The organism is Desulfocicer niacini, from assembly GCF_054657595.1.
The window spans coordinates 1-57,671 of record NZ_BAAHYK010000034.1; the positions used below are offsets into that span (position 1 = coordinate 1).

The 57,671-nt window shown below is 46.2% G+C and carries 42 protein-coding genes and 1 pseudogene (1 of these 43 running past the window's edge); 14 read left to right on the forward strand and 29 right to left on the reverse strand.

Annotated elements, in window-relative coordinates; all coding sequences use genetic code 11:
- Positions 1-656: 656 nt before the first annotated feature.
- Positions 657-1,286 (reverse strand): hypothetical protein, encoded by a 630-nt coding sequence (locus tag ACYQ2M_RS17265; RefSeq protein ID WP_459917617.1) that lies wholly within the window; start codon positions 1,284-1,286, stop codon positions 657-659.
- 172 nt (positions 1,287-1,458) lie between these two features.
- Between ACYQ2M_RS17265 and ACYQ2M_RS17270 the strand changes: the two genes are divergently transcribed.
- Positions 1,459-1,641: a hypothetical protein gene (locus ACYQ2M_RS17270; RefSeq protein WP_459917618.1), complete on the forward strand. Its 183-nt coding sequence runs from the start codon at positions 1,459-1,461 to the stop codon at positions 1,639-1,641.
- 668 nt (positions 1,642-2,309) lie between these two features.
- Here ACYQ2M_RS17270 and ACYQ2M_RS17275 read toward each other — a convergent pair.
- From ACYQ2M_RS17275 to ACYQ2M_RS17310, 8 genes are all read right to left on the reverse strand, one after another.
- Positions 2,310-2,732, reverse strand: a complete 423-nt coding sequence (locus tag ACYQ2M_RS17275; RefSeq protein ID WP_459917619.1) for a GNAT family N-acetyltransferase — start codon at positions 2,730-2,732, stop codon at positions 2,310-2,312.
- 380 nt (positions 2,733-3,112) lie between these two features.
- Positions 3,113-4,600: a M81 family metallopeptidase gene (locus tag ACYQ2M_RS17280; RefSeq protein ID WP_459917620.1), complete on the reverse strand. Its 1,488-nt coding sequence runs from the start codon at positions 4,598-4,600 to the stop codon at positions 3,113-3,115.
- Between the two features lie 121 nt (positions 4,601-4,721).
- On the reverse strand, positions 4,722-5,720 hold the full coding sequence (locus ACYQ2M_RS17285) for an ABC transporter ATP-binding protein (protein WP_459917621.1): 999 nt from the start codon (positions 5,718-5,720) through the stop codon (positions 4,722-4,724).
- A gap of 8 nt (positions 5,721-5,728) precedes the next feature.
- Positions 5,729-6,733 carry an ABC transporter ATP-binding protein gene (locus ACYQ2M_RS17290; protein WP_459917622.1) on the reverse strand — a complete coding sequence of 335 codons (1,005 nt, stop codon included), beginning with the start codon at positions 6,731-6,733 and terminating at the stop codon, positions 5,729-5,731.
- Positions 6,734-6,759: 26 nt separating this feature from the next.
- Complete coding sequence (locus tag ACYQ2M_RS17295; protein WP_459917623.1) at positions 6,760-7,608, reverse strand: ABC transporter permease; 849 nt, start codon at positions 7,606-7,608, stop codon at positions 6,760-6,762.
- A 41-nt stretch (positions 7,609-7,649) separates the two neighbouring features.
- Positions 7,650-8,600, reverse strand: a complete 951-nt coding sequence (locus ACYQ2M_RS17300; RefSeq protein ID WP_459917624.1) for an ABC transporter permease — start codon at positions 8,598-8,600, stop codon at positions 7,650-7,652.
- Positions 8,601-8,749: 149 nt separating this feature from the next.
- On the reverse strand, positions 8,750-10,339 hold the full coding sequence (locus ACYQ2M_RS17305; RefSeq protein ID WP_459917625.1) for an ABC transporter substrate-binding protein: 1,590 nt from the start codon (positions 10,337-10,339) through the stop codon (positions 8,750-8,752).
- Between the two features lie 37 nt (positions 10,340-10,376).
- Positions 10,377-11,036: a GntR family transcriptional regulator gene (locus tag ACYQ2M_RS17310; protein ID WP_459917626.1), complete on the reverse strand. Its 660-nt coding sequence runs from the start codon at positions 11,034-11,036 to the stop codon at positions 10,377-10,379.
- 418 nt (positions 11,037-11,454) lie between these two features.
- On the opposite strand from ACYQ2M_RS17310, the gene ACYQ2M_RS17315 reads away from it, so the two are divergent.
- The gene (locus ACYQ2M_RS17315; RefSeq protein WP_459917627.1) at positions 11,455-12,861 is read left to right on the forward strand and encodes an ATP-grasp domain-containing protein; all 1,407 of its coding nucleotides are present in this window, start codon (positions 11,455-11,457) and stop codon (positions 12,859-12,861) included.
- On the forward strand, positions 12,851-14,431 hold the full coding sequence (locus tag ACYQ2M_RS17320) for a KamA family radical SAM protein (protein WP_459917628.1): 1,581 nt from the start codon (positions 12,851-12,853) through the stop codon (positions 14,429-14,431). Before ACYQ2M_RS17315 ends, ACYQ2M_RS17320 begins: the two co-directional genes overlap by 11 nt.
- A gap of 633 nt (positions 14,432-15,064) precedes the next feature.
- Here ACYQ2M_RS17320 and ACYQ2M_RS17325 read toward each other — a convergent pair.
- The 6 genes from ACYQ2M_RS17325 to ACYQ2M_RS17350 all read right to left on the reverse strand — a co-directional run bounded on the left by ACYQ2M_RS17325 (position 15,065) and on the right by ACYQ2M_RS17350 (position 20,646).
- Positions 15,065-15,784, reverse strand: a complete 720-nt coding sequence (locus ACYQ2M_RS17325; RefSeq protein ID WP_459917629.1) for an amino acid ABC transporter ATP-binding protein — start codon at positions 15,782-15,784, stop codon at positions 15,065-15,067.
- Complete coding sequence (locus ACYQ2M_RS17330; RefSeq protein ID WP_459917630.1) at positions 15,772-16,437, reverse strand: amino acid ABC transporter permease; 666 nt, start codon at positions 16,435-16,437, stop codon at positions 15,772-15,774. The genes ACYQ2M_RS17325 and ACYQ2M_RS17330 overlap by 13 nt, the downstream gene beginning before the upstream one ends.
- Positions 16,438-16,441: 4 nt before the next feature.
- Positions 16,442-17,236, reverse strand: a complete 795-nt coding sequence (locus tag ACYQ2M_RS17335; protein ID WP_459917631.1) for an ABC transporter substrate-binding protein — start codon at positions 17,234-17,236, stop codon at positions 16,442-16,444.
- A gap of 56 nt (positions 17,237-17,292) precedes the next feature.
- Positions 17,293-18,198, reverse strand: a complete 906-nt coding sequence (locus ACYQ2M_RS17340) for a hypothetical protein (protein ID WP_459917632.1) — start codon at positions 18,196-18,198, stop codon at positions 17,293-17,295.
- Positions 18,199-18,521: 323 nt separating this feature from the next.
- Positions 18,522-19,091 (reverse strand): CD3072 family TudS-related putative desulfidase, encoded by a 570-nt coding sequence (locus ACYQ2M_RS17345; protein WP_459917633.1) that lies wholly within the window; start codon positions 19,089-19,091, stop codon positions 18,522-18,524.
- A 1,207-nt stretch (positions 19,092-20,298) separates the two neighbouring features.
- The gene (locus ACYQ2M_RS17350; protein ID WP_459917634.1) at positions 20,299-20,646 is read right to left on the reverse strand and encodes a carboxymuconolactone decarboxylase family protein; all 348 of its coding nucleotides are present in this window, start codon (positions 20,644-20,646) and stop codon (positions 20,299-20,301) included.
- A gap of 709 nt (positions 20,647-21,355) precedes the next feature.
- On the opposite strand from ACYQ2M_RS17350, the gene ACYQ2M_RS17355 reads away from it, so the two are divergent.
- From ACYQ2M_RS17355 to ACYQ2M_RS17370, 4 genes are all read left to right on the forward strand, one after another.
- A complete protein-coding gene (locus ACYQ2M_RS17355; protein ID WP_459917635.1) occupies positions 21,356-22,021 on the forward strand; it encodes a hypothetical protein in 666 nt (221 codons plus the stop codon).
- A 716-nt stretch (positions 22,022-22,737) separates the two neighbouring features.
- Positions 22,738-23,262 (forward strand): DUF2058 domain-containing protein, encoded by a 525-nt coding sequence (locus ACYQ2M_RS17360; RefSeq protein ID WP_459917636.1) that lies wholly within the window; start codon positions 22,738-22,740, stop codon positions 23,260-23,262.
- Positions 23,263-23,543: 281 nt separating this feature from the next.
- Positions 23,544-24,488 carry a ribose-phosphate diphosphokinase gene (locus tag ACYQ2M_RS17365; RefSeq protein ID WP_459917637.1) on the forward strand — a complete coding sequence of 315 codons (945 nt, stop codon included), beginning with the start codon at positions 23,544-23,546 and terminating at the stop codon, positions 24,486-24,488.
- A gap of 14 nt (positions 24,489-24,502) precedes the next feature.
- Entirely contained in the window at positions 24,503-24,697 is a 195-nt protein-coding gene (locus ACYQ2M_RS17370) for a nitroreductase family protein (protein ID WP_459917638.1), read from the forward strand.
- Here the strand turns inward: ACYQ2M_RS17370 and ACYQ2M_RS17375 are convergent.
- The 3 genes from ACYQ2M_RS17375 to ACYQ2M_RS17385 all read right to left on the reverse strand — a co-directional run bounded on the left by ACYQ2M_RS17375 (position 24,670) and on the right by ACYQ2M_RS17385 (position 30,006).
- Positions 24,670-25,899 (reverse strand): M48 family metallopeptidase, encoded by a 1,230-nt coding sequence (locus ACYQ2M_RS17375; RefSeq protein WP_459917639.1) that lies wholly within the window; start codon positions 25,897-25,899, stop codon positions 24,670-24,672. The two genes, ACYQ2M_RS17370 and ACYQ2M_RS17375, sit on opposite strands and share 28 nt — an antisense overlap.
- A 357-nt stretch (positions 25,900-26,256) precedes the next feature.
- Complete coding sequence (locus ACYQ2M_RS17380; protein ID WP_459917640.1) at positions 26,257-27,867, reverse strand: acyl--CoA ligase family protein; 1,611 nt, start codon at positions 27,865-27,867, stop codon at positions 26,257-26,259.
- Positions 27,868-28,164: 297 nt separating this feature from the next.
- Positions 28,165-30,006: a sigma 54-interacting transcriptional regulator gene (locus ACYQ2M_RS17385; protein ID WP_459917641.1), complete on the reverse strand. Its 1,842-nt coding sequence runs from the start codon at positions 30,004-30,006 to the stop codon at positions 28,165-28,167.
- Between the two features lie 699 nt (positions 30,007-30,705).
- Between ACYQ2M_RS17385 and ACYQ2M_RS17390 the strand changes: the two genes are divergently transcribed.
- A complete protein-coding gene (locus ACYQ2M_RS17390) occupies positions 30,706-31,461 on the forward strand; it encodes a SagB/ThcOx family dehydrogenase (RefSeq protein WP_459917642.1) in 756 nt (251 codons plus the stop codon).
- Positions 31,462-31,725: 264 nt separating this feature from the next.
- On the opposite strand, the gene ACYQ2M_RS17395 is transcribed toward ACYQ2M_RS17390, so the two are convergent.
- The 6 genes and pseudogenes from ACYQ2M_RS17395 to ACYQ2M_RS17420 all read right to left on the reverse strand — a co-directional run bounded on the left by ACYQ2M_RS17395 (position 31,726) and on the right by ACYQ2M_RS17420 (position 39,421).
- On the reverse strand, positions 31,726-33,504 hold the full coding sequence (locus tag ACYQ2M_RS17395) for an aldehyde ferredoxin oxidoreductase family protein (protein ID WP_459917643.1): 1,779 nt from the start codon (positions 33,502-33,504) through the stop codon (positions 31,726-31,728).
- Positions 33,505-33,785: 281 nt separating this feature from the next.
- Complete coding sequence (locus ACYQ2M_RS17400; protein WP_459917644.1) at positions 33,786-34,442, reverse strand: cobalamin B12-binding domain-containing protein; 657 nt, start codon at positions 34,440-34,442, stop codon at positions 33,786-33,788.
- Between the two features lie 194 nt (positions 34,443-34,636).
- Positions 34,637-36,022 (reverse strand): annotated as a pseudogene (gene mtbB / locus ACYQ2M_RS17405) ([dimethylamine--corrinoid protein] Co-methyltransferase).
- 46 nt (positions 36,023-36,068) lie between these two features.
- Positions 36,069-37,307 (reverse strand): 4-aminobutyrate--2-oxoglutarate transaminase, encoded by a 1,239-nt coding sequence (gabT, locus tag ACYQ2M_RS17410; protein WP_459917645.1) that lies wholly within the window; start codon positions 37,305-37,307, stop codon positions 36,069-36,071.
- Positions 37,308-37,843: 536 nt separating this feature from the next.
- A complete protein-coding gene (locus tag ACYQ2M_RS17415; RefSeq protein WP_459917646.1) occupies positions 37,844-39,280 on the reverse strand; it encodes a sigma-54 interaction domain-containing protein in 1,437 nt (478 codons plus the stop codon).
- A 69-nt stretch (positions 39,281-39,349) separates the two neighbouring features.
- The gene (locus ACYQ2M_RS17420) at positions 39,350-39,421 is read right to left on the reverse strand and encodes a hypothetical protein (protein WP_459917670.1); all 72 of its coding nucleotides are present in this window, start codon (positions 39,419-39,421) and stop codon (positions 39,350-39,352) included.
- Positions 39,422-39,849: 428 nt separating this feature from the next.
- On the opposite strand from ACYQ2M_RS17420, the gene ACYQ2M_RS17425 reads away from it, so the two are divergent.
- A complete protein-coding gene (locus tag ACYQ2M_RS17425) occupies positions 39,850-43,074 on the forward strand; it encodes a hypothetical protein (protein ID WP_459917647.1) in 3,225 nt (1,074 codons plus the stop codon).
- Positions 43,075-43,196: 122 nt separating this feature from the next.
- On the forward strand, positions 43,197-44,108 hold the full coding sequence (locus tag ACYQ2M_RS17430) for a diacylglycerol/lipid kinase family protein (protein ID WP_459917648.1): 912 nt from the start codon (positions 43,197-43,199) through the stop codon (positions 44,106-44,108).
- 100 nt (positions 44,109-44,208) lie between these two features.
- Here the strand turns inward: ACYQ2M_RS17430 and ACYQ2M_RS17435 are convergent, their stop codons facing one another.
- Complete coding sequence (locus tag ACYQ2M_RS17435; protein ID WP_459917649.1) at positions 44,209-44,652, reverse strand: flavodoxin domain-containing protein; 444 nt, start codon at positions 44,650-44,652, stop codon at positions 44,209-44,211.
- Positions 44,653-45,103: 451 nt separating this feature from the next.
- On the reverse strand, positions 45,104-46,432 hold the full coding sequence (gene glnA, locus ACYQ2M_RS17440; protein WP_459917650.1) for a type I glutamate--ammonia ligase: 1,329 nt from the start codon (positions 46,430-46,432) through the stop codon (positions 45,104-45,106).
- 379 nt (positions 46,433-46,811) lie between these two features.
- Between glnA and ACYQ2M_RS17445 the strand changes: the two genes are divergently transcribed.
- The 3 genes from ACYQ2M_RS17445 to ACYQ2M_RS17455 all read left to right on the forward strand — a co-directional run bounded on the left by ACYQ2M_RS17445 (position 46,812) and on the right by ACYQ2M_RS17455 (position 52,350).
- The gene (locus ACYQ2M_RS17445) at positions 46,812-48,152 is read left to right on the forward strand and encodes an adenylate/guanylate cyclase domain-containing protein (protein ID WP_459917651.1); all 1,341 of its coding nucleotides are present in this window, start codon (positions 46,812-46,814) and stop codon (positions 48,150-48,152) included.
- A 101-nt stretch (positions 48,153-48,253) separates the two neighbouring features.
- Positions 48,254-49,135 (forward strand): formylglycine-generating enzyme family protein, encoded by an 882-nt coding sequence (locus ACYQ2M_RS17450; protein WP_459917652.1) that lies wholly within the window; start codon positions 48,254-48,256, stop codon positions 49,133-49,135.
- 17 nt (positions 49,136-49,152) lie between these two features.
- Entirely contained in the window at positions 49,153-52,350 is a 3,198-nt protein-coding gene (locus ACYQ2M_RS17455; RefSeq protein WP_459917653.1) for an Npt1/Npt2 family nucleotide transporter, read from the forward strand.
- Position 52,351: 1 nt separating this feature from the next.
- On the opposite strand, the gene ACYQ2M_RS17460 is transcribed toward ACYQ2M_RS17455, so the two are convergent.
- The 3 genes from ACYQ2M_RS17460 to ACYQ2M_RS17470 all read right to left on the reverse strand — a co-directional run bounded on the left by ACYQ2M_RS17460 (position 52,352) and on the right by ACYQ2M_RS17470 (position 55,811).
- Positions 52,352-53,479: a hypothetical protein gene (locus ACYQ2M_RS17460; protein WP_459917654.1), complete on the reverse strand. Its 1,128-nt coding sequence runs from the start codon at positions 53,477-53,479 to the stop codon at positions 52,352-52,354.
- A 186-nt stretch (positions 53,480-53,665) separates the two neighbouring features.
- Positions 53,666-54,550 carry an ATP-grasp domain-containing protein gene (locus ACYQ2M_RS17465; protein WP_459917655.1) on the reverse strand — a complete coding sequence of 295 codons (885 nt, stop codon included), beginning with the start codon at positions 54,548-54,550 and terminating at the stop codon, positions 53,666-53,668.
- Between the two features lie 31 nt (positions 54,551-54,581).
- Complete coding sequence (locus ACYQ2M_RS17470; protein WP_459917656.1) at positions 54,582-55,811, reverse strand: hypothetical protein; 1,230 nt, start codon at positions 55,809-55,811, stop codon at positions 54,582-54,584.
- Positions 55,812-56,098: 287 nt separating this feature from the next.
- On the opposite strand from ACYQ2M_RS17470, the gene ACYQ2M_RS17475 reads away from it, so the two are divergent.
- Positions 56,099-57,671: the 5' portion of a GspE/PulE family protein gene (locus ACYQ2M_RS17475; RefSeq protein ID WP_459917657.1), read on the forward strand. The gene runs 350 nt beyond the window's last position; only the first 1,573 of its 1,923 coding nucleotides appear in the window; it begins with the start codon at positions 56,099-56,101; the stop codon falls past the right edge of the window.

Here is a 57,671-nt window from a genome sequence, read left to right on the forward strand (position 1 = left end):
TATCCTTGCATATCAATGCCGAGATACGTTCACAAATTTGAAAAAACTTGCCGCAAGCTCAAAATCTCTTTTTGGGAATACCTCAAAGATCGATCGTCCGGCGCAAATGAAATTTCTGATCTCTCTGATATCATCACCATTAAAGCGTTGCAATTGGCTGTTGAGCTGTGACTTGATTTCACGGTCTCTTGCCGTTTTCCCCCAGACTTATTGAGAACTTGCCCTGGTTATGTACAACTCACTGTTAAACCATATTCTCATATCGATGGTTTGATATAAAATGCTTGGCTTCTCAGTGGAAACAGGGTTGAAAATAGTTTGGTGTGGAACATTTTTGCCGCTTTGCACGCTTGAGGCCGGCAAGTTTTGCCCTACATTCGAAATATTCAATGAAAACTCCTTGTTTTAGGGTAAATCCCATCAAAGTAGTGTAGAATATGTGCCAAGCAACCAACCAACTGGCAAATCGGATGCATAATTTTTCAAAATCACCGGCTTTCCTGCGTGCATTTTGCTGGTTAGGTGCTTTGTTTTTATTCTCGATTGTTTCCTATAAGTGCCCTGGCGTTTTCTTCAAAATATGATGCGTTGTATGACTGTTGAAAATGAGAAGGGATCTGCATATCCTGACCTCCTTTTATTATGATCTTCGCGAATCAGAACATGGACAAAAGGGTCTCATATTCCAGGGAAGATGCTCCCTCGCTATACGTGATAAAGGCCTGACCCGCAGGACGCTTACTTCCGATACCGTATCTGGCCACTGCTGCCTCGGGATCTTGGGCATAGGCTGTGGCAAACTCCAGGTAGCGCTCTGAGGCTGCGATGGTTTCCTTGGTAGATGCGGCAGCACGGAAGGCCTGGGAAAATGTCTGGGAGTCGTTCAGGGCTGTTTGGAGCCGGTCATTGTCTTGCTTGGAGAGGTTGGAGGAGACATTAATTTGTCCTTTCTTGTCTATATTGACTTTTATGCTGGCTGAATCGGTAATGCCAAGATCGGAAAGCACCTGCTTGAAAGCCCCATCCGCGACTTTGTATTTTTTCTCGGCAAAGGCTTTCATCTCATCAAGGGTTATTTTTCCGTCTTTTCCCGCACCGTCCATGAAATTTTCCATAAGATTTGCAAGGCTCAGGGCAGAATTTTCCTGCAGTTTTTTCCCCTCATGGGAAAGGCTTACTCTGTCCTGATTCGGGCTGCCCAAAGAGGATTTATTAGCGGTGGAAGGTGGCAATGTGCCGTAATAACGGGTGATGGCCGTATTTGAAGCTTGAGAGATTTGCATCATACCTCCGTTTTATGAATTAAGATACTGATAAAATGGAATCTATGCAAAAAAGGGGCCGTTGCTAATAGTTTTTGTTTGTCTTTAGCTTTCTGATCTCCTTCAGATATTTGGGCACCATCTGATTCTGGGATTTAAAAGACTACGAGAAGTCAAATATTACGAAGATGATCTCATGGTACTGCGCCTGATGGGATTAAAAAAATTTCCTGATGTTTCGACTATCTCAAAAGGGTTGAGTCAATTGGGTGATAAAAATATTAATAATATTCAATATTTATCCAGAAATTTTGTTGTGGGCGGATGTTGTGGACAGATTATAACGGGAACAATTTCCCAGGCTAAGCCTGGATTTTGATGGCTCTATGCTATCTACCAAAGGCCATGCCGAATGTTCTGCCATTGGCTTCAACAAAAAGAAAAAGGAGCCAGGAGTTATTCTCCTCTTTTTTGTACCATTTCCCAGACTGGCCAGTTTTTTGACATGCACCATCGACCAGGCAATGTTCATGATTCCAATGGAGCACCAGATTTCATGATAAATTGTTTTGACAAAATCAAATCGGAACTACCCGGAACCATAATTGAATTCCGTATGAATGCAGCTTTCGTCAATCAAGAGATCATTCTTTGATGTCCGACTGGCGAATACAATTTATAGCGTCTGTACCTTTTTCCAGATTTACAGAACTCAAAAGCATGATTGAGGCATGTGACTCATGGTCTACCATTAATGAAACTTGGTCTTGTTTTGAAACCCAGTGGAAACCAAAATCATGGAAGGATGAATACCGATTTGTATTCACCAGGAAGAAAGCAAAAAAAAACACAAAAAGGCCCCATTCAGTTGGATTTCTTTAAACCGGTCTGTCGGGAATATCAATATAAGGGCATTGTGACCAACAAAAAAGTATCAGCAAATGCGGTCGTATTGTTTCATATTTTTTGTTTTTGGGAGTGAAAAACGTCCCACAGCAAAAGCTGGGAATTGGTTCCATGTTGCCCATCCTCACGAGATTAAATAAGTCACTCTGTGAAATGTTTTTTCATAAAGAATTTTATATGACCTGGAGGAAAATCAGGCAATTCTCCAAATTTGGAATATCCCATCCTTTCGTAAAAACCCGGATTTTGGAAACTGTAAGTATAAAGATATGAACCTCTGCAAAAACGGTTTTTTGCTTCTTTTTCTGCACTAACCAGTAGATCAGAACCTATTCCGGTTTTTCTGTTTCTCTCATCTACCCACAAAACTTCAATATACAACCAATCAAGACCAGTCTGGCCGATTATGCTACCAATAATATTATCATCATTATCCATAGCCGTTATAGAAAGGGGGTGATAATCATATTTTCCGATTTTTGAACTGTTGAACCAGTGGATTTTCTTGTTTAATTGTTCACTCAGTTTGGGGTCAGAGTTAAAATGTATTTGATAACTGTCCATATATCCTTTGCTTACCGGCTTTGTTGAACATGATGTTTTGAATTCCATCTGAGCGGGAAAGGATACTTGCAATTGAGCTTTCAAAAGATGAACGTTTTTATCTATAAAATATCAATATGTAGGCTGAATTAACTATTGATTCGACCCGGCCTTAAACGGCCGGGTCATTTATGACATTAACTTTCTTCAGGAAAGGTCCTGATTCCTTTAGCAACCCGCTTTGCAATCGAATTGGCCGGATGGTATCCCCAAGACATGGCAATGCTTAAAAAATCAGATTTTAAAAGTATCCACCTGGTTGAAATACTTCCATCATTTTACAGAAATTCCAATGCCTTCTTTTTTGTCTCCACGGCCCCATGAATACTCTTTTTTCTGTATCAATGCAAATCCAGAGGAAAGACCGGACGACGGACTTGCTTGTAGGTATACCGGCGAAGATCCATCTGGACCAGGGCACCACTATCGCAAAGCACCACCCGGCTTGCAATGGGTTCGAAGGCGGCCCGGAAGTGATGCCAGGATTTCAAAGCGATCACTGAACAGGTAACAGGATCTATTCCCTGTTTCTGAAAAACCTGAAGGTCTGACACCTGGATATTATTGGTAGTGATGATGGCTCGCACCCCTCCGATGGCCAATACAGCCGTCGGCCCCAGACTGTAAGGCACCCCGATTGACATGGGGCCGCTGGCGTTATACCGGCCGTCGCTCAGATGAACGACCTTGCCCGTGACAGACAATGGCGGACCATATTCGTCGGGAGAAATCTTGGCACCCAAATCCATGGTCACCATGGCTCCCAGCCCCGCATCAACACAGGTATTCACCGCAGCTGGGTCACAAATGCATCCGAAACAGGCATTTTGAAGGTCCGCCCGGATCATGGCTTCCAAGAGGCGAACCCCATCGCCATACCCGCCGGAGCCTGGATTATCACTATAATCGGCAAGCACCAATGGTCCGCCTGCCATATCCCCCTTAAGATTTCGGGCGGCAGCCATGACCTCTCCAAGGGTGAAAATCGGCACTGTCTGTTCCTTACGCATGGCCCAGATTTCATCCATGAGCTGCTGGGCAATCTGCCGTTGATAAGGATACTCTCCGTCAACCGTCACTGTCACCGAAGGACCGGTCATGGGCGTGTCTGCCCACGGAAATCCGGCGCAGATGGATACGGCAAGGATCTTTGGCTCGTTTTTGGTATACTGGGCTGCCATTTCAAGCAGCCGCACCATGGGCCCCCCCTCGGTGCGGCCATAATTGCACCCTTCAAGCAAAGGACCCCTTACCACAAGACTATGGGGATGAATTCGCCCCACCATTGCCTGCTGTAACAAATCTGCCGCCTGGGTGGCCACCTGGAACTGATCTATGTGGGGATAGGTGCGGTAGGCAAGAATGATGTCGGCATGCATTGCCATAAGATCGCTGACATTGCCATGAAGATCCAGTGTTATCGCAATGGGAACCGCCGGCCCGATCTTTTCACGCAGACGCATCAGCAGATTTCCCTCGGCATCATCCTGGTCCTCTGTGACCATGGCCCCATGCAAAGCAAGGATGACCCCATCCAGCGACCCCGGGTCGCATGCCGCCAGCACGGTTGTACTGAGAAATTCCCAGGCAGCCGCCGAAGTTTTCCCGCCGGGTGTGGCTTCAGCTGCCAGCGGTTGGACCATGGACCATCCGTAACGTTGTGCAGCTTCGATGTGCGCGCCAATCTCACTCTGGGTCCCGGCCATCACTCCGATCTCATCGGCACCCTGGTAACAGCGTCGCGCTCGCCACATTTCGATGGTGGTGGGTCTTATATTAAACGTATTGGTTTCCTGGCTGAGTTCAGCCGATAATACCCGAAAGGCCATACAATTTTTCTCCTTGCTGAGCCGCGTGTTTTCCACGCCACATATAAATAGGTGTGCGCACCATAGTTGTCTGTAATAAAATCGGGAAAGAAGAGCCATCCCGACAGCCTGCTGAAAATACCTATTTCCGTAGATGGCACGCCACCCAGTGATCGGGTCGTACCTGGTAAAAATCGGGTTTTTCCAAACGACACTGCGGTTGAACATAGGGACAGCGCGTGTGGAAACGACAGCCCGGGGGCAGGTGAAGGGGGCTGGGGATATCACCCTCCACGATATTGCGCTCTTTTGTGATGTTGGGGTCCGGTATGGGAATGGCAGAGAGCAATGTTTCGGTGTAGGGATGCAATGGGTCTGAAAATAAGGCCTCCGTGCTGCTGAGTTCCATGATCTGTCCTAAATACATAACGGCTATCCGGTGGCTGATATGCTTGACCACGGCCATATCATGGGAGATAAACAGGTAGGAAAGGTGATAATCTCTCTGCAGATCTGTCAGCAGGTTGATGATTTGGGCCTGGACCGACACGTCCAAGGCAGAGACCGCCTCATCAGCGACGATGAGAGAAGGTCGCAGGGCCAATGCCCTGGCAATGCCCAGACGCTGACGTTGCCCGCCGGAAAATTCATGGGGATACCGGTCCATATGTTCCTGATGCAGTCCAACACGGCGGAACAAGGATCGGATCAGATCCGTGCGTATTTTTCCGCCGGCCATACGGTAATTGTCCACGGGCTCACCCACAATGTCCCCAGCTCTCATCCGGGGGTTGATGGATGAGTAGGGATCCTGGAAAACCATCTGAACCTGGCGGCGAACCCCGTGCAATTCAGATCTTTTCAAGGAGGTGATGTCTCTGCCGTTGACCAGGACCCTTCCGGAGGTGGGGTCTAACAGGCGCACCACCATTTTGCCCACTGTGGTTTTACCGCACCCGCTCTCCCCAACCAATCCCAGGGTTTCCCCACGGCCAATGGAAAAAGACAATCCATCCACCGCATTAATATACCCGGTGCGTCCGAAAATTTGCTTTCCCATCTTGACCGGGAAATGTTTTTTCAGGTCAACCACCGTAAGCACCGGTGTTCCGCCATGTTCATTTGAATTGATCTCATTCATTGAAAATATTACTCCACTGATACCCGCCAGCACGCAACCAAATGCCCTGGAACGGCTTCCACCAGGGGTGGAATTTTTATTTTACAGCGATCCAACACACACTTGCATCGCGGTGCAAATGCACATCCGGTTAGCGGTTGTTTGAGTGAGGGGACGCTTCCTGGAATCTCATTGAGCCTGGCATTTTGACCGTCCTTGGTCAAGGGGGTGTCGATCCGGGGCACCGATGCCAGTAGGCCTTTTGTGTATGGGTGCAGAGGGGAAGAAAACAGGTTGTGCACCGGTGCCTCTTCCACCTTAAAACCGGCATACATGACAATAACCCGGTCAGCCATTTCAGCCACAACCCCAAGATCATGGGTGATCATGATAATGGCTGTATCGATCTGTTTCTTCAACTGGGCAATGAGGCTTAAAATCTGCGCTTGAATCGTGACATCAATGGCGGTGGTCGGCTCATCGGCAATGAGAATCTTCGGTTCGCAGGAAAGTGCCATGGCAATCATGGCCCGCTGGCGCATCCCGCCGGACATTTCATGGGGATATTGGCCCAGACGTCGGGTTGCTTCGGGAATCCGAACAAGATTCAGGTATTCCACCGCCTTTTCCTTGGCCGCCTTCATGGACAGGCCCTGGTGAAGTTTAATCACTTCCACGATCTGTTGGCCGATGGTGAGTACCGGATTGAGTGAGGTCATTGGCTCCTGAAAAATCATCGCCAGGTCATTGCCCCGAATTCGGCGCATCTGTCCCTGGCTCAGTGTCAACAGATCCTTGCCGTCATAGCATATCCGGCCTGATTCGATTTTCCCGGGGGGCATGGGTATAAGGCCCATCATTGCCAGGGACATGACACTCTTTCCGCATCCTGATTCTCCGACAATTCCTAAGGTTTCCCGGGGTTGGAGGTCGAATGAGATACCGTTGACCGCATGAATAACAGCATCTCGCGTGTGGAAACGCACCTTTAAATCTTGTACCGTTAAAATAGCAGTATTGCTATTGGTATCCATAACTTACATCCATTCAAAGTGAAAGGTTACATCCGTCGGGACAATTGAGGGTCCAGCATATCCCGGAGTCCGTCACCAAGGATATTGACTGCCAGCACCGTCACCGTAAGAAAAATCCCGGGGAACAGGATAATCCAAGGGGCCATTTCAAAATAGGCTCGACCGTCAGCAATGACGTTGCCCCAGCTGGGAATTTCCGGAGGCGTTCCCGTACCGATAAACCCAAGATACGCCTCGGTGATCACGGCAGAGGCAAAGACATAGGTTCCCTGCACCAACAATGGTGCCACGGTATTGGGAAGAATGTGCCGAACGAGCATTTTCGGAAGGCCTGTACCCACGCAGATGGCCGCTTCAATATAGGGCCGTTCGCGAACCGACAGCACAATACTGCGAATCAGCCGTGCCACCCGGGGTACCTGGGGAATGGTAATGGCCACGATAACATTGCCGATACTACCGCCTGCTATGGCCACGATGGATATGGCCAAAAGAATGTCCGGGATCGCCATCAAACCGTCCATCAGCCGCATCATCACGGCATCAAAGGCTTTTATGTATCCAGAGAGAATCCCCACGCTCAATCCGAGAAAGCATGATAAAAACGCAACACCGAATCCAACCACCAAGGAAACCCGCCCCCCGTTCAAAGTGCGACTGAAAATATCACGACCCATATTGTCCGTGCCAAATCGAAAATCGGGGCTGGGTGTCTGCAAGCGGACAACGGGGTTGATATCCAGGGGATCCTTTGTGAAATATGGCGCACTGACAGAAAGGGCGATCGCAAAAGCCAACACAAAAACCGATGCCACCACCGTTGGATGACGGCGCATAAATGCAAAAAATCTTCTAAAAACTGAATTAATATCCATTTTTTTCGTCCATTAGGCAATTTCGTCCAATTGATATCGGATCAATCATTTCGATACCGCAACCGAGGATCAAACAAGCCATAGGAAATATCCACAGCAAGGTTGATGATGAGAAACACTGCCGAGAAAAAAAGGACCACGCCCTGAATCACTGGATAATCACGGGCCAGAACTGAATCGACCACCAAACGCCCCAGTCCTGGTATATTAAAAACACTTTCCGTAACCACCACTCCGCCCACCAAAAGAGCCACACCAAGGCCAATGATGGTGACAATGGGTACCGCAGCATTCTTCATGGCGTGGTGGCAGACAACGGCAATGTTTCCCAGCCCTTTGGCCTTGGCTGTTCGGACATAATCCTCGGATAGCACTTCGATCATGCTTGCCCGGGTGATTCTGGCAATGAGGGCGGAATAGATCAGGCCCAGTGAAAGACTCGGCAGCGTGATGCTTCTTAAAAAGGGGACGAATCCATGACGGATACCGACAAATCCCTGAACCGGAAACAAATGCCATTTTAAGGCAAACAGATAAATGAGAATATAGCCGATAATAAAAACCGGCACTGAAAATCCCAGGACAGCAACCAGCATAACCCCATAGTCAATCATCGTTTTTGACTTTACAGCAGCAATCACCCCCAGTGGAACAGCCACCAAAACAGCAATGATAATGCTTGCCACGGCCAGACAGCAGGTGGGTTCAAGCTTGGAAATGATAAGTTTACTGACCGGGACTCCAGAGTATATTGAGGTGCCGAGGTCACCCTTGATCAACCCGCCGGACCACTTAATAAATTGCCTATGGATCGGCAAGTCCAATCCCAGCTTAACCCTGATCCGTTCGATATCTTTGGGCATTGCATTGTTCCCTGCGATGACCGCTGCCGGATCACCGGGAGCCATTCTCAACATGAGAAAAACAAATACTGAGACAAACAGGGCCACCGGTATCAGGTATAAAATACGTCGGGTAATATATCCAATCATAATTCAATGTGTCCCGCTGCTTTAAAATGTATTTTGATCATCTTTGACAAGTCAACCGAGTCCCGGGCTATAAATAAGCAGTGGAACTGGTTTGCAGAGGCAGGAAGGCACACATCCCACCTCTGCCCACATTCGGCGTTTATTCGATTTTACCTGGAAACGTTCCAGAAAAGGGACACCGGCCCTTTAAGCAATCCCTTGAGCTCTGTCCGATAGGCAGCCGGTTGGTAAATGGTTCCTAAAGGAACATAGGTAACCATTTCATAGGCCCGGGCCTGGATTTCTGCGGCAATCTTTTTTTGTTTCTCAAAATCAGGCTCAGCCACAAAAGCGCTGCAAAGCTCCTGAATCTTTTTATCCTCAGGCCAACCGAACCATGAGTTATCCCCTTCTGCTTTGATGGCCATGTGCTCGGCAGGATTCAGGAAATCGGGTCCGGTAAAATAAGTTTGGAAGGCATTCCAGCCTCCTTCGGAAGCGGGCTTCTTCACCTTGCGCCGGGCGGACAGTGTTGCCCAGTCCATGGGGATCAACTCAACGTTAAATCCAGCCTTTCGAAGATTCTGTCCCGTTACCATTGTCTGGGCGCTGACGATGCTCCCTCCGGTGCCATGCAAGATAATGACCTTTTCTCCCTTGTATCCCGACTTTTTTAACAGCGCCTTGGCCTTGTCGAAATCCTGGGTCATCAGCGGCTTAGAACCGATATCCGTGGCAAAGGGGGTGTCACAGGGATACATTGAAGGACACTTGCGGTACATGTCGGGATCGTTGCCCACAACCACTCTCAATGCCATTTCCATATCAGTGGCCCACAATACCGCCTGACGGGCGAAGATATTGTTAAATGGCGGCTGCAGGTGGTTGAGTCTTAAAACACATTGATATCCAAGGGTATCGAATTTCTCCACCCTAACATTTTCAGCCGCCTTTAATTTTGCGATGTGGTCGGGGTGGGGGGCTTCAATAAAATCGATCTCGCCGCTGATCAGTGCGTTTGTGCGGGTGCTCAGGTCGGGAATCCATACAATTTCGACCCGGTCGACATTGACGACCTTGCCGCCTGCCGTGTTGCCGGCCGGCTCATTTCGAGGCACATAGTCTTTGTTTTTTACATAAACGGCCTTGGTTCCCGGCTCAAACGCCTCTTTCACAAACCGGAAGGGGCCGGAACCGATCACCTCTGTGATCTGGTCGTCTGGAGAGGTCAGGGCCTGCTCTTCCTTCATCATGAACGGAACATTTGCGGTAATTTTGGCCAATGACTGCAGCAACATGCCGAAGGGCCGCTTCAAGACAATTGTAAATGTCTTGTCATTGATAATTTCCATCTTCTCCACAGCAGCCATAAGTTGTTGTCCCATGCCATCTTTTGAGCCCCACCGTTTTATGGAAGCAACACAGTCTCGGGATGTCACAGATGTCCCATCATGCCAATGCAGGCCGTCCCGGAGCGTAAATGAATAAACAAGACTGTCATCTGAAATCGTATAGGTGTCCACCATCTGGGGTTTTACATTCATGTCTTCATCCAGCCCAAACAGCGTATCATACACCATAAAACCATGGGAGCGGACAATATAGGATGTGGTTCCGATGGGATCCAGTTGATTCAATGCCGCATCCAGGTTCACCCTGATGACGGTGTCCGCCCCAATACACTGGCAGGGTATGATCAAGAACAGTGACAATGCACCTAAAAATTTAACCCAAACATTCCAACTGCGAAAGCATTTCATAATTCCTCCTAATTGAATTTTCACAACGTGTTGATGGTTAGCGGACGACCGCACTGCGATCCACCGATGAGTGATACTTCCAATGAACATCCCGGAGATAATTGGCCGCGCCTTCACGATCTTTTTTTTCGATCAACTCAACTAATCTCAAGTGTTCATGGTAATTGGACTCCTGCCATTGAACAATCCAATCCTGCTTGGTAAAGGCAAAGAGCCGTTCCTTTAAAATTGATATATATTCAAGTAGATGCCGATTTTCTGAAAGGCTCATAAAAACATCGTGAAAGGCAATGTTCTGGAGATAATATTTTTGATAATCGTTTTTGGCATGCTCTGCTTGCATGGCCTCGTTTATCTTTTTCATTTTTGACAGCTTGCCTTTTCCCAGCCGTTCAAACACCGATCTGAGGATATGGGATTCAATGCCTGCAAGGATTTCGTACAACTCGGTAACATCTCTGACAGACAATTCATTTATCTGAACGCCACGCTGGGGTAATAGCGTGATAAACCCTTCGGCCTGCAAATGGATCAGGGCATCGCGAACCGGAGAGGTGCTCATGTTGACGGCCTTGCATATTTCACTGATCCGGATGATCATCTTGGGCTTGAGTTCGCCACGGTTGAGTTTTTCACGTAAATATTCATATACCTGCAACCGCAACAACCCGGGGAAATTTATTTTCTGATAGCTCATTTGTTTTTCCTCTCTCTATTATTATCCGCAGTGCGAAATTAATATATTAATGTACTAATGTATTAATGTATTAGTCTTGTCAAGTTTTTTTTTGAATGTGTTAAGGGAGAACAAAGTGGGAGAAGCTCACATTGATTTTAATAAAAACACTTGAATTTAAAGGGTTTTTAAGAAAATAAGAGGCCTGTTGAATACTTATTTTAAGGCACGATAACCCGAACAGACAGATACTTATTTTAGTGTCTGCCCTGTTTTAAATCTTGACTTTTTTTTAGGGGAGGGCTATTTGCTCAAACTGAAAGGTAAATCCCAACAGGATGGTATCCTTCAGCGATTGCTGTTGCAAGATCTGTTTGTAACGGGTCTATATTATTATCAGACCCTGTTTCTTTAACCGGAAAAAATCAGGATATGAAACGTGTCATCCATACATTTTTCCAATTTCCAATTAGAAGAAGAGACTGAATACTTTTTCTACATAGGGGAATTGAAGAACTACGGGTTGAACTATTTTCTTAGAAAAGCCCTTACCCGCTGTTACAATCAAAAATTTGAGTTTATCGCCATTGTCCCGGATATCGCGGAACAATACAATTATGAAAACCTTATTGTCATAAACCCCCTGATTAAAACCTATGCCTGCCAGTATGGGGCCAATGTCAATTGCAGGGTATCTGCCAAAGAATTTATGACGGCAGTCTCTCAAAGCCCCCAGGTTCGTTCCCTGATCCATCAGATTTTAAGACGTCAGTCCCATCTCTATCTTTACATGTATGAAAGCCTAACGGAAATGACCCTGGACGAAATTGCCGGGGTATCCATTCTGGGGCCGGACAAGAACATTGCAAAACGGACCAATAACAAAGCTTTTCAGATGAACCAACTCAAGGACCTTGTGCCTGGGGTGGCGTTCAAAATCTGCAAAGGATACGAACAACTTATCCAGACCACCGACACTCTTTGGAGCCTCTGGACCGATGGTATTTTCGTGACCAAGGAATACTCTGCCGCCGGTATCAACTCCATTGTGGCTTTTAGCAAGTCAGATATCAGCGAGAAATTTTACGGCCAGGATGCCAATTATATCATCTCCAGATTTTTGCCCCATACACTCGACCCCACGGTATTGGCTGTGGTTGCTAATACCGAGGATATTTTTATTGCCGGGGTGGCAGACCAGCGAATTGAAAACGGCAATCGGTTCACCGGTTCAACCTACCCCAGTCTGGTAACCGCGGACCAGGCAAAAATTCTGAAAGACCATACAAAGGTGGTTGGAAAATGGCTTGCGGAACAGGGGTACAAAGGTATTTTCGGATGTGATTATATCATCACCAAGGACAATGATATCCGTTTTTTGGAAATCAATGCCAGAAAACAGGGAACCACCCTGGAGTTCTGCTGCACCCTTGAGCAGTATCTCCCCCCCAATTGCCCCAATTTGCCGGAACTGGAGCTCTTTGCAGTTACCGAAGGCGTTTTCCCGGCCAATACCCGGGAAATATCAGGCAATGGTCACACGCTTCACTGGGGAACCTTTAACTACAAGATCCATGAACCCGTGAAAACCGAAAGCTATATTCCCCAAGGTGTGGGAGAGCGGGAAGCCTTTAAAAAGGTGGCCCATGGGAACCTGAAAAAAGACTATTTGATCCTTGAGCATACAGGCAGCGATTTTGTCATTGCCCAGGGGTCGTTTATCGGCAGGATTGTGGCATTGGGCCATGACCATGCAAGCGTTGCTCAGGGAATCAGCCAGGGATGCAAAACCATAGAGCTGACATTTAACAAACAAATAGTTACGGAGAAAGTCAATGCTGGATAATCGTCCGGACGAAAAGAATCTAGATAATTTTACCCGGGATTTTTTTAATACGCTTTTTACCACCACCGGCCAGAAGCAGGACCCAAAATTTATTTCAGAACTAAACAGTGAAATCGCCGCCCTTTTTCAGACAGCCCAGGACCGGAATCTTACGAACCCGATCATCGCCCTCTTCGCAAGGCTGAAAGCCCTGAACGAAACAAACCACCTTTCCCCGGAAGCATTGGGACTCTCCCGCCAAGAGCTTGCTGCCCTTGCCATAAAACACGAAACCATTGACGAACACAATGTAAGTGTAGGCGGTCGGATCTGCAAAGCCCTTCCCATTGTTGAGCAGGCCATTGAAAGAGTTGATGCGTATCTTGAGAAAAAAGAAGAGATCGCTCCCAGCGGTTTTGAACTCTGGGACAAAATCCTTGAAAATAAGGAACGGATAAAATCCCGGTTAAACATCAAGGAAACAGAGTGGAATTCCTATCCCGGACAGATACAAAATTGCATTGATTCCGTACAGGACCTGGCCAGAATAATTGATTTACCGGAAAAAATCATCCAAGAAGTCACCCATGTAACAAAAAATTACCGCATGCGACTGACCCCCTATTATGCCAGTCTGATCCAGACTGCAGCAGCCAATGATCCGGTCTTGCTCCAGTCCGTTCCCACCTCTGAAATGGTGGATAATATCGGCATTGAAATTCCACCGGTTGCAGCCGATCACTCACCTGCCCGACTGATTGACCAGTTTTACCCAAGGGTGGTGACGATCAAGGTCACCAATATGTGCGCCATGTACTGCACCCATTGCCTAAGGATAGCACATATCGGTAAAAAGGACCGGATTTATTCAGACAATGCCTATACGGAAGCCTTGGACTATATCCGCAACAACAAACGTATCCGGGATGTTTTGATAACGGGTGGGGATGCCTTTGTCCTTCCCAACAAGATAATCGAAAAAATCCTCTTCGCCCTTGACGGGATCGACCATGTAAAGATGAAACGACTGGGCACAAGAATTCCCGTTACAGCTCCCCAGAGAGTGGACAATGAACTTTTAGATATACTGGCCCGCAGTAATGATAAAAAACCTGTCCGGGTTGTGACCCAGATCAATACAGCCCAGGAGATGACACCAGTTTCAGGAAACGCCTTTAAACAAATTTCCAAAAATGTGTCGGCTGTTCTCAATCAGGCAGTGCTGCTCAAAGGCATCAATGACTCAAAGGTAAAAATGTGGAAACTGTGTGAAACCATCCAGGAAAATTATGTCCGTCCCTATTATATTTTCAATTGTTCCTATAGAAATCCTCAGTTCACACATTTCCGTGTGCCTGTGGAAAAAGGCAGAGATATTCTGGAAAGCATGTACGGCAATATTTCAGGGGATGCCATTCCCCGTTATATTGCAACTGCCGGCGGAAAAATCCCCCTGCACAAAAGCAATGTCAAGGCAGTTGAAGACGGTCATGTTACTATGGAAAAACCCTGGAGCGGTGAAATTGTCCAGTACCCGGATGCCGATCCTGCAACCTATGCGAACGATGCCTTTTCATTTATGAAATCCTAACCAGGACAGGCAAGACTCAAAAAATCGATTCAAAATGGTCTATCTTATGACCAAGCCCGAAATTTAACAGTTTAAGTCACCTGATTGGTAATGGAAGAAATCAGGTTGACACACTGATATCTCGGGTGCAGTTTAATTTCAGGTGTTTTACCTCGGGGAGCAGAACTTCTTCCATGATAGCTGTCATTGCAAAGCCCGGTTTCGTCTCCCCAATGAATTTCAGCCTTTTCTTGTTTTGCTGTTTTGGCAATAGTTGGATATCCTTAGCCAGGTGTTAACTGCTTCGGGGTTCTGCTTGCACACCTTCTTTTGAACTGATTTGCTTGATCAGCCGAATCGCCTTGCTACGCGATTCGTATGCCGGGTGGTGTGGGAGGGTTCCTCAGTGATGGGGAGTCCTATCTCGATATACGAGATACTCAAGCAGGTCTGAAATCGATACGAACCTGGCAATTCCTCTACAATGATAAAAACTTTGAATAAATACCTGGAATCAAACTTGTGAGGAAAAAAGTTTAACACTCAACATAAGCGGTATTATCGACTTCATTTGATTTGTTGAACATTGTCTGAGTTTTCTGCTTATGTATGAAATTAAAAAAGGGAAGATTACGCTGTCTACTGTTTTAGTGATCATGTATATATTTTTTTTAAAAACTGTCTCATTCTGGCATCGTCAGTATTTATAAGGGCATCAAATGTTCCATCATATCTAATGAATCCATCTTCCAGAAACAGCACTCTTGTAGCAAAATTTTTAACCATGTTCATTTGATGGGTAACCAACACAATCGTCATATCATGCCTTGCAATCGATTTAATTGTATCAAAAACTTCGTATGCCAATTCAGGATCTAACGATGAGGTCGGTTCATCAAAAAGCATAATAGCGGGTTTCATGGAAAGTGCACGAGCTATGGCAAGGCGCTGCTGCTGCCCGCCGGAAAGCGAAGCCGGATATTGATCAGCCTTTTCTAAAAGTTTAACTTCTTTGAGCAGGTCGCGTGCAACTTTTTCGGCTTCCTGCAAAGGCATTTTTCTTACAACCCGGCAGGGTTGAACAATATTTTCAAGGGCTGTGCAGTGGGGAAACAGGTTGAAATTTTGAAAAACCATACCTACTTTTCCGGCAACAGATGCGGTCGACTCCACTTTAATACCATCTATAATAACAGCACCGCTGTTCACCTGTTCCAGGCCATTCAAGCATCGGATGAAGGTGCTTTTCCCCGAACCGCTGGGTCCGATAATGGCAACAATTTCACCTTGGTCAATATCAACATCTATTTGTTTCAGTACGGCATCTTCTGAAAAAGATTTTGAGATCCGGTCTATTCTGATTAAGGGTTCCATTTCACACTTTGTTTCTCAATCTGTTTTGATATCAATGCGACACTGTACGTCATGATAAAATAAATTGCGCCGATAGTGATGTATATCTCGAATGGGCTTAATGTTCGAGCATATATCTGGTTGCCGATACGAGTAATTTCTGCAATGGACAATACCGATACCAGGGATGTTTCCTTGATCATTGTGGAAAAATAATTCATCAAAGTTGGCAGGGCAACTCTAAAGGCCTGCGGAAGTACAACATACCGATAAACCTGCCACCGTTTGTATCCCAGACATAAAGACGCTTCATACTGTCCTTTGTCGATGGCACTGATGGATGCACGAATTACTTCCGACATATAGGCACCGGAATTAAGCGATAAGCCTATCACAGCAGCTGTTAGCGGTTCCAGAAGAATACCGAAAGAGGGCAACCCATAATAGATAAAAAACAATTGAATCAGAAGCGGGGTTCCCCTGAATATTTCCACATAAATACCAAGCAGGATATCTATACTTTTCGGGAGATTGCCCGATCTCAGGACACCGATAAAAATGGATATGAAGAGTGCCATCCCAAAGGACAGCACTCCAATTGTAATGGTTACCCTGGATGCCTCTGCCAATTGCGGAATGTAGGGAACCAGGAATGCGAAATCAAATTCTTTCACAGGATTATAAGGACAGCCATTTCTGATACACTTTATCAAAAGCGCCGTTTGACTCGACTGTTTTTATGGCTTCATTGATTTTCCGGGTCAGTTCATCTTCCCCGTGATCCATAACAACAACAATATCCACGGACCGGACCGGATCATTGATAATTTTCAAATCCGAATTCCCTTTTACCGTCGTGGCTGCATAGGCAAATCCGACAACCACGGCATCAACCCTGCCATTTTTTAAATCAATCAGCGCTTCTGAATTTCGATTATACCTTCGGATATCCTTTGTAATAATCCCCATATCTTTCAAGCTGTCCACCGCGGCTTCACTCGTACAATTTGTCTGTACGCCAATAATTTTTCCAGAGAGATCTTCTTTGGCTTTGATATCATCTCCGGATGCCCGGGTTATAATAATCTCGTTGAGCTGATGATAGGGAATGCTCATGTTGACGTTTTTAGAGGCCCGGGTTGCTGTTTCAGGAGATATACAGGAAATGATGATATCGTGATCACCCTTTTTCATTCCTGCCACAAGCCCTTCCCAGGCGGTATCCTTCATCACCATTTCCAGGCCAAGCGCATCTCCCAGTGCTTTGGCAAAATCCGTATCAAAACCTTCAATCTTATTGTTGGTATTCCTGAACGAAAATGGCGGATATTCCGGGCAGTTACCAACCACCAATTTTCCTGCTTTTTGGATCTGTGCCCATTTGCCATCTGCTGCCATAGCCGACATGGAGAAAATTATTGAAATCATCACCACCATGGGAACAAGCCTTAAACCAAGTTTTCTAACCATCATTCAAATCCTTTCATATCATTAAATTTAATGCATCAACTTATACGATTCCACCGGGATTACCGGCATGTACTATGCACTTTATCAATTGCCTCCTGTGCCTGCTCACAGGTACTGAATTTTTTTTCGAAAAACAGGTATAACCCGTCCGGACCAAGCTCTTTGGAAGCGATGACGGCATCCTCTACAGAGTGGCACACGATTTCCAGGCACAGTCCTCTTTTCTTTATTTTCTGTAACACGTGCAGGTAGTCTTTGATGCCTTCTATATACGGTTCTGGATTCCAGAAAATACCGGTCAATGACCGGATATCAGCCAGGGCGTCGACAAATCGTGCGTGTTTCACTGAGCACATGTTGAACATGGAATAATCCATGTGATCACAGATTTGAACCAGTTCGGGAATAACAAATTCTTTAAACATTTCATCTGAAATCATCACGCTGAAATCACATCGGATACTTTCGAATTTGCCTTCCGCAAATACCTGAAACCATGAGGCAGATTCTCCATATCCTTTCTCCTTGAGATACGCATAAAAGTAGTCATAAAACTGGAGATAAACCGTTGTCATCTCTTCGACCCTTTTTTTAATGATTTCTTTTTTACAAATCAGATCTTTAAGGAATGTTTCCGAACCGCACATCCCGTATATTGAAGACAGAGCATCAAGTGTCGTGGGTGTGTTGACCAGAGCGTTGTGTTTAACGTTTTGGATTACTTTTTCGTAACAACATTTCAAATCCTTTACCAACGCATTGTCCGGATTGAAAAAGGGTACCGGGTTATCCAGCGTAAATTTGCCGGGTCTAAAATCGATAAAGTCTTGTGTGCTGCTGTAATCATAGTCTCCGCCAGCAAGAACAGTGGTGTTGGTAATGCCCAATCCTACCATCAGACTTGCAACCGGCATGGCATCTGCAAGAAAACAGGTCCCATTTAGATAATTATCCACCCTGTTCATATGCCATTCCGGGGACAAATCGCATTCCTTGCGCGTCTTTTCAGAAACCCAGGATTTTGATTTAAATCCCGGAAGTTCTGCAACAGCAAAAACTAGCGGAACACCTATCGATTCATTCCTCCAGAATGCCCGGTGTTTTTCTATACATTCTTTTTTTGGGGTTTTTAGCAGATAGCTCAAAAGTGGCTCTTTCAAATTGATAAACTGTAGTTTAACTTATGAGGTTCAAAGGTAGCCGTCAAATCGTTTATTCAAATATTTCATCGGTTATATATAGAGCAACAGTATAACCATTGAATGATATGTGAAGGGCGTCGAAAAGATTATTTACTTAAGGATTGAGACAATTGCTCTAGTAGAATGTTCAGCGTTTTTTCACCGTTTATTTCATCCACTGCAAAAAAAGGGATTTGTATGCCGGCATCATCAAGCAATGAACGGAAATTTTCAATGAAAGTCCCCGGTTCATTTTTCCACTCCATTTGTTTGATTTTATTCCATGTTTTTTCCATATCCAGAAAGTCACCATGCCATGACGGGCATCGGCATGTTTTATTGACACCACAGCTTGGGCTGCCGTCTATTCCTATAATCCCTTCTATCGAGTAGTTGTTTTTATGGTACATCCTGACCTGTCTCATTATCGGTTCGAGCAATGATCGGCATTGTATTTGGAAGAACGGATATTCAAACTGGTCCTTTACATGGCCCCAACGGTTTAAACCTAAAATTTCAGTTTCCGGGCACGGCAGCTGGATCATCGCAATATCATGATCAATCAAGAAACAAACCAGATCTTTAATTGTACTTTTATAGTTAGCAAGACCGTAGACTTTTGAATTAACATTCAAAATACAGTGTGCCAGAAAGATAAGTCGTTTTTCTCTTTTCATAACAGATCCTGTTTTCTGCACCACTTAGCCGTGTGCTGCTGAATTTGAATGCGATTATGACTTATCTGTACTGGAGGCTCCTTATAAATCATATCAGTAATTTTTTATTCCTATTCATAATTAAGAAAAAACATGATCTGAATTTAGAAATAATCTTCGGTTGAGTCAAATAGTTTATCTTGATATTCTATTCGATGGCAATAGTCGGTATCAATATTCTCATAACAGAAAGACTTTTTTAAAACTACAGTATGATAATAAAAATATTATTTGGGGCTACCAAAATAAAGCGTGACACTTTTTTAACATGAGACTTTGGAAAGGCCTATGAAATGAGCCTTACAAATAAAATGATGATTAAAACTGTTCTAACTTATAGTGGTAACCTTATTTTCTGCTATGAAATTGAGGGTTCTATAGCCAGTAATGCGGTTTAAAATCTTCTCGTCCAGATCTGCCAGGTCTTCAAAAAACTAATCAAGATTTAAATCCTGTATACGCCCGGTGCTAAATAATAAATTTGTCCTTGTTTTTGAGCAATCCTCTCCATTGCTTTTTGGTGTAGTAATTGGTTCTATCAATCGGTCAGACTCCAGGGAAGGGCATGACCGCGGCGGTACACGTAAACAGTTCTCTGCTCCGATCTGCAATGGGGACAAAGGTTGTTTTTTTGATCCGGATACATTTGTCTGAGTAATTGCTGTGTGCTGAGCGGTTCCGTCAAAGGTTCATAGGGTTGCTGGCCCAGCTTCCTTTTTGCCAACAACCTGACTGAGTTCACTTACGGCCCCCCGGCGCTGATGCTTCGATGAAATTGTGGTTTCTTGAATTTTGTCGTTGTTTTTCATAAGTGATTATCCTATCCGGCCTACAGTAATTTTTCAAGGGGCTGGTGTCTCACTTACATTGACACAGAGGGTATACCCGTAGCAAAGATTTGAAATCTTCTCAAACTGAGTACTTCCAAAAGAGAGGCCATCTTGACATCGCTCAGCCGTAAAGGGCCATGGCATTTGTCCAGAACCATGGCAACACAAGCCAGCATGACCAATAAATGGCTGTCTGAGCAAGGACTAATATCTGTCAAAGAACAGTGGGTGAAAATTCTTTACCCGGCCACGGCCCGGTAATTTTAATGAACCGCCTTGCAACTATAGCCAGATTGTTAATATACGTTTCGAGTGATTCCTACGATAGAATATCGCTATTACTTGATCCTTCCAAGTTCAGTAAGAAACTGTATTACACGGGAGGTCTCACCTCCTGCCATGGTTCCGCCAACAGCAATGGCTACGCTGCAAGCCTCAAGGATTTCTTCCACACTTGCTCCAAGCTCAAGCGCCTGTTCGGTCTGAAAAAGAATACACCCACGACACCCATGTGTCAGGGCCGCGGAAAGCGCCATGAGGCGTTTCGTCTTAGAATCCAGCGCACCATTTTTATAAACTTCTGATGTCAATGCCTCATATGCCTTCCCGACGTTGGGAAGGAGTTCCTGATATTTTAGGACACCATTAGTTATAAATTCTTTAATTGGCTTTTGTTCCTCTGACATACTTTCCTCCTGTGCGGAACGTGCGAAATAATATTCAGATTCTTGGTCTTAACAGAATAAACCTGTGTTAAACAATTTGATTAAAAACAAGTATTTATCCAGCTTTTTTGTATAACCCACAAACTAATAAAATAAAAAATTGAATATTGAGATAAGACTATTGGGAATAGCCATCATTTGTATTTTATCAAGCAGCCGCCCAAGACTCCCAAACGACGGGCGTGTTAAAGGAAAATTAAAATTGCACAAATGCATATCAGTAAAAAATATTTTTGACAAGCACAAAAGAAATATGTATGTAACCATTTATGGGTATAATCTTCAATAACAGGAGTTAATTAATAGAGAATATTTGCCAATGATCCCAATTTCTCCGGATATTTTAAATAAAAACTGACACGCCCCCACTGTTAGGGTAGTTGTCACATGAACTGAAAAGTTTTATTATAGAACCACAGGAGGAAGTTCATTCGATACACACCCGAAAGAAAAGAAGCTGTGATCAAAAAAGGATGCCATCGCATCCCAAACCAATCAGTCTGTTGGCCAAGGAGGAGAGCATCAGCGAAGCCACATTATATAAATGGTGCCAGGAGGCCAGAAAGAAGGTCCTCTTGCGTTTGATTATCAGGTAACACTCCCAACCGGGAAGACAAATGAGTGGTATGGGGTAAAAAGCTGCATCAAATCATGAAGAAGCAGTATGGAGATGAAAAATTTATTTATGAAGTGGTTGCCATTTTATATAATTGTCATATCATGCGCCCTTACAATTAATCATACTGCACATTGTACTGAAATTTACTACATTAGCAACAATCGCGTTCTTTTATATAAAATTATAAATTGGTGGTACGATTGTCTTCCTGAAGAATCCAACTTGATTTGTGGGAGTATCATAAAATGCAAAAGCAAGGGCGATACCCAGGTTGTATATGATGAAACGGAAATGAAATTGAAACTTCAAATAAATGGAGGCTTTGCAGAGCAGGTTTCCATCTTCAAACAATGCGAACAATGTGAGGGGCCCTCTTATCTGAAATGCACATGGTTAAATAAGAAGTACTTTGGCAATGGTGAAGCAGCTATTATATCAAATAATCTGTCAGCGATTAATGCTTTTATACTTAATAATATTGATACACGTCATGGGAGAGCAGTTCAGAGTATCGAGAAAGATATAGAATTTGAGTTAGAAGGGTCGATTGGAGGATTGCTGAATGGCCGAATAGCTTTGCATCAGTCTGGGAAATTTATCAAAACTTGTTCAGCCGCCTATCTTGGCTTGAGCGACAATTTTCCAGTCTCTCTAAAGATAATCAACTCCAAGACAAAAGAGGTACTCGCAATATATTCTTCTAAGATGGAAAATTAAGCTTTTACATGTGATTAGAAAAATTGAGCATAACCTTTAGGATTGTGCCGCCCCCCATGCGACAACTTACAGGTTAAGATCACATTTGATGGAGTCCATATTAATCTTTTGTTTAACCGTGAGTATTTATTACCCAAAATAGGTTTTCCAGATTAATGATCAAAATGGTAGCTGACCAACTCCATGTCTTTGCCGGCCTTTGGAGATATGGAGTCATCTGCACTGTTGATTATGATTTTTAATGCCAATAAGGTCATAAATTTTCACCAGTTATCCCGTTAATTATTCATAAAACGATCCCAAGTATCCTTTTGGGCATTTGCTTGTTTATTTATTCAACCCGTCGTCCAATAGTAGCAAAGGGTTCTTCTTATAACCGGATTTTGACTTATTTTCTGATGAAGAGGTCTAACCGGAATCTGTCATTGGAAATTAGACACACATATTTTCCGAAAAGAAATCGTTGTGTCCAGCAGGACATGGCAGTTATATCAAGGAAGCCTATCTTGGTATTTGAAATCATACCTCCTTTTGTGTTAAAGTTATCCCCGGTGTCTTCACAAGGTCCGCTGATCTGAATCTTTTGTCCGGTTTGCGTCCTTGACCTTTGGTGAGATGCACCTTGAGCACATGACCGGCGGGCAATTAAAAATACCCTGCCATTAAACTTTTTTTCTGGTGGGAGATGCCACCATGACGTTATGTGGGGAAACAGTATGTTAAACTCGTTTCAGGAGCAGCTTCTCAAGACTGGACTGGTGAGTAAAAAACAGGTGAACAAGGCCCAGCATGAAAAACGGGTTAAAAAGCAGGTAAAAAAGGGCAAGAAGGGCCAACAGGAAAAACAGGAACCAAAAGAGAGCAGCATTGCCCGGGAAGAGCGACTGGCTTTTGAGGCACATAACAGAGAACTCAATCGCCAGCGCAATGAAGAGCGGAAACGGCGTGAAAGTGTCGCCCAGGTCCGGCAGCTTGTTTTGAAAAATAAGTTGACTCTGGAAGCCCGTGATGATGACGAACCCTATCATTTTGTTGTGAAAAAGCGGATAAAAAAAATGTTTGTCCCTTCCAAAATAGGCGATCAACTAACGAATGGGCAGATGGCCATTGTGAACCTGGACGGAAGATTTGAGCTTGTGCCGGGCGATGTGGCCCGGCAGATTGCCCAGCGGGACCGCAAATGTCTGGTGGTTTTCCATGAAGGGGAAACTGAGGCAGAGTCTGTGATAGATGTGCCATGAAAAGACAACCGTCTGAGAATTTGTGATAATCTGATGACCCCGTTTTTCCGGAGTATTTTCCGAGAACGGGGTCATGTCATTTCAGTAAATATTCGGTCAGCACCCCATCTTCACCCGTTTTGGTCTGCTCACATAGCAATCAGTATGCTACGCAGGCCCAAACAGGCGAATATGGGGTGCTGACCAAACATTTACATGAGCAAACCAAATATTTACCCATTTCAGGACACTGAGAGTAGTTACTCGTTTAAAAAGTATGAAATTTCATGGAGACATTGAAGATGAAAGATGATCTTAAGGTTTTTGCAGGCAATTCCAACTTACCCCTTGCCCGGGAAATATGCGAGGACATGGGCATCCCCCTTGGCCCCCTTGCCATATCCAAATTCTCCAATGATAATACGCATGTGCAGGTCCAGGACAATGTCCGGGAAAGGGATGTGTTTGTCATTCAGTCTTTTACCCATCCGGTGAGTGACAATATCATGGAGTTGCTTGTGACGCTCGATGCCCTTCGGAGTGCATCGGCAAGGCGGGTGACAGCTGTGATTCCGTATTTTTCCTATGCAAGATCAGATAAAAAGGATGCTTCCCGCATTTCCATTGTGGGGCGGCTCATGGCGGATTTGTTGAAAACCGCCGGGGCCGACCGGGTTTTGACCATGGATCTCCATGCCGCTGCCGTGCATGGTTTTTTCAGTGTGCCTGTGGATCATCTCACGGCCACTCCCCTGATCATGGACTATTTCAGAAAGCATCTGGACCTTGACAATGTGGTGGCCGTAGCCACGGATGCCGGTGGTGCCAAACGGGTGGGGAGCTTTGCAACCCGACTTAACGTTCCCATGGCCATCATTGACAAACGCCGGGTAAGTGATACCCAGGTCAAGCAGGGTCTGGTGGTGGGAAATGTGGTGGGAAAGGATGTTATCATTTATGACGATGAGATATCCACAGGGGGTACCCTCTTGGCCACTGTTGATACCCTTAAAAAAGCAGGCGCTGGAAATATTTATGTGGGGGCCACCCACCCGGTGCTGTGCGGCCCGGCAGTTGAAAACCTTGACAAATCCTCCATTAAAGAGGTGGTGGTAACCAATACCGTTGAGATTCCAGAAAAAAAACGGATAGATATTATCTCCTGCATTTCCGTGGCACCCATCCTAGCCGAGGCCATCCGACGAATTCACACCGGCGAAAGCATTGGAGAACTTTTTCTTGACTAAGGCTCTGTCCCGGCATGACAGCCATTTATCGATATCTTCCTTTGGACCATCAGCTAGTACTTGAATTTTCCGATGACATGCTTTTAGAAAAGATGATTCATGCGTTTCTGGTGCAAACCTATCCGGGACGGTCAGCGGTGACTTTTATCTGGGTGGCTCTTCCCTATCTAAAAAATCATCGTCACTCACGCATGGCAACCATACGCTGATGCAGACTTGGGTGTGAGTAGTAAAAAAATACATAGACCGGATGGGGCGTCAGATTGCTCAGATTATTAATGGACAGTTTTTTCAAGGCATCCCCCAGGGCTTTGGCGCTGAAGTGCTTGCCAGCAAAAGCATCGGCCTGATATTCGTTTTTCCTTGACCAGATATTCATAATCAGGCCGGTTACCAGAGAAACAGGGCTGTATAGCATGGCAAATGCCACAAGGCCAATATGAAAAACAGCCGTATCCACCCCCAGTGCCTGGGAGAAAACCGCTTCCCCTAAAAACAGGGAAAGCAGATAAAAAATCACACCCATCTGAAACATGGAGATAATGATTCCCTGCAATGTGTGCTTTTTCTTGTAGTGTCCGATCTCATGGGCCAGAACAGCAACCACTTCATCGATGGTCAGATCATTGATCAGAGTATCAAAAAGCACAATTCTTTTTTTGTTGCCCAGACCGGTAAAATAGGCATTGGCTTTTGTGGAGCGTTTTGAGCCATCCAGCATGTAGATGTCTTTCACCGGGAAACGGACCTTGTGGGCAAACGATTCTATGGCGGTTTTAAGTTCACCTTCTTCCAGCTTTGTCTGCTTGTTGAAAAGCGGAACAATCAGGTTGGAGTAGAAGACGGTGAAGAAAAGACTGATCCCTCCCACCATTAACCAGGCGTAAATCCAGAACATATCCGTGGTGTGGTGATAGAACCAGGTGATAAGCGCAAGGATACTTCCCCCCAGAACGGCTGTGAGTAGCCATCCTTTGATTTTGTCAGCAATAAACAGCTTCCAGGTCATTTTATTGAATCCGAACTTTTCTTCGATGACAAAGGTTTGGTAGACCCCAAAGGGAAGCCCTATAATATCCTGGGCAAGCATCAGGATCCCAAAAAAAAACAGGCACTGCAGCGTGGGATTATCCGTGATACCGGCTGCAAAAAAGTGGATCCGGGCAAATCCTGAGACCGACAGAAAGGCAAGTACAACCACCAGGCTGAAGGTTGAACTGATAAATGAAAACTGGGTGTTGGTCTTTTGGTATTGTTGTTGTTTATTGTATTTCTCCGGGTCATAAAGCCCTTGAAGTTCTTCTGGAACCGGCTTGCCCATGCAGCCTGCGTTCAGGCAGTCAAGGGTTCGCTCAAGTGCATAATTCAGGACCAGGATGCCAATGATGATGTAAAAAATGATTGTTTCCATATGGGGGTTTTTATAGGTTTATCGATGGTTTGTCAACGCAGTACACAAGACTTTGGCATGGGATGTGATTTCGCCCGACTTTAGGATGGGTATTTTGTCAGTGTAAAGAGTTGTACAGAAATGCTGTGGGAAGATGAGGAAGGGCTGGGAGTTGTTGTTCTATGTTGGCCCTGAAAAATGTACGACGAGCAGAATTCAGTGAATTCATCTTAAAACGGTATGCGCCCGCCGTATGGAATGGTGAATCGAGATCGAATAAGCTGATTTAAAGTATAAATTCAGTTTCTGGATCGATCTCGATTTGTAAACCGTCATTGAAATTGTTGTCAATCAATGGGAATGGTGTTCCCCGCTTGATTATGACACTTTGCGCTCATGGCCGGCCCATTCCTTGTCACGCAGTTTGAATTTTTGAATTTTACCCGTGGCGGTTTTGGGCAATTCCTCAAACGAAATCTCCTTGGGGGCTTTAAACCGAGCCATATTTTCTTTGCAGAAATTAATAATATCCTGTGCCGACGGATTGGTACCCGGTTTTGCTACGACAAAGGCCTTGGGAACCTCTCCCCATTTGGGGTGGGGAACCGCAATCACCGCAACTTCCATTACCTCCGGATGCTGGAAGATGGTGTTCTCAATTTCCACGGTGGAGATATTCTCGCCACCACTGATAATGATATCTTTTTTGCGGTCCATAATCTGGATATAATTGTCAGGATGCATTACGGCAAGGTCTCCGCTGTGAAACCAGCCTCCCTCAAATGCGGCCTCGGTGGCCTCGGGTTCCTTGTAGTATCCGAGCATGACATTGTTGCCCCGCATCACGATTTCGCCTATGGTTACACCGTCCCTTGGCACCGGTTTCATGGTTTCGGGATCGACCACGTCCATGTATGTGGACACTACATAAGGAACGCCCTGACGAGCCTTTAGCTTAGTCTGTTCATCGGCTGAAAGAGCATTCCATTGGGATTGCCATGCGCATTGGCTGTGGGGGCCGTATACTTCGGTCAACCCATAACAATGGACCATTTCCACCCCTAAAGCCGCCATGTTTTTCAAAACTGTCGGTGCAGGTGGAGCACCAGCGGTATTCACTTGCAGGCGATGCTTAATATGAATTTTATCAGCGTCTGGATATGATGTCATGGCGATCAAAACGGTTGGAGCGGCACACATGTACGTCACCTTTTCTTTTTCGATCAGGTTGAAAACGTCTTCGGCAATTACCCTTCGCAGGCAGACATGGGTGCCGCCAATGGCAGTGATGCCCCAGGTGAAACACCAGCCGTTGCAATGAAACATGGGCAGTGTCCAGAGATAGACCGTGTCAGGACTCAGGCTGTATTCAATAAGTTCGCCGATGGCATTTAAATAGGCACCCCGGTGATGGTACATGACCCCTTTGGGTAATCCGGTTGTACCACTGGTATAATTAATGGCGATAACGTCCCGTTCATTATCAACCGCGCAGCGGACTGGTGTGTCGGTTCCGGTGGCCAGAAACGTTTCATAATCCGGTCCGTCCAGGGGGGTTTCATCGCTTTCATCACAGATATTGACGTAATGGCTGACTTTAGGTAAACGATCTGTAATACCACTGATCATTTCACCGAATTCGTTGTCCACGAAAAATGCCTTGGCATCGGAATGGTCAACAATATAGGCAATCTCGTCCCCTGATAAACGGATATTAATGCTCACCAGTGCGGCCCCGATCATCGGTACAGCGAAATGGGCTTCCAGCATAGGGGGGGTGTTCGGACACATGAATGCGACTTTATCCCCTTTACCTATTCCGACGGTCATAAGCGCTGCTGCCAGTTGATGAACCCGGGTTTCGAATTCCTGGTAGGTATACCTCTGGTCCCCATACACAATGGCTGTTTTGTTCGGATAGACCGATACGGTTCGTCTCAGGAAAGTAACAGGGGTCATAAGGTCGTAATTTACACTGTTTTGCAGCATACTTCCTCCTTAAAGATTTTAGGGTCATGCCAAGAAAAATCGCCGTCTGTTAAATCAGAATTTATGCTATTGATTTATTCAAGATTCGTGCCAATCAAGTTAAAAATTCTGAAAAAAGCGTATGACGCGTGCCATGGCGGCCGACAGTTATCAACGATCCATGATTGAAGGGGAAGTTGGAAAGCGAATAATAAATATGGATGGGGCATAAAGGTCCCATTAAGTTAACAGATAGTTGTATATCTATCTGTATTAAAAGGGAATTAGTATAAGAGACAAAGAAGCCCCATTAGGAGACTATTCGATTCCATGTCGCCGGATTTTTCTGAATAGAGTTTTTCTGTTGATACCAAGGGCCGTGGCGGCCTGATTGCGTTGCCACCGATGTTTAACCAATACATCGGTAATATGCTCTTTTTCAAAGGTTTCAATGGCGCTGCGCAGATTGTCCCGGTCACTTTTCAGTGATTCTTGTTTATCAAGGGTATCAATGGATTCTGAACTATTGTCCAGAGCGAACAAGGAGGGATCCAGGGTATCAAATTTTTTCAGGGTTACGTACCGGCGCAGCGTATTGCGTAGTTCTCTTACATTGCCGGGCCAGGAATATTGATTGATTCTTTCGATAATCTCCCCTGTCAACGGTGGCAGTTTTTCCCTGTCCTCATAGGCGTTAAAAAAATGATCGACCAGCAGCGGTAGATCCTCTTTACGATTTCTGAGCGGCGGCATATTAATGGGGACGATATGAATGCGGTAGAAAAAATCCAGGCGTACATCTCCTTTTCGAACCTTTTTGACCAGATCCTCGTTGGTGGCGGCGATAATTCTAATATCGGGTTGTTTGAGCTTGTTGCCGCCCACCGGCATGTATCCACCTCCCTCCAATACCCGCAAAAGCTTTACCTGTAATCCCAGACCGATCTCGCCGATTTCATCAAGAAACAGGGTACCTCCATCTGCTAAATCCAGGTAACCCTGACGGTCAGCCCCGGCACCGGTGAAAGCACCTTTACAATAACCAAAAAATTCGGACTCTAAAAGATTCTCAGGAATGGCACCGCAATTGACTACCACAAAGGGTTTATCATTGCGATCACTTAATTCATGAATGGTTTTTGCTGTCAATTCTTTGCCTGTGCCTGACTCTCCATAAACAATGACGTTGGCATCCACAGCAGCTGCATTGATGATCTGTTCGTAAACCAGCTGCATTTCAACACTTTTTCCCACTATTTCGCCAAATTTGAAACGTTCGCGGATACCTGTTTTCAGAAGCAGGTTTTCTTTGCGAAGGCGTTTTTGAGCCTTTTCCAGAGCGTTTTCCTTTAATTTCCTTTCAGTGATATCGATACCCATTACATGGATTTTAGAACTTTGACCATTTTCATCAAGTATTGGAGAATAAATGGTGTGGTACCATTTCCCGTTGGCCGGGTTTTGAAGATCCTTTACAACACTTTTTCCCTTAATCACCCGGTCCATTGGGCACCATCTGCAAGGGGTATCTAGATTATATATGGCTTTATGGCAGATATTATTCTGGAGGTTCCCGCCCACGGCCGTGATTAATGCTTTGTTCATAAAGTCGATATGGAATTGACTTGTGGCGGTATAAATGAATGCTGCCGTGGCCTCTATCATGGCGCTGAGTTTGGCTTCGCTCATGCGGAGAGCATGCTCGGCTTGCTTGCGGGAGGTTATATCCATAAACGATGCAATGCTACGTTTTTTGTCGAGCATGCTGACCTTGGCAAAAATATCTTTAGAGTGTCCGGATCGGTCTATTACCCGGCACTCATATTCGCTGGGAATATCAGGACGCATTTCTCTACGGCCTGCATGATATCTTTTCATTCGATCAATATCATCCTCGGCAATAAATGCAGTCCATTTCATCCTCCCTTCGATCTGCTTTCGGGTATAACCAGTCAAGTATACAAACTCCTGGTTGACCATGGTCAGGGTCATGTCCGCATCAATGATCATGGACGGTGCGCCGGACAATTCGAATGCCATGCGGTACTGATGCTCAAGATGGGCTCCATCCGCTGGGCGTTGTTCGCATTGGTGATTTTTTTCATTACGGGTTTGAATCTTTTTTTCCAAAGCCTTCTTGACTGCTACCTCGTCAACCATTTTTTTCTCCATCAAGCAGTGTTCGCCAGTATCATTCGATGAGCAGTTTTTTTATATTAACATATAATGGGGAGGGGCCAGACTTGCGTTATGGGCATTATCTGCGGGGTTTTTGGGTTCTTCCCGGCTTTGGTCAATAACGTCAATAGCACAAGCCTGCCCCCGTTCTCGCAAAATTGGCATAAAAAACTTGATCATCGAGTATCAGGATCATGTTTACCCGAAAATATAAATATTCTCAATCATCAGGTTTAATATTATTTCTTTTTAAATGCCTTCTTGCGCTTTATAAAATTTATTGTTAACTAAAATTTCATTATGAAAGCAAACTCAATCCCCGGGAACCCGCGCTGGAGCTTTTGAGGGAGCGGTGTCGACGTTTGGTCTGGCTCAATCCCGAGCAGGAACTATTCTGGGGCACTGGTGATTCTGAGATGTACAGGCATTGCCACCACTGCAATGAGGTGCGGGCCGGACCCTACCCCAAAGTGGCCGATGTTTTGGTCAAGCCCGAAATACATGACATTGCCCAATTACCGGTAACCTTGTAAAAGAAGGAATATCGTCTTATCTTTCGTCCACTTAATATGAAAAACCCGGCAAAACAAACGCTTTTTCAAGGCCTGTTGTGGGGGAACCGAGTTCAGAATGGGATTCACCCGAGGCGGTTAATCGAAATCAACCATCAGTGAGGCAACAATGAATCAAGAAGATCTCAAAAGATATCGCTATTTTTTAAAGGACAGTATCAGAAAGAAGATTAACTTCCGGCTCACCGATCAGAACCGTCGAGTGCCGCCACCACCCATTCAAAATCCCTGTCCTGCGGACGCAGAGCGCATTGATCTTCCAGGGCCGGATGAATGGACAATACCCACCACCGACCTGACACGGGCCATTGCCAACCGTAAAAGTCACCGCAGATATTTGAGCCGAAGTTTATCCAAGGAGGAGCTGGCCTATCTTCTCTGGGCCACCCAAGGGCTTCGCGAACCCCTGGACCACGGCCATGCTTATCGCACCGTGCCATCCGCTGGTTGCCGCCATGCCTTTGAAACCTATCTTGCCGTTTTCAATGTGGAGGGATTGTCCCCGGGTATTTATCGATATCTTCCCGTGGATCATCAGCTGGTGTTTGAATTTTCTGATGCCATGTTGTCAGAAAAGATGATTCACGGCTCCCTTGGCCAAACCTATCCGGGCAGATCTACTGTCACTTTTATTTGGGTGGCGGTTCCTTACCGCATGGAGTGGCGCTATGGGGCGGCCGCACATAAGGTCATTGCCCTTGATGCCGGCCATGTCTGCCAGAACCTCTATCTTGCCTGCGAAGCGATTGATGCGGGTACCTGCGCCATTGCAGCATACGACCAGGAGGAGATGGATGAGTTTCTGGGGCTTGATGGTGACAATGAGTTTGTCATCTATCTGGCACCTGTTGGTAAACTAAAATAAGTAAAAGTGATATGCATCATTATAAAAGGGGTGAGCAACTCAAGGACATTGAATGCCTCAACTTTAGGTGTTCGTCTAGCATGGTGGGGTCAGGCTTGTGATATTGGCATTATCAACGCCAATTTATGCTTACGAAGTTCTCCAATGATAATGCAAATAAAGCAAGCCTGACCCCACCCGGATACTTAAAAGCAACGTGAGGTTTAAAATAAACCCTCAACTCAACTATCTAAGATCGCCATTATACGTCGGTATACCTATTTGTCAGGCAACATAGGCATCCGGGGCCAGTTGCCCCTTGCTGTCCCACCCTCTCAGGCGGTAATAATCCTGAAGCATTGTTTCCAGTTCCGCTTCCGTCAGTGGATTTTCCGTGTTTTTCAGTTGACGGTAGAGTCCCTTGGGCAATCGGTCATCCTCGGGCTGCAGCCCTTCCCTGAGATTGAACTGACGTACGATATTGCACACCGATCTGGCATTGTTTTTCAATGTGGTCTTGTCCCCGTCAAATCCCGTCAGGGCATGGATCATCTCTCCCAGGCCCTCCCAGGTGTACATATCACGGTAGAATCGGCACAGGGTGAGGGTGTCAAACAGGGTTAGGCGATCCTCAAAATCCAGGAAGAGATCTGCCTTTTCATTAATCTGGTCCGGGGGTATCATGCCGGCAAGTTCAGGTTTGTAAAAGGTGGCACGGAGATGGCATGCCCCGCGATCGGACGTGGCATAGGCAAGGCCCATTCCCTTTAATACCCGGGGATCATATCCTGCAGGTTCCATTCCCTTTGCATGGACGGCAATGTCTTCAAGGCCCCAGGCACTCGCAGCCTTTTTAATGCCCTGGGAGAGGATATCGCCAATGCCGTTTCTCTGGGCGATGTCATTAAGCAATCTTACCGTACCATCCACATCCCCATAACTGATGTCATAATCGACGATTCCACGCTCCACGGCCTCCATGGTAAAGGCACACAGATTTCCGGCGGTAATCGTGTCCATACCCAGGCGATCGCACACATCGTTGAGGTGGCATATCTCTTCAATGCTGTCGATCATGCAAAGTCCGCCAAAGGCGTAGAGAGTTTCATACTCAGGGCCTTCAATCTTAAGTCCGGCATGACGACCTGATTTTACCGTGGTGAGTCGACCGCAGGCCATGAGGCATTTGGCGCAGGCATTGGCCTTTACATCGCACTGGGAATGCAGGGCAGCGGCATTGATTTTTTCACGGTGTTCACAGGTGCCCTGGGACCAGTAGCGGGTGGGAAATGCCTTGGCATTGTTGAGCATGTCCACCATCATGGGGGTGCCAAAGCTTTTGTATGCTTTTACGCCAGGGTTTGTTTTTCCTTCGGCGGTGATTCTTTTGGTAAGTTTTTTTACCTCGTCTGAGGAAAAGGAAACCCGTTTTTTATCTCCGTAAAAGGCGATGCCTTTGATCTTTTTGGAACCAAGGATGGTGCCGACACCGGTTCGGCCGGCGGAACGCCAGTAGTCATTTTCAATGACCCCGAACACCACCAGGTTTTCAGCTGCAGGCCCGATGACCACAGCCCCCTTTCGTTTATATCCAGAAGGGGCGGCAAACCGTTCCAAAACGGCATCCTCGGCGGCATAGGTTTCCATTCCCCAGATATCTCCGGCATCGTGGAAGGTTGCACCCTGGGGGCCGACGCCCAGCACCGTAGGGGTATCACAGGCTCCCCGGATTATCACTGCATCAAAACCTGCAGCATCAACAGCTTCCGGGGTTTTGCCACCGGAATAGGATTCAGAGTAAAATCCAGTCTGGGGAGATTTGGTAAAGACACCGTACCGTGATGAGCCCCACACGGAACTCTGGGTAACAGGGCCGGTGGCAAATATAATATGGTTTTCCGGAGCCAGCGGATCAACCCCCCGGGGGTTCAAGCGGTACAGCAGCCAGGACGCTATACCCTTGCCTCCGAGGTATGTTCTGTAAATATTTTCGGGTATGGTTTCAATCTCAGATGACCGGGTGTTCAAATCAATGGTCAGGATTCTACCGTAATAGCCGTGCATGGCCTCATCTCCTTACTGATTCGCCGGGCCTTCCGGAAAAAAATGCTCCGGAAGACCTGCTGGATGGTTATGTTTTTATAAAATATAGTATTCATTCAGGATAAATATTCGGCTTGGTTGTGTAAACGTCTGGCTGTTTCCATATTCGTCTGTCCGGCGCTGAGCAGGCAGGCCAAAACAAATGAAGGTGGGGTGCCCGTCGAATATTTACCAATCAGGGAGCGGGCCGGTGGGTGACATTAATCCGGTTAGAATACAGTCGCAGCTCCCCGGGACAGTGCCTATCTTTTCTGTGCGATGAGCTCTTTTACCTTAACCACACCGTCCTGGGCATCCTCAGCATAGGCATCTGCACCAATTCGGGCAGCCCATCTTGGAGTACAGGGTGCACCACCTACAACCGTACCAAAACGACCTTTGTAACCGGCTGATTTCAGGGCCTCTTCCAGGCTTTTCTGCTGGTTCATGGTGGTGGTAAGAAGGGCGCTTGTACCAATGACATCCACATCATTTTCCACAGCTTTTTCAATGATGGTGTCAATATCCACGTCACGTCCAAGATCAAATACAGTAAGGCCGTTGGCTTTCATAAGTGATACAACGATACACTTTCCGATGTCATGGACATCACCCTTTACCGTTGCAATCAAAACCTTGCCTTTTTCCTCCTGGGCTCCACCTGTTGCAGCCAGGGCTTCGTTGATCACATCTGTGGCGGACTTCATGGCATCTGCTGCCTGCATCAGTTCGGGCAAAAACATCTGACCTCTTCCAAAAAGATCTCCAACGGTGTTGATTCCCGGAATAAAGGCGGCATTCATTAATTCCAACGGATCTCCGCCGTCGGCAATGATCTTTTTGGCTATGGCCTCCACTTCATCTCTTTTCTGGGCCACCAGCAGCTCTTTTGCTTCCTCTATAAGTTTGGCATCAATCATTTTATATTTTCTCCTAAGGTAAGAACTGCCGGGCTGTGATTTCAAGTTATGGAAATGATCCCAAAGGAATCATCCAGACACCTGAGGAGTACTGAAACCACAGACCGGTATTTTATATGAACCGCCTGTCAGTTGTTCATACCGGTTTACAGGCGGTTCAAAAGTCATATTAAATTAACAGCATCTGTTCCGGATTATAAAGATGTCCGTTTCCGGAATCGGTTGACGCAGTTGATGTTAAAATCAAGTTCCCGGGCAATGTTGAATTTGGCCTCAATTCCCTTGGCACAGCCTGGCATGGGGGTCATCTGACCGATCTGCAGATCCTCTCTGACTTCGGTCATGATGACGGGGTCTGTCAGGTCCGCCACGGAAACTTTCAATTTTTCAGCCACATACGCTTTTGCTTCCCAGGTTCGCATACCCCGGGACATTTGGGCACGAGCAACCAGATCTCCGGCTCCTCGCATTCCGCCCATGCCCGATGCATGCGCGTGGGTGATCGCCATTGCAACAGGATCACCCACGCCAACCTACAGTCCATCAAGTTTGCAAAGGCTTGTCATGGCTGCCGATGCGCGGGATACGGTGTCAATGGGCGGGTGATCGTTCACCGGTACCGCACCGACACCCATGCCCATGTTGGGATGGATGGGAATTTCTGCCACTTCGCCGCACGCCTTCATGAAGGTGACGGCCCGTGCCAGGTTCCAGGGGGTTGATTCTGTGGTGTTCGTGTTGACAACGGGGCCAAAAATAGTGGCACCTGCTTGCTTGGCCAGAACCACTTGATCCTGGGGATAGAGACCAGCCAGGCGAACGCCGTCAAATTCCAGTTGTCCGTGCATGCCAAGAATGAATTCTCCGGCCATGCCGATCTGGATGCAGATGTCGGGGTATTTTTCTTTGAGTTTTCTGCAGGCCATGAGAGATGCCAGGAAGTCTGCATCGCCTGCAGCCCCCACGGAATCGAGATTGATGCCGTCGGCTCCGGACTCGTACATGGCAGAACCTGTAAATACAATGTCCCTGACCGCCTCTTCAACGGTTCTTTCCAGAGATTCACGGGCCTCTTTGATTTTGCCGTTGGGCAGAAGTTCCGCAGGGTTCGGAAAGGGGCCATCTGGTTGGCTGTAAAGCCCCAGGTTCGGCATGGCACCGTAGAACAGCGGAATATGGGTAGCAAGCAATGCCTGCTCCATGATGGGCTGTTCCATGGTGATGATGGGTTTGATGGGTTTGTAGCTGTAGTCCACATGGCACAGCTCCATGGTGTCGGCACCCATGATTTTTTCATATATTTGAAGGGCCTGGATGCGATCCACATTAACGCCCACCCGCCGGATCTTAAGGGTACCGGCATCGTAGGTGAGGATAATTTCTTTACCGCGCTCGCAGCTGACAAAGCTATGGGGGCTTGCCAGAATATCGAACATGTATTTCAGGTCGTCATCGGTGAGAACGGGAACCTTGGCGCGATCTGCAGCATCTTCCGTACCTGCCTGCATATCCTCCATGAGCTCTTTTTCACTGAGCTCCACCGGGGTCCCGTCACCGTAACGGGTGAATATTTTTGACATTATTACTCCTTGCTTTTCGTTAATGAATCAATGATAAATCACTATCTTATAATGATGCCAGGCCCTCTTCCATTATGGCGAGGCCTTTTTCCAGCTGTTCATCGGTGATCACAAGCGGCATAAGCACCCGGATAACATTGCCGTGGATACCGCAGGCAAGGATGATAAGCCCCTTTTCATAGCAGAATTTTACAAGTTTACCTGCTGTTGCTGCTGCGGGTTTACCCTCATTGTCAACAAGGGTGATGCCGGACATGGCACCGATGCCTCGAACCTCTCCCACATGGCTGAACGCATTTACCCATTTTCCAAAGCGGGCCATCAGGGTCTCACCAATTTTAACCGCTTTTTCAACAATCTTTTCTTCTTCAAAAATCTCCATGACGGCAAGACCGGCAGCACAGGCAACGGGGTTGGCTCCATAGGTACCTCCCAAGCCGCCCGGGTGCACAGAGTCCATGATTTCTGCGCGACCCACAACGGCGCTTAGCGGCATGCCAGCTGCAAGACTCTTGGCAACGGTCATGAGATCGGGTTCAACATTCCAGTGCTCCATGGCAAACATTTTACCGGTACGGCCCATGCCGCTCTGGATCTCATCGGCAATAAAAACAATACCGTGTTCCTTGCTGAGGGCTGCAAGTTCCTGGAAATAACCGGGCGGAGGTGCAATGAATCCGCCTTCACCCTGGATGGGTTCAGCAACTATGGCGGCAACACTTTCAGGATCAATGCCGGTGATGAAGAACTGTTTCAATGCCTCAATATCACCAAAGGGTGCACGATAGATTTCAGGGGCAAAGGGGCCGAATTTCCATTTATAGGGTTTCACCTTGGCAGTCATGGTCATTGTAAGGGCTGTACGACCATGGTAGGCATTGTCAAAAACGACAATGGCCTGACGTCCGGTGTAATAGCGGGCGATTTTGACAGCATTTTCAACGGCTTCTGCACCAGAATTGATAAACAGCGCTTTTTTGGCAAAGTCCCCGGGGGTGGCGGCACAGAGCTTATCGGCAAGTTGTACAGCGGTGTCATAGGGGTTTACCATAAAACAGGTATGCGTGAATTTTTCCGCCTGAGCCTTGATGGCTTCAACGACCTTGGGATGGCTGTGCCCCACGTTCATGACGGCAATGCCGCCGGCAAAATCAATGTACTCGTTGCCTTCGACATCTTTTATAATAGCGCCTTTTGCAGACTCAACATAGCAGGCGGTACCGCTGGAATGACCATTGGGAATTACCTTTGCCCGTAGTTCATGAATTTCCTGATTGGTGCTCATTGCTTCCTCCATGTAGATTTTAAGGGGCTTGTTACCCCGGCGAAGTTAATCAACCACTTAAAAGCAGTAAAATGATAAATAGGTGTTCTTTCAGGCATCTGTATCAACATAAAAAATTTGACCATTAAGTGATGTTGTATAAATGATGCCTTCGTTTATTCTTATTGTTCCGGGATATGCACCTTGTATGCCAAGATCTTGTCTTAATTTTTTCACAAGGAATATATCTTTTTATATTAGTTGTTTATGCTATTTTGTGTGAGAGGGGTAGGGGGGCGGAAATTTTTTTAGATTCTATATCGAATCTAAATGCGATGATTTTGTCGGATGAGAGGATATCTTTTGATTCAATTTTGACTCTTATATTAAAAAAAGGGGAGGAGCAAGCAATAAGAACGCCAAAGGCACAGGTCTAACAGGTTGTCTGGGCTTATCTTTGTGTCCGAATGGCACAGGGAAGAACAGGTCTGGACAACAAATAAATGATTTTTTTACGAATCAATTCCAGGTCAAAAATCCAGCGCATGCAAGACATATTATCCCTGGCTTACCAGTCCATGTTTTTTTAATTTTCTAAAAACCTGGGATTGGCTCATCTCAAGGGCAGCAGCAATGGCACGGGTGGTTCTGAATTTTTTAATCGCCCGGGCCAGTAATTCTTTTTCATATCGGAGGATTTTTTCATTGAAATTATAGCAGTCACTTTTTTTTTGCCCAACATCCCCCGGGGAGGTAGTGCAGCCTGTGATGGTTGTTTCAATCCAGGAATCAATTACGGGGCCATCACTCATGACAACGGCTTTTTTTATGATGTTTTGCAGTTCTCTTACATTGCCCGGAAAATCATAGGACTGGAGGACAGTGAAGCCATGTGAATTTATTTTCCGTTTAAGGTTATATGTCCTGTTGTATTTTTCCAGAAAGAACAGGGTCAATTCCGGAATATCTTCGGCCCGTTCCCTGAGGGGGGGAATTTGAATAGCAAAGGTATTCAGCCTGAAATATAGATCCTGACGAAATTTTTTATGCTCAATCTGTTCAAGAAGCTTTACGTTGGTGGCGGCAATGACAGTGCAGTCAATCTTGATGGGTTTTAATCCCCCGATGTGCAGGATTTCTTTATCTTCAAGGCATTTTAGAAATTTCGCCTGCATGGGGAGAGTCATTTCACCGATTTCATCCAAGAAAAGGGTGCCCCCCTTTGCCATTTCAAAAAGGCCGATTTTTCCCTTTTCACTGGCACCCGTAAAAGCCCCTTTTTCATATCCGAAAAGTTCTGCTTCAATGAGGGACTCAGGTAGAGCTGCACAATTTATTTGAACAAAGTGCCCCTTTGCTTGGCGGGAATGGATAAATTTTGCCACAAGGCCTTTGCCCGTGCCGGATTCTCCCATGATCAGTATATTGGAAACTTTAAGGTCTGCAAGTTTTCGGCAGGTCAGGAGGATCTGCTGCATCTCTTTACTTTCTGCTACAATTTCCTGATCTTTTAATTCCTGGAGGTTGAGCTGGCTTAGTTCATCTTTTATGCGGCTGCTTTCAATGCGGACCTGTTCCAGTTCTTCGTGGAGTTCATTGAGCCGGGTCATGTCCCGCTCGTTGGTAATCACCATGGAAATGGTGCCGTTATTTTCAAATACCGGGGTACCGGTGACCAGAAGTTGTTTTTTTGTCTTATTGGCTTTCTGGATGATGTTGATGGTGGTTTTTTTTTCCAGAACCTCCCTTGTCACGGACCGATCCATTAAACCTGATTTTACAAGTTCGTCAACATTTTTTCCGACCACATCAATGGCAGAAATGCCAAGGAGTTTCTCTGTTGCCTGGTTGATTCTCAGAACTTCTCCCAGGCCATCACAGATCCAGATACTTTCCGATGATGCATTGAGAATGGTTTCTAGCTGACGATTGGTTTTCTGGAGTTTGGCTGTCTGTTTTTCAAACTTAATCTTAAGTGTGTTAGACGTCTTCAATTGATTCCTCTGATCCCTTTTGCGTTAATTCATGAAGGTTCAAGAATTGATCAAAAAAGTTGGGGTTGGTCATAGCATGGGACACCTGTCACATTTGGGGTTCAATGGGGTCAGGCTTGTGTTATTCTGCCATTGATTCAAGCGGTTTTGCCGTAAGAATCACTTTTGAATTCTGGGATATCCATGGCCTTTTATAAAGCTGATGAAGGTTTTGTCAAACACTGCAGCTAGTGTGAGTGAGCATGCTTTTTCTGATTTAAATTTATTATAAGGTAGGCTGAGTGGAAAGACAACCTGAAAACCATGGAAGCCCCGGGCTTGATCATAAGATGCAGCACCTGGCACTATTGGCGGGCAAATCCTGACCGTATGAGCTGTAATTTATGCCATACAGATCTTGTTGTGCGTTTGTCTGGTTTTATGATATTTAAATTTTAACGGTTTGATCACAAGATCTGCTGGCAGTCATAATTGGCGGACAAAGGGGTAAGAATGGGAATGCCTCCACGAAGGTTTGAGTCATAAATAACTTAAACATCGATCAAAAGAGAATATCGAAGGAAAAATAGATGTCAAATTTTTTCAGAAAACCATCTGAGGGTTCAACGCTTTTTTCCAGGGCAAATATGGACAGGCCTTCTGCTTCAAAAGATTCTTCAAGAAAGAAACCCCTGGCCCAGCGCCTCTTTTTTGACACCAGAGATCATGATCTGATAAAGATCGTCAATGATCTCTATGACAGCCCCATGTCTCTTGGGTACACCAGAAAACTTTATTATCCCTTTTTTCATCCACTGGGTATCAAGGAGCTGTCAGAATCCAAAGGGCTTCGCATTGCTTACTCCGTGGTGCATCTGCTTAACTCCCTGGAAAGGGGAGATGAAGAGAACCGTATTCAGGCCTTGAAGGGGCTTCGGGATGAAATTATAGATACCAGCACAGGGCCCATGCCTTTGAATTCCGCCCGGGTGCTTCTACAATCGATGAAAGAACTGGTCCGTGCCCGGGGGCATTACGCCCGCCAGCTGGAACTGGCCCATGATTTTCGGAAAACAGCGTCGGGCAAACCCGGTTTGATTCGTCGGCAACTCCAGAAATATCACCTGCTGGAGATGCCAGAGGAATGGAACCAGATTACCTTTGATGACCATGTCCATGATGCCAATACCAAGGGCCGTAAAACCCCCACCCACCTTATAATGGATGCCTGGATAAAAGGTATTCGCAGGTTGCGGGTGATTTATTACCAGTATCTGGAACCGCGATTTGTGGCGGAAATTCTGGAAGCAGCAGAAATTATGGGCATTGAAACCCGCATCGGTATTGAATTCAGTGCCCGGTATCGGGATCGGTTTGTTTCTTTGATATGGGTGTCAAGGGGATTTATGGATTCACAGTCTTTTTTGTGTTTTCTTGCAGAACCCCATGTGATTGAGTTTATGGAAAAGGGCAGGGCTGTGATGCAGTATCAGCAGAAATATGTGCTGCAGGTACTTGATGCCTTTAATCTTTATCACAGAAAGAGGTTTGTCTCAGAAACCGGTATTGATATTCCCCCCCTGGACCCGGTCCGTTTTTTGGCCTTTGTTTCGCCGGGTCAGGCATCCATTCTTCATTTGGGTGAATATATTTATCATCTTTGTGTCAAGGTGGTTACCAGCCGATCTTCCCAGAAAAATATCGGCACGGGTCTTTCTCCGGCATCGGATGGGCTGGTAATATCAGGCTCGAGCAGGGCAACATCCGCCTCCAGTACGAAAACATCACGCAAGGCCAATAAAGATATTCCCGCTAAAGGCGATGCACCTGATCAACCAGTGAAGAAAATGGAAAAGGACTGTGGGGACGAACTGGAACATCTAACCACCGCCAGCATTGTTGCCCACTATTTTTCCCCAGAACATTACCCGGATATTCCCTGTCCCTGGGTTCCCTGTGATGGAGAAAATGTTCCGGAAAGGCTCTCCCTTTCCGTGGAAGAGCTTCTTTTCCAGATTGCCCAGATTCATTACAGTTTTAAAATCACCCTGAACCTTAGTAACCTGAAGGTGGAAGATGTCCTGGAACTGCTTTATGACAGCAATGGTCTTATCACCCGTCTGGAAATATTTAATCTAAAGGATTATGCCGCTGGGCACCGTGATCATGTTTCTTCCATCAACGAGTTGCAGCAGGCCATCAACGACGGCAGCCTGATTCGCCTTAAACGTTTGGTAAGACATGTTATTCATCGCATGGAAAAGTCGAAGTACATTGATGAAGCCGATCGTCGGGCTAAGCTTGTCACCATCCTGCATGACCTTGCCACCCTCAAGAATTTATATAAGGGGGTTCCCTTGAAATCTCGCATTGGCAGCGATTCCACTGGACGATCGCTGCTTGCCTATGGCATGGGATTGGGAGTCATTGATTCCCTTCCCCAGCGGGCAAGAAGGGAAATTCAACGCAATGCTTCTTCCCGTCTGATTCTGCCCCTGCATATTAAAACCTATCCCAGTGTTACATCCATCCCGGTGAGTCACGCCAGTGGGGTCATGGGACGTGTGCTCAATTTGTTGAGTGCGCTTCCGGGTCTGGATTATCTTGGAGCAAAAAAAGTCAAAAAATGGATAGTCGAGGAATATTCCACCACCATGGGCAATTCTGGGAATATTGTAACCCTTGGCGGGGGACGTCAGCACATTCAGCAGGAACTTGCCCTTGCCCTTGCCCTTCCCCTGCGTGAAAAGCAGGATAAGCCCCCCCGGAAATCCTGGGCAAATCTTAACACCGGAGTTAAAAACAGCCTTAAAGTTATCATTGGTTTTATCCCTGCCTTTGCCACTTTTGCACTGACCAAGGACTGGTGGGTGCTTGCCTATTTCGGAGCTTTCATCTGGTTTGGTATCACGGGATTAAGAAACATTGTCCAGGCGGTTCTTGGCGGTGGCGGTATCATAAGATCTCCTCTGCTGCGCTGGAATGATTATGTCAGCTGGGAGCGGATCACGGATTCATTGCTGTTTACGGGATTTTCCGTTCCGTTGCTGGATTATTTTATTAAAACGATTGTGCTCAATCATGGGCTGGGTATAACTATTTCAACCAATCCCACAGCCCTTTATACCATCATGGCCACGGCCAACGGTATTTACCTTGCCAGCCATAATGCCTTCCGGGGATTTCCCCGGGCGGCCATCATCGGTAACCTGTTTCGGAGTCTTTTTTCCATTCCCATTGCCATTCTTTTCAGTGCCATCACCGGGGGCATCTTAAACGGCATCGGAACTGCAGGCGTTGAAAATATTCTGCAGAAATGGGCGGCGGTTATTTCCAAGGCAGCCTCTGACCTGGTGGCGGCATTGATTGAAGGCCCAGCGGATCGCGTTCAGAACATGGCCCTTCGGACCCGTGATTACCGACGTAAATTTTCTGAAATTCTGGAAGCCTATTCCAAACTGGAACTTATTTTTCCCGATGCCGGAGAGCTTTCCATGTTGGAAACCCCTGAAAAATTGCTTAATAATGCCAATTCAGAAGTGCGTGATTTAATGGCGGTTATTATCATTAATTCCCTTGATATGCTTTATTTTTGGATGTACCAGCCAAGAGCCCGCATCACCCTTAGGGAAATGATGGGGCGGTTTACCCCTGAAGAGCGCATGATCATCCTGCTCTCCCAGAAAGTTCTGGAACAGGAACAGCATGTCAGCCGCATGTTTGTGGATGGGGTCCTTGGCAGAAAATTTTCACGCCCCCTTTCCTTTTATCTCATGAGATATGAGGAATATCTTCATGATTTAAAGCATATGTAGGGCCTGATGTTAATACACGATGATCATATTTTGGGGGCTTGATCATGGCATGTGCCACTTTGCACCGTCAACTTTGACAAGTGGTCTATGTTATTACAAAGTCCAGAATCTTTTGGAGAAAAATGAATATATTTATCATAGGCAATCCCATTGCCAGTGGGGGCGATGGGGAAAAAAGAATTCGTGTCCTTCAAGCCATCCTGGAAAAAAGGGGGCATCATGTAAATTCCCATCTTACCCGGTTTACAGGAGACGGAAAAGACCGTATAGCAAGGGTGGGTTCAGAGACCGACAGAATTGTTGTTGTGGGGGGGGATGGCACCGTGAACGAAATTATCAACGGCATTCCCGGAGGATTTACCATTCCCATTGTCCAGATGCCCACGGGGAATGCAAACCTTCTGGCAAAGGACCTTGAGTTGCCTGAAAATGCAACGCAGGTGGCAGATGTTTTGGAAAATGGCAGGACGGTGATGGCAGATGTGGCTCGGATGAACGGCAGTGATTTTATAATGGTTGCCGGTGTCGGGTTTGATGCCAGGGTTACCGAAGAAATGAAAAAAATACGGCAGGGCAGGGTGAGTAATTTAAGCTATGTAATGCCCATACTGCGTGCATTGAGACGCCCTAATCATGCTCTTTTTGATGTGAAAGTCGATGGTGTGAAATGTGGCCGGGGGGCCATGGTGCTTGTGTGTAATGTGCGCAATTTTGGCGGCATCTGTGAAATTGCCTTTGAAGCGGCTGTGGACAGCAGAGAGCTAGATATCGTGGTTTTTCCCGTTATGAACTTTTTTTCATTGCTAAAATATTTTCTTTTTTCAAAGTTTAGCCAGATAACCCGTTTAAAAGGAGTACGTTATCTGAAAGGTAAACACATTGAAGTTGATTCCATAAAACCCATACCCGTTGAGCTTGACGGTGATTTTAATGGGTGGCATTCCAATGTCTCCATTCAGTTGAAGCCTGGCAAAGTGCCTCTGATGGTTCCGTTAAAAATGTGTCATACCCCCAGATGCACTCAGGGGAAATGACTAATCATTTCCCCTGAGTAATTTCCCTGTATTAAACTAATCTAAACAACCCAGAATAACACGAAAATTAGAAGTGAAAATCTAAGGATGCCAAAGAAGATTACTGAAATTTTTCAGTCAAAGCCTTACCATACTGCTGACAGGCCTTGGCACCTTCATCGGTTTCCATCATGCCTTCGGTGAGATTCAAAGGTCCCAGGGTGACGGTGTCCATTTTAAACACATACTGCATGGTATCAAATATCATGGGTGCAGATTCACCGCTGTGGGTGTGGGAACCAAAGGCCCCTGCAACTTTGCCAGTAAGGTTGGCTTTTTCCGCCAAAAAGAGAAATTGCTTCATGCCGGAGGTCATGTCTTTGTGATAGGTGGGGCATCCAAAAATGTATCCATCAAAACCAGCTAATTCTTTTTCATTTTTGATGGCGGAGGTCTTCATCACCGTTGCTTCAAGTCCACCCATGCGAACGCCCTCTGCCAGATAATTAGCCATTTTTTCTGTCACACCGGTTCTGCTCACATAGGCGATTAAAACTTTTTTCATCTTTTGTCCCCCTTAATTGAATTGTTGCAGCCATAAATATCCGCTGTATGAATCCTTATCCTTGAAGAATTCTCTATAATTTTCAGATATGAAAAGCAAAGATTATGCCAATAATTATATTTTATTGTAATATCTTGGAATATTTATGAAAAATATATGGAGTGGAGTTTCGATGTTGGTGAGGAGTGCCACTGAAGGAAAAATGTGTATCATGATTTATAAACAATAGTGTCTCATGAAACAGAAACGGTCCGGCAACTTCATACATGAATTAAACATTGCTCAAACGATTCAAATATTATGCTTATATAATAGTTGTCAATTCGTGTGTATTTGGTTGCCGGACTGTCCTGTGCATCAATGGGAAAGAGCCATTATCTTGAGGTCTTCTGCATGAAGATCAAAACTGCACATGCAGAATAAAAAATAAAAATTTACGAATCATGATAAATTAATAGATGTTAAGATAATGTTTCACTTCCCAGTCTGTCACGGAAATGCGATAGTTGTCCCATTCTTTATCTTTGTTAAAGACGTATTTTTCAAAGATGTGATCCCCAAGGGTGTTTTGGGCAATGGGACTTGCTATGAATTCGTTCAACGCTTCACGCAGACTTGACGGCAGGGCCGCAATGCCCGCCTCTTTCTTTTCTGCGGCGTTCATGGAAAAAATATCACTGTTTGTTGCCGGTGCAGGGGTCAGTTTGTTTTTAATGCCGTCCAGTCCAGAGTTGAGCATCATGGCAAAGGCCAGATAGGGATTACATGCCGGGTCCGGACAGCGAACCTCAACCCTTGTTCCGATACCTCTGGAGGCTGGAATACGCAGCAGTGCACTTCTATTGGAAGTGGACCAGGCGATGTATACCGGTGCTTCGTATCCTGCCACCAGACGTTTATAAGAGTTCACCAAGGGATTGGTGACGGCGCAGAAATCTTTGGCGTTTTTCATGAGACCTGCAATGTACTGGTAGGCCACTTCGCTGAGTTTAAGCGGATCATTCTCATCAGCAAAGGCATTGGTGCCATCCAGGTTGAATAGGGACTGATTGGTGTGCATGCCGGAGCCGTTGATGCCGAAAATAGGTTTGGGCATAAAGGTTGCGTGGAGTCCATGTTTCTTGGCAATGGATTTTACCACCCATTTAAAGGTAAGGGTATTGTCGGCGCAGGTGAGGGCATCGGCATATTTAAAATTGATTTCATGTTGACCTTCAGCCACTTCATGGTGGGACGCTTCGATTTCAAAGCCCATGGTTTCAAGGGTTTCAATGATTTCACGCCGGCAGTTCAGACCCGTATCTTCGGGGTCCAGGCTGAAATAACCTGCATTGTCATCGGTCTTGGTGGTGCTGTTGCCATCGGCATCAAGTTTGAACAGAAAAAATTCGGCTTCCGTACCCACGTTCATGGTGAAACCCATCTCTTTGGCTTCTGCCAGAACCCGTTTCAGGTTCACACGGGGGCAGCCGGCAAAAGGGGTGCCATTGGATTTATATACATCACAGATAATTCTGGCGGCGGCAACACCTGCCTTATTTCTCCAGGGCAATACACAGAAGGTATCGTAATCGGGAACCAGGTACATGTCTGACTCATGGATGCGTGCAAATCCATCAATGGATGAACCGTCAAACATGATTTTTCCATCCAGAGCCTTTTCAATCTGGCTTTTGGGTACGGCAACATTTTTCATGAAACCATTGATATCACAGAACTGCATTCTGAAAAAATTAACGTTTTCTTTTTCAATGATTTTAAGGATATCTTCTTTTGTCATGATATTTCTCCAATTTTAAAGTGTTGTTTTTTAACTCAATGATCAAGTAATACTAAGGGGGTCAGGCTTGATCTTTGCGTATAAAGTTATTTTCAATAATTTATTTTCTAAAAATGCAGATATTGTGCCACACGACTTTATAAATATATAAGTGTTTGTTTTATAATGTATATCTCTTGATTGGGGTTGGAGGGATATATCTAATTGTGATTACAAAATTGAATTTATAAGACTTAAGATCTTTCAAGTTTGTAATTTTTTTTATAAAAAATCAAGGTAAAAACAGATGCGGCAGGACAATGAACATAAAAGTGCACCAGGTGTTCGAAGAATTCTTTTGAGGGGCATTTTTTGGAGAATTTTATTTATTGAGGGAGTGTTGCTTGTTTTTTCACTTCTTTACAGGGCTATGACAGACGACCATGCAGATGCCATGGCTTTGTTCTGGTATGCCCTTCGCATCATTGGGTTTGTGGCTGTAATTATTGCTTTTATGATGACCAGCCTCAGACGATTTCTCACACAAAAAATCATTGTTCCCCTGGAGCAGATTGACCTTGCTAACAGGGCATCACAACAGGTGACAGAGTCCTTTCATCCGGTGCTGCTTCCGACCAATACTCCAAGAGAGATTCAACGGATCGTAAGTTCCCGGGATGATATGTTAAACAAAATACTTGAAGTCTCCCGGGAACGCCTAAATTTAATTCGGTTTATACGCAAAACATTTGGCCAGTACCTTTCAAGCAAAGTGGTGGATCAGATTCTGGAATCTCCAGATGGGCCTAAAATTGGCGGTAGTCGAAAAGCGGTTACTGTTTTGATTTCGGATCTGCGTGGGTTCACCCACCTTTCTGAAAAAAGAGATCCCCATGAAATGGTTCTTTATCTGAATCAATATCTGGAAAAAATGTCTGAAGTGATCATCAAATATGACGGAATCATTGACGAGATCATCGGAGATGCCATTCTGGCTGTTTTTGGGGCACCGGAAAGCCACGACAATGATCCGGAACGTGGTGTGGCCTGTGCCATTGAAATGCAGAATGCTCTTAACCATTTAAATCATGCAATAGGCTTAAAAGGATTTCCTCCCATGGAAATGGGTATTGGTATTAATACCGGGGAAGTTATTGTGGGTAATATCGGATCTGAACTTCGCATGAAATATGGCATTGTGGGTGCCACGGTAAATGAAGCATCCCGTATAGAGTCCAATACAATTGGAGGAGAAATTCTTATCGGGAAGTCAACCTATGATTATGTGAAATCCATAATTACAGCGGCTTCCCCCAGGACAGTGATGATGAAGGGGATGAAAACGCCCCTGGTTTTTTATGGTGTCTCCGCCATTGCCGGTGCATATCATGTGGCCCTTGATGTTGTTGTCGGGCCAGGAAAAGCCATGTCCATAAGGCTTCCCTTTCATTATTGGGTAATTCATGAGAAAAGAATGACAGATACACCTTTGAGCGGCCACACCCTTTCCATCGATGAAACCCACCTGGAGGCCGTTATATTACCGGAACTTCCCCTTTTTACGGATATAAAGCTGCAGTTTCAATTTTGCAGGCAGGTGCATTGCTTCAGTGACTTTTATGCAAAAGTGGTTGAGGTGAAACAAGCTGGCATCCATTTTGTAACCCGCCTTGGCATAACCACCATGACCCAGACAGACAGGGATATGCTCCGAAAATGGCGTTGGGAAATGTTTAAATAAAAGTAATCCATGGATAAACGGGGTCATTTGTCAGTTATTCTGTCAACATCGGAGTATACACCACCCATTGAGATGCCCCACAACCCAAAGGAGTTCATTCTATGAAGATTCATAAAAAAGAACGATATCAGGCAGAGATCTCATTTCCAGAGAAGATCATCCGGCAATGGGTGCCTGTCCTTTGCCATCTGTTTGTTTTTGTATTTATCTTTGCATCCGGCATGGCAGAGGCTCTGGATGCAAGGGTTGTCAATGAGGCGGAAATGGAATTTATCCTGGTAAAACCAGGGTTCTTTATCATGGGAAGTCCTGAGGATGAACCCTTCAGAAGTTCCAATGAACCCCAGCATCAGGTTCATATAAAAAATGCTTTTTACATGCAGACCACGGAAGTAACCCTTAAACAATGGTACCGCATCATGCCAAAGCAGATGTTTTCGCGGCGGAGAGGTCCAGATAATTTACCGATGACCCGGGTGTCCCACCATGACTGCAAGCGTTTCATCGGAAAATTGAATCGTCAGGGCAAGGGTACCTATCGGCTGCCCACGGAAGAAGAGTGGGAATATGTCTGCCGGGCCGGCACCACCACGGCTTACAGTTTTGGAGATACCATTGACTGTACCCAGGCCATGTTCGCCAATAATAGCCTTAAGTGTTCCGACTGCATTGAGGTTTCCAAATCCCGGGGGTTAAAGTTGGATCTGCCCGCACCGGTGAAGAGCTACCCCCCTAACCCCTGGGGTTTTTATGATATGCACGGCAATGTTTGGGAGTGGGTGGCAGATGCATATCATGGATATCTGGCCCTGGATGATGGGGTACAGCCCGGCCGGGAAATTGCCTGGGACACCCGGATCAAAAGGGGGGGCAGCTGGTTTATGCATGGTCATTATTGCCGGAGCGCCAACAGAGCCTGGGCCCATCCCGGTGGAAAGTTTAAGACCACAGGTTTCAGGGTGGTTCTTGAGGTTGAGAAATGACAGGAAAATTGCTCAATATGCTCAAAGTTTATGAAGATGAAATTGTTCTTCTGCTTTGGACTGTGACGCTTCTATTTATCATCCGAAGTGCTGGAACCCTGTTGAATAATTTTGCCGAAACAGCCTTCCTAAAGCGCTATGGTGTGGAGTATCTTCCGCTGGTCAACATGGTCAATGCAGTTATTACTTTCTTTCTCACCGGAATTATAACGGCCTTTAGCGGTCGTATGGCCGCCACCCGTCTGCTTTCCTGGATATTTATCATATGTGGCATATGTGTCACAGTTATCCGGATGGCCATTCCCTATGGCATTGACATTATCTATCCCATACTGTTCATGATGAAAAGCCAGTTTGAGATGCTCCAGGCTCTGATGTTCTGGAATCTGGCCAATGATCTTTATAACAACCGGCAGTCCAAACGTCTTTTTCCGTTGCTCACCGCTGGCGGAGTGCTGGGAATGATTCTGGGCAGTTTTATAACCCCCTGGGTGGCATCTGTGTTTCGCATGGACAACCTGCTCTATGTATATTTGAGCCTGGCACTGGCAGGTGCTGTGGTTGTAAATGCCATGACTTCACGCTTTCCCACCTTGGTTTTTACGGAACCCAAAACCGGGGTTTCCAAGGATAGCCCCCCCATGATTGAGGAATTTAAGCGTCTGGTTCCGCTGATCAGGGAATCCACCCTGTTTAAAATTGTACTGGTGCTGACCTTCATGCCCAATGTGGTGATTCCCATCATCAATTATCAGTTCAATTATGCCGTTGATAACCAATTTGCAAGTGAAGCGGGTATGATACAGTTTTTTGGCTATTTCCGGGGGGTCTTAAATATTATCAGCCTTTTTATTCTGTTGTTCGTGGGTAGAATTTACGGTCGATGGGGAATCTCTGTGGCCCTAATGTTTCATCCTTTTAACTACGCCATTGCCCTGCTGGGATTTTTATTCAGGTTTGATATCTTTGCCGCCATGTATGCCAGAATGTCCACAACGGTGATTCGCACCACCATTAATGTTCCGGCCAATGCCATTTTAATGGGTTTTTTTCCAGATTCTTATCGGGTCATGGTACGTCCCTTTTTAAGGGGAACCGTGGTGCGGTGTGCCCTTTTTCTGGGGTCTGGTCTGATTCTTATTTCCACCAACTATTTTCATCCCCGGTATCTGACCCTGGTGGCCCTTCCCTTTGTCATTGCCTGGGCGGCTGCCCCCTTTGTCCTGAAAGCGACATATACCCGGATTCTGCTGGATTTAATGAAAACCGACACCTTTGAACTCAAACATTTTGATGCCAGGCAGCTGGCCCAAATTTTCAAGGGAGGAAGAATTCAAGATGCACTGATCAATGCCTTTTTAAGAGCTGAAGGCAAGAACACCTTGTGGTATGCCAGCCTGCTTAAACATTTTGGCATACCCGATTTTGATCGCCTGATCCTCAGAAAACTGCCATCCCAGGCGGACCATATAAAAATATCCCTTGTGAAAATGCTTTCCCAGGCCCTGGATGCACAAAGCATGAAAAAGCTTCTGGCCCAGGCCCATCCGGATAAACCTGATTTTTCCATTGCGGCGTTCGGGCATCTGATTCAATGTAAAAATAATTGCCGGATACAGGCTTTGGACATGGTTTCCATGGAAGATTATCTGGAAAATCCAAATTCAGAACTCCGGGGCCATGCCCTTGCCTGTCTCTGGCCAAAGAAAACAGAAACATGCGCCGCTATTCTTAATTCATGGCTGTCATCCCCCCATGATGAAGACCAGAGGGCAGGGGTGATCTGTGCAGGATTTGTGGGGGATAATGCCGTTGCTCCGGCGCTGTTGAACCTGCTTTATGGTTCTCCTTCGTCAAGCCTTATCGCCAATCTTCTGGTGTCTTTGTCCCGGCTTGGCGTGGAGGATGTCAATACCATCCTCATACCTTACCTGACCCACGGGGAAGCAAAGATTCGAAAGTCAGCCATAACAGCCCTTGATATCAGTGATGAAACCGCCTTTCGCCATGGGCTGCTGCGGGTGGGAGACAAGGACACATCCATCAGGGAATTGGCCGGTGAACGGATTCGGGGGGCAGCATATCAAAACAACCGCATTGTGGTGGAATCCCTTGCCATACCCGATCGTCAACTGCGAAAAGGAATTTTTGATCTGCTGGAGCATCTGGACATAAAAGATGGCGATGTATACCATTTTGCCAGAAACGCACTTGAAAGCTGTTATCTTTATCTTGCCATGGGTTTAAATGTGGGAGATCTTCCCTCCACCCCTATCCGGGAGCTTGTAAAGATCCATCTCATGGAAAAAAAGGATTTAATTCTGGAAAATCTTATACGGGTCCTGGTTATCCATGATGGCACCGGTCGCATGAAAACCGCATGGAAGGGTGTTTTTTCCTCTGATAAAAAATACCAGGCCAATGCCATTGAGTTGATGTCGGATCTTCTGGAACGTCGATTATTTGCCATCATGCGGCCTCTGCTGGAAAGTCCCACACCTGCCATCGCCGTGATGGAAGGACGCGCCGTTGCCACCATTCCCAATTTTGATGAAAAAGGCCTTGATGTTTACAAGCGACTGGTATTGTCCGAAGACTGGGTGGATGTGGTCATGGGCCTTGATTTAAGCCTGGATGATCCTGGACGTCTGAGCCTTGAAGCTGTCTGGGAGGTCCATGATGCGTTTGCATCCCACCACATCATAAAGGAAATTGAAATGATTCAACAAAAGAAAACCGCAGATATAAAAGGAGAGAAAGAGTCATCGGAAAAAGAAATTCCTCTTGCTGAAAAAATTATGCTTCTGCGGGAAATTGAGCTTTTTTCAGATCTAAAGGTTGCCGAGCTTGCCGCTATTGCCGCGGTGACGGAGGAAAGAGCCTATCCTTCTGGTCAGCATGTTTTTAACCAAGACGATGTGGGTGAAACCGTTTTTATGGTTATTTCAGGCCTTGTGGAGGTGGTGCGGGAGGTGTCTGCCAATGAACGGGTGGTGCTTGACACCATCGGCCGGGGCGGAGCCTTTGGGGAAATGGCACTTCTGGATGATTCCCCGAGGTCTGCCACCATTCAGACGGTGCAGCAATCCCGGTTTCTCATACTTCATAAACAGGCATTCAATGAAACCGTCATGGAGTATCCCCGGATAGCGCTGCAAATTTGTTCCCTGCTAAGCCGGCGTATCCGGCACCTTCACAGTAAGATTGAACAATAGATTAAGCCCGAATACTCAGAAGCCCTTCAATGGTTTTAACCAGATCCATACGCCCCTGTTTCCTCAACAGAGGTAACACTGCCTGATAATAGGGCGGGCGTTTTCGGATGGTGATATCATATTTGGCGATCATATCCGGGGTGACATCGTTTTCCACAAAGGCAGCTGTTTTGTTAAGGGCACCTATGGCCAGAAGTTCAATCATGGTGCGAACGCATTTTTCACACACCCCGCAATTCAGCCGGTCCGGAACATTGGCAAGACATACACGGAAGTTGTTTAAAGCCACATCCCAGTCTGCCACAATTTTAATTTTATCCAGCCGGGATTGATCGTGGTCCCGGTGGCGGATGCGCAGATCATGGCTGGAATATTCCGGATCCCTTAGGGGATGGGATGCGTTGGGGTGAAGATAGGAAACATCATAACAAGAACCGATGTAAACCATGTGGAGCACCTTTGCAAAGGCATGGGATATGGATGCCAGCACGGCTCCGAAGAAATTCTCCAACCACAAAACCCGGTCATCACACAGATGCCGGATGTTGGTGTACACAGGTATCAGCTCCACATCGGCATCATCGGTGATGCGGGTGATGGCCGTTATGGCCCTGTCGTACACATGGTATTTCATGCCACGTTCCACCACGCCTCCGATGTCAAATCCGTGGATGAAAAGCCCGGTCTTGATTGATCCAGGATGGGAAGCCGGGTATCGAAGGCGGTTGAGCCTCAGGGCCGCAAGGGAATCCATGCCCCCGGACATGACCATGCCGGCATGTCTGTTGTCAGAAAACAGAGCATGATCAAGTACACCGGTTTCAAGCTTTAGCGGGGTGTACGCCCCCTTGCTCCAAACCCTGGTGATGGCCATGGCGATGTTAAGTCCTTCAAGCAGGGTGGGGCAGACCTTTTCATTCATTTTGATTCTTGTTTCATTAAAATGCATGGCAGGGATGAGGCAGCCCACCAGAAAGGCGTGGGGGGTTAAAGACAGCTTGTCCCCTGTGGCATGGGGGGTTTTTATGAAGATGGTTTTTTCCGGGTGATTGCTTGCTTCAAATTGTACCCGGGCGCTGATTTGGGTATATGTGTTATCTTTTGTTTGGGTGAGCTGGGATATAATCATGGCTGTCTGTTTTCCTTTTTTATAAGAAGTTTCATTCAACATGCTGCAGTGATGGGAGTTTCAACTTTCGTTGTGACAGGCGCTTACTGCCATGTGGGTTTTTATAAGAAAATTCTGTCTCAAAATAGCGACGGCAGAGCCCCCAACGGCCATCCGGTCCGACCCGGATGGCCGTTGGGGGCGACATCATATCATTTTCATTATTCCAGCTATATGATCAACAATCTTTCCTGCAATATCAATACCCGTAACCCCTTCAAGCCCCCTGAAACCCGGGGAATAATTAACCTCCATGATATATGGGGTTCCGTTGGCGGCCACAATGAGATCCACACCGGCAATTTCCAGACGACATGCCCTGGCAGCCTTTATGGCCATATCTTCCCATTGAGGGGACAGATCAATGGATCGGGCCTTGCCGTCCATGTGAAAATTACTGCGAAATTCCCCTTCTTTAGGGGTTAATGCCATGGCTCCGGCCACCTGGTTTCCCACCACAAGGATGCGAATATCTGTTCGGTGATCAGGGGAAATGAGCTGCTGTATCACAAGTCCCTTTTTGTCCTTGAGTTGTTTTTCGCAAAGTCCTTTTATATCATCACCTTTCTTTACCAGATCCACACCTTCCCCCCCCATGCCGTCCATCTGTTTGACGATGACCGGGTACCCCCCCAGGTGTTCAACGGCCCGGTGAAACCCCGTCTCCGCGGTAATAAAAAAGGTGTCCGGCACCGGCAGGCCCGCTGCCGCAAGTGTCTGGAGGGTGATGTACTGGTTTCTGGCAATGGTGATACCGTCAAGTCCGTTAATCAGGGGGATGCCAAGGTGCATGAACTGACGAAGCAGGGCCAGTCCGTATTCTCCCATGGGCGAACCCTGGCGGGGCAGCACCACATCCGGCATTTGTGAAAGGTCTTCAATAAAATATTTAAACCTGTCTTGTTCAATCCCGGATAACATTCGGTATGGATTGATCAGAATGGTTCTGTACCCCTTTTTTTCCGCCGCCTGGGTGAGCCGCCGGGTGGGGTGAAATGAAATATCATTGACGGTCATGATGCCGATTTTCATCTGGGTTACCCAATCCTTCTATCTTGTGTTGTCAGAGGTCAATCATGGATTCCGGCATCCATATCCCTGCTGATTTACCCATCTGTTCGCTGTAATACGTCACCACTTTTCGGGTGTTGTTCCGAATGGCAATTTTCTGGGTGGCGGTGTTGTCTTCACTGATGATGGAAAAAATTTTATGGCCTTCAGCCCGGGCAGTCAAGCCTTTTAGGAGTTCTGCCCCCACCCCGAGTGCCCGGTATTCCGGTCGTACCGAGGTGTATCCCCGTTCCAAAAAATGGGTGAAATTCATACCCGATATATTGTTTATCCGTTCAATAAAGGCTTTCCTTGGGCGTTTCAGACTGGAATTTCCCACAATAACATCATGTTCCATGGCATAGGCAATGAGAAAGGCCCGTTCCAAATTATATCGAACCCATTTGGTGGCAACGGATCCACCGGCCGCCACCATTTTGCATATTTCATCCATATAACCTGGGGGCAGGTCTTCTGGTTTTTGAAAATAAAATCGGATATCTTTGCCCAGGGAAAAGGCTGTGGCGGTGTCAATGTTCACTCGAACCGGAAAAAGCTCTTTCTGGGAACAAGTTGTCAGATACAGCAAAATAAGGGCAGGATTGCCAAGGGCCTGCCACAAGGGGATTCCCGGCAGGGGGGTAACTGTGCTGTAAGGAATATCCACGTCAGGAAAGGTCTGTGAGTCCGGTCCAGGCGCCTTTTCCCCTTCCGAAACAGATGAGTACATTTCATGGGAATGGGCAATGTTGGGATTGGACAGGATAAAGGAAACAAGTTCAGTGGTCTGCGGGGATGTGCTTTCTGGATCAACCACAAAATGATTCCAGGTACCTTGTCTGGACAGTTGCCACAGGGGACGGGTATCCAATGGGTCTTTTACATTGGATACCACCCACTGAATGAAGTCAGGGCGTGAAGTGCCGAGATATTTTTCCGGTAGCTGAAAGTTGTTTTGGTCGCCTTTGATTATCCGGGTAATACCCGTTGGAATATCTATTTTGCTGTTGATGGCCTCAAGCATCCCGAACAGGGTCTCTTCCTGTTCAAAGGGCAATTGGAAAAAAACCGCATCCGGTTTCATGGCATCAATGCCCTGGAGCACACGCAATATAAGCGAATTCGTATCGTTCTTGTCATCGGACCTGATGGCGGGGTACCATCCTAACTTCCCGGTGGCATTTTTATCATAGATGGTGATATGATCGCTTCCAGAAAGGCCTGCTCCAAGGGGGCTCGTCATACACACATCATGGCAGAAGGCTGTTATTTCAATATGTGCTGTTGGTAAAAATAACAGGGACTTTTCCTGCAATCTGGCCGATTTCAGGGTATGCGGCGGATGAATTAATAAAATCTTTTTTTTTGTGGGATTCATAATGGGAGTATGTTACTTTAACCGGTGTTGATTTTCAAGACTTAACATCAATTGATGTACATCTGGCACCAGACCCCTAAAAAAGAGTTTATTTTGGTAAGTGTCGGTTATTTATAATTATTCATAAATTATATTTGAGAAACAACAAATCAATGAAACCTTCAAAATCCGGACTTTCCAGCCCCGGCACCCAGGACAGCACCATGGTTCATAATCTCCCCGGGGGACCAGGGCAGATTGTATCCATTCTCATGAAAGAGGGAGAACTTACAGAAACCCAGCTTGCCTATGCCCTCAGAATACAGGCAAAACTTGAAACTCCCGGTATACTGCTGGATGTGCTCAAAGAACTCGGGTATCTGACGGAAGATAAAATTTCTGATGTTGTTCGAAGAAATTACAGCGTTTTTCGCATAGGAGATCTACTGGTTGAGCTTGGGCATATCACTGCCATGCAGCTCAAAACATGCCTGGAAGCCCAGGCCAGGGAAAAATCGGGTCGCAAGCTGGGTGAAGTGCTTGTGTCATATAATTTTATCCAGGAGAAAAAACTGCTTGAAATCCTCTCCGTTCAACTGGGGGTTCCCCTGATTGAGATTGAATTTGTGGAGTTTGACCTGAGCCTCATCACCGTGGCACGCTTAAAATCATTCCAGGAATTTGTTTTTCTACCCATCCGGCGGGAGGGGGAAGCAATTCTTGCAGCATTTGCAGATCCCGGCAGTCAACGGGGAATTGAAACGGCAGAAAATATCTTTGAATGCAGGATTATCCCGGGTATTGCACGGGAAAGCGCCATCTTAAAGATGATCCGTCAGTTTCAGGCGGATATTAAAAAGGATGTATCCACCAGAGAAATAGAAGTGTCCATACCTGAAATTGTTGATACGCTGATTTTAGATGCCATTGCTCTTGGGGTCATTGATATTCACATAGAACCCCTCACCGACAGGCTGCGCATACGATTCCGTCAGGATGGGGTTTTGATTCATTACAAAGATTATCCCCGGGAAATCATCCCTGCCTTGAGCAGTCGTTTAAAAGTCATGTGCCAGGCAGATATTGCCGAAAAACGCAGACACCAGGGAGGGCGCATTGATTTTAAAGCTGCGGGGGAAGAGATTGATCTCCGGGTTTCCTTTTTTGTGACGCTGCATGGAGAAAAGATTGTCATGCGTCTCTTGAGACGTCAGGCCCATCTGCTTAATATTCAGGACATCGGCATGCCGCCCCGTATGTTGAATAGATTCCGGGAAGCGGCCCTTGACTGCCCAAGCGGAGTGGTCCTGGTCACAGGTCCCACAGGATCAGGGAAAACCACCACCGTGTACAGCTGTATCAATTATCTGAACAGGCCCGATGTAAGCATTGTGACCGCAGAAGAACCTGTGGAATACGTGGTGGATGGCATTGCCCAGTGTTCCATTGACCCCAAAATTAATCTGACCTTCAATGAGACCCTGAGACACATTGTCCGTCAAGATCCGGATGTGGTTGTTATTGGTGAAATAAGGGATACCTTTTCTGCCCAGGTGGCCGTACAGGCCGCCTTGACCGGGCATAAGGTACTGACTACCTTTCATACGGAAGACAGCATTGGGGGGCTTGTGCGGCTTATGAATATGGAGGTGGACGTGTTTTTAATTTCCTCCACCGTTGTGTGTGTACTGGCCCAGCGGCTTCTCAGAAAAGTATGCCCCCACTGTAAGATGCCCTATAGGGTGA

Excerpts from the sequence above, each read along its gene's own strand:
- ACYQ2M_RS17470 (WP_459917656.1), bottom strand. The coding sequence starts at position 55,811 with ATGACGAGCCCCCTTGGAGCAGGCCTTTCTGGAAGCGATCATATCACC.
- ACYQ2M_RS17455 (WP_459917653.1), top strand. The coding sequence starts at position 49,153 with ATGCTCAAAGTTTATGAAGATGAAATTGTTCTTCTGCTTTGGACTGTG.
- ACYQ2M_RS17400 (WP_459917644.1), bottom strand. The coding sequence starts at position 34,442 with ATGATTGATGCCAAACTTATAGAGGAAGCAAAAGAGCTGCTGGTGGCC.
- ACYQ2M_RS17340 (WP_459917632.1), bottom strand. The coding sequence starts at position 18,198 with ATGAACAGGGTGGATAATTATCTAAATGGGACCTGTTTTCTTGCAGAT.
- ACYQ2M_RS17450 (WP_459917652.1), top strand. The coding sequence starts at position 48,254 with ATGAAGATTCATAAAAAAGAACGATATCAGGCAGAGATCTCATTTCCA.
- ACYQ2M_RS17365 (WP_459917637.1), top strand. The coding sequence starts at position 23,544 with ATGAAAGATGATCTTAAGGTTTTTGCAGGCAATTCCAACTTACCCCTT.
- ACYQ2M_RS17430 (WP_459917648.1), top strand. The coding sequence starts at position 43,197 with ATGAATATATTTATCATAGGCAATCCCATTGCCAGTGGGGGCGATGGG.
- ACYQ2M_RS17345 (WP_459917633.1), bottom strand. The coding sequence starts at position 19,091 with ATGAAAAGAGAAAAACGACTTATCTTTCTGGCACACTGTATTTTGAAT.
- ACYQ2M_RS17270 (WP_459917618.1), top strand. The coding sequence starts at position 1,459 with ATGGTACTGCGCCTGATGGGATTAAAAAAATTTCCTGATGTTTCGACT.
- ACYQ2M_RS17310 (WP_459917626.1), bottom strand. The coding sequence starts at position 11,036 with ATGAGCTATCAGAAAATAAATTTCCCCGGGTTGTTGCGGTTGCAGGTA.
- ACYQ2M_RS17300 (WP_459917624.1), bottom strand. The coding sequence starts at position 8,600 with ATGATTGGATATATTACCCGACGTATTTTATACCTGATACCGGTGGCC.
- ACYQ2M_RS17385 (WP_459917641.1), bottom strand. The coding sequence starts at position 30,006 with ATGGTTGACGAGGTAGCAGTCAAGAAGGCTTTGGAAAAAAAGATTCAA.
- ACYQ2M_RS17285 (WP_459917621.1), bottom strand. The coding sequence starts at position 5,720 with ATGAATGAGATCAATTCAAATGAACATGGCGGAACACCGGTGCTTACG.
- ACYQ2M_RS17460 (WP_459917654.1), bottom strand. The coding sequence starts at position 53,479 with ATGATTATATCCCAGCTCACCCAAACAAAAGATAACACATATACCCAA.
- ACYQ2M_RS17325 (WP_459917629.1), bottom strand. The coding sequence starts at position 15,784 with ATGGAACCCTTAATCAGAATAGACCGGATCTCAAAATCTTTTTCAGAA.
- ACYQ2M_RS17290 (WP_459917622.1), bottom strand. The coding sequence starts at position 6,733 with ATGGATACCAATAGCAATACTGCTATTTTAACGGTACAAGATTTAAAG.
- ACYQ2M_RS17280 (WP_459917620.1), bottom strand. The coding sequence starts at position 4,600 with ATGGCCTTTCGGGTATTATCGGCTGAACTCAGCCAGGAAACCAATACG.
- ACYQ2M_RS17435 (WP_459917649.1), bottom strand. The coding sequence starts at position 44,652 with ATGAAAAAAGTTTTAATCGCCTATGTGAGCAGAACCGGTGTGACAGAA.
- ACYQ2M_RS17390 (WP_459917642.1), top strand. The coding sequence starts at position 30,706 with ATGAATCAAGAAGATCTCAAAAGATATCGCTATTTTTTAAAGGACAGT.
- ACYQ2M_RS17380 (WP_459917640.1), bottom strand. The coding sequence starts at position 27,867 with ATGCTGCAAAACAGTGTAAATTACGACCTTATGACCCCTGTTACTTTC.
- ACYQ2M_RS17375 (WP_459917639.1), bottom strand. The coding sequence starts at position 25,899 with ATGGAAACAATCATTTTTTACATCATCATTGGCATCCTGGTCCTGAAT.
- ACYQ2M_RS17360 (WP_459917636.1), top strand. The coding sequence starts at position 22,738 with ATGTTAAACTCGTTTCAGGAGCAGCTTCTCAAGACTGGACTGGTGAGT.
- ACYQ2M_RS17320 (WP_459917628.1), top strand. The coding sequence starts at position 12,851 with ATGCTGGATAATCGTCCGGACGAAAAGAATCTAGATAATTTTACCCGG.
- gabT (WP_459917645.1), bottom strand. The coding sequence starts at position 37,307 with ATGAGCACCAATCAGGAAATTCATGAACTACGGGCAAAGGTAATTCCC.
- glnA (WP_459917650.1), bottom strand. The coding sequence starts at position 46,432 with ATGACAAAAGAAGATATCCTTAAAATCATTGAAAAAGAAAACGTTAAT.
- ACYQ2M_RS17355 (WP_459917635.1), top strand. The coding sequence starts at position 21,356 with ATGAAAAATTTATTTATGAAGTGGTTGCCATTTTATATAATTGTCATA.
- ACYQ2M_RS17305 (WP_459917625.1), bottom strand. The coding sequence starts at position 10,339 with ATGAAATGCTTTCGCAGTTGGAATGTTTGGGTTAAATTTTTAGGTGCA.
- ACYQ2M_RS17465 (WP_459917655.1), bottom strand. The coding sequence starts at position 54,550 with ATGAAAATCGGCATCATGACCGTCAATGATATTTCATTTCACCCCACC.
- ACYQ2M_RS17395 (WP_459917643.1), bottom strand. The coding sequence starts at position 33,504 with ATGCACGGCTATTACGGTAGAATCCTGACCATTGATTTGAACACCCGG.
- ACYQ2M_RS17265 (WP_459917617.1), bottom strand. The coding sequence starts at position 1,286 with ATGATGCAAATCTCTCAAGCTTCAAATACGGCCATCACCCGTTATTAC.
- ACYQ2M_RS17370 (WP_459917638.1), top strand. The coding sequence starts at position 24,503 with ATGACAGCCATTTATCGATATCTTCCTTTGGACCATCAGCTAGTACTT.
- ACYQ2M_RS17295 (WP_459917623.1), bottom strand. The coding sequence starts at position 7,608 with ATGGATATTAATTCAGTTTTTAGAAGATTTTTTGCATTTATGCGCCGT.
- ACYQ2M_RS17335 (WP_459917631.1), bottom strand. The coding sequence starts at position 17,236 with ATGATGGTTAGAAAACTTGGTTTAAGGCTTGTTCCCATGGTGGTGATG.
- ACYQ2M_RS17425 (WP_459917647.1), top strand. The coding sequence starts at position 39,850 with ATGTCAAATTTTTTCAGAAAACCATCTGAGGGTTCAACGCTTTTTTCC.
- ACYQ2M_RS17275 (WP_459917619.1), bottom strand. The coding sequence starts at position 2,732 with ATGGACAGTTATCAAATACATTTTAACTCTGACCCCAAACTGAGTGAA.
- ACYQ2M_RS17350 (WP_459917634.1), bottom strand. The coding sequence starts at position 20,646 with ATGTCAGAGGAACAAAAGCCAATTAAAGAATTTATAACTAATGGTGTC.